The organism is Vibrio sp. 1402 (assembly GCF_033340275.1).
Map to the genome: position 1 here is coordinate 1 of NZ_JAWOWE010000008.1, position 57,671 is coordinate 57,671.

The 57,671-nt window shown below is 44.4% G+C and carries 51 protein-coding genes, 1 tRNA gene and 1 riboswitch (1 of these 53 running past the window's edge); of the genes, 23 read left to right on the top strand and 29 right to left on the bottom strand.

What is annotated here, in order from left to right:
- Positions 1-92: 92 nt before the first annotated feature.
- Positions 93-542, bottom strand: a complete 450-nt coding sequence (locus R7044_RS15620; protein ID WP_033905751.1) for a low molecular weight protein-tyrosine-phosphatase — start codon at positions 540-542, stop codon at positions 93-95.
- 117 nt (positions 543-659) lie between these two features.
- Here R7044_RS15620 and cobO point away from each other — a divergent pair, with 117 nt between their 5' ends.
- Positions 660-1,265 carry a cob(I)yrinic acid a,c-diamide adenosyltransferase gene (gene cobO, locus R7044_RS15625; RefSeq protein ID WP_005380837.1) on the top strand — a complete coding sequence of 202 codons (606 nt, stop codon included), beginning with the start codon at positions 660-662 and terminating at the stop codon, positions 1,263-1,265.
- Between the two features lie 62 nt (positions 1,266-1,327).
- On the opposite strand, the gene R7044_RS15630 is transcribed toward cobO, so the two are convergent.
- From R7044_RS15630 to apbC, 3 genes are all read right to left on the bottom strand, one after another.
- Positions 1,328-3,415, bottom strand: a complete 2,088-nt coding sequence (locus R7044_RS15630) for an AsmA family protein (RefSeq protein ID WP_033905752.1) — start codon at positions 3,413-3,415, stop codon at positions 1,328-1,330.
- Between the two features lie 188 nt (positions 3,416-3,603).
- Complete coding sequence (gene udk, locus R7044_RS15635; protein ID WP_005380833.1) at positions 3,604-4,245, bottom strand: uridine kinase; 642 nt, start codon at positions 4,243-4,245, stop codon at positions 3,604-3,606.
- Between the two features lie 180 nt (positions 4,246-4,425).
- Positions 4,426-5,502 (bottom strand): iron-sulfur cluster carrier protein ApbC, encoded by a 1,077-nt coding sequence (gene apbC, locus R7044_RS15640; protein ID WP_033905753.1) that lies wholly within the window; start codon positions 5,500-5,502, stop codon positions 4,426-4,428.
- Positions 5,503-5,664: 162 nt separating this feature from the next.
- On the opposite strand from apbC, the gene metG reads away from it, so the two are divergent.
- Positions 5,665-7,740, top strand: a complete 2,076-nt coding sequence (metG, locus tag R7044_RS15645; RefSeq protein ID WP_033905755.1) for a methionine--tRNA ligase — start codon at positions 5,665-5,667, stop codon at positions 7,738-7,740.
- 78 nt (positions 7,741-7,818) lie between these two features.
- Here the strand turns inward: metG and R7044_RS15650 are convergent, their stop codons facing one another.
- Both R7044_RS15650 and R7044_RS15655 read right to left on the bottom strand, forming a co-directional pair.
- On the bottom strand, positions 7,819-8,163 hold the full coding sequence (locus tag R7044_RS15650) for a hypothetical protein (protein ID WP_033905756.1): 345 nt from the start codon (positions 8,161-8,163) through the stop codon (positions 7,819-7,821).
- A gap of 10 nt (positions 8,164-8,173) precedes the next feature.
- Positions 8,174-8,818, bottom strand: a complete 645-nt coding sequence (locus tag R7044_RS15655; RefSeq protein ID WP_225452447.1) for a hypothetical protein — start codon at positions 8,816-8,818, stop codon at positions 8,174-8,176.
- Between the two features lie 742 nt (positions 8,819-9,560).
- Here R7044_RS15655 and R7044_RS15660 point away from each other — a divergent pair.
- Positions 9,561-10,370, top strand: a complete 810-nt coding sequence (locus R7044_RS15660; protein WP_017821380.1) for a hypothetical protein — start codon at positions 9,561-9,563, stop codon at positions 10,368-10,370.
- Positions 10,371-10,480: 110 nt separating this feature from the next.
- Here the strand turns inward: R7044_RS15660 and fadR are convergent, their stop codons facing one another.
- Positions 10,481-11,320 (bottom strand): fatty acid metabolism transcriptional regulator FadR, encoded by an 840-nt coding sequence (gene fadR, locus R7044_RS15665; protein ID WP_205390959.1) that lies wholly within the window; start codon positions 11,318-11,320, stop codon positions 10,481-10,483.
- Positions 11,321-11,959: 639 nt separating this feature from the next.
- Between fadR and nhaB the strand changes: the two genes are divergently transcribed.
- Both nhaB and dsbB read left to right on the top strand, forming a co-directional pair.
- Positions 11,960-13,546: a Na(+)/H(+) antiporter NhaB gene (nhaB, locus tag R7044_RS15670; protein ID WP_005380822.1), complete on the top strand. Its 1,587-nt coding sequence runs from the start codon at positions 11,960-11,962 to the stop codon at positions 13,544-13,546.
- A gap of 83 nt (positions 13,547-13,629) precedes the next feature.
- Positions 13,630-14,166 (top strand): disulfide bond formation protein DsbB, encoded by a 537-nt coding sequence (gene dsbB, locus R7044_RS15675; RefSeq protein WP_031779052.1) that lies wholly within the window; start codon positions 13,630-13,632, stop codon positions 14,164-14,166.
- A gap of 80 nt (positions 14,167-14,246) precedes the next feature.
- Here dsbB and R7044_RS15680 read toward each other — a convergent pair whose 3' ends face one another.
- Positions 14,247-14,864: a YecA family protein gene (locus tag R7044_RS15680; RefSeq protein ID WP_054577641.1), complete on the bottom strand. Its 618-nt coding sequence runs from the start codon at positions 14,862-14,864 to the stop codon at positions 14,247-14,249.
- 170 nt (positions 14,865-15,034) lie between these two features.
- On the opposite strand from R7044_RS15680, the gene dusC reads away from it, so the two are divergent.
- Positions 15,035-15,994, top strand: coding sequence for a tRNA dihydrouridine(16) synthase DusC (gene dusC, locus R7044_RS15685; protein ID WP_017633856.1), 960 nt, complete (start codon positions 15,035-15,037; stop codon positions 15,992-15,994).
- 49 nt (positions 15,995-16,043) lie between these two features.
- On the opposite strand, the gene R7044_RS15690 is transcribed toward dusC, so the two are convergent.
- The 6 genes from R7044_RS15690 to yfbV all read right to left on the bottom strand — a co-directional run bounded on the left by R7044_RS15690 (position 16,044) and on the right by yfbV (position 23,296).
- Positions 16,044-17,504 carry a sensor domain-containing diguanylate cyclase gene (locus R7044_RS15690; protein WP_206946735.1) on the bottom strand — a complete coding sequence of 487 codons (1,461 nt, stop codon included), beginning with the start codon at positions 17,502-17,504 and terminating at the stop codon, positions 16,044-16,046.
- Positions 17,505-17,678: 174 nt separating this feature from the next.
- On the bottom strand, positions 17,679-19,505 hold the full coding sequence (gene malZ / locus R7044_RS15695; protein WP_225455672.1) for a maltodextrin glucosidase: 1,827 nt from the start codon (positions 19,503-19,505) through the stop codon (positions 17,679-17,681).
- 141 nt (positions 19,506-19,646) lie between these two features.
- Positions 19,647-20,441 (bottom strand): ABC transporter ATP-binding protein, encoded by a 795-nt coding sequence (locus R7044_RS15700; RefSeq protein WP_005387275.1) that lies wholly within the window; start codon positions 20,439-20,441, stop codon positions 19,647-19,649.
- Positions 20,438-21,373: an ABC transporter permease gene (locus R7044_RS15705; RefSeq protein ID WP_012841584.1), complete on the bottom strand. Its 936-nt coding sequence runs from the start codon at positions 21,371-21,373 to the stop codon at positions 20,438-20,440. The genes R7044_RS15700 and R7044_RS15705 overlap by 4 nt, the downstream gene beginning before the upstream one ends.
- A 174-nt stretch (positions 21,374-21,547) precedes the next feature.
- Positions 21,548-22,513 carry an ABC transporter substrate-binding protein gene (locus R7044_RS15710; protein WP_005380811.1) on the bottom strand — a complete coding sequence of 322 codons (966 nt, stop codon included), beginning with the start codon at positions 22,511-22,513 and terminating at the stop codon, positions 21,548-21,550.
- 330 nt (positions 22,514-22,843) lie between these two features.
- Entirely contained in the window at positions 22,844-23,296 is a 453-nt protein-coding gene (gene yfbV, locus R7044_RS15715; protein WP_005380809.1) for a terminus macrodomain insulation protein YfbV, read from the bottom strand.
- Between the two features lie 346 nt (positions 23,297-23,642).
- Here yfbV and R7044_RS15720 point away from each other — a divergent pair, with 346 nt between their 5' ends.
- The 3 genes from R7044_RS15720 to R7044_RS15730 all read left to right on the top strand — a co-directional run bounded on the left by R7044_RS15720 (position 23,643) and on the right by R7044_RS15730 (position 27,886).
- Positions 23,643-24,839, top strand: a complete 1,197-nt coding sequence (locus R7044_RS15720; protein ID WP_005380807.1) for an acetate kinase — start codon at positions 23,643-23,645, stop codon at positions 24,837-24,839.
- 136 nt (positions 24,840-24,975) lie between these two features.
- Positions 24,976-27,120 (top strand): phosphate acetyltransferase, encoded by a 2,145-nt coding sequence (gene pta / locus R7044_RS15725; RefSeq protein WP_005380805.1) that lies wholly within the window; start codon positions 24,976-24,978, stop codon positions 27,118-27,120.
- Between the two features lie 343 nt (positions 27,121-27,463).
- Complete coding sequence (locus tag R7044_RS15730; RefSeq protein WP_005380804.1) at positions 27,464-27,886, top strand: hypothetical protein; 423 nt, start codon at positions 27,464-27,466, stop codon at positions 27,884-27,886.
- A 114-nt stretch (positions 27,887-28,000) separates the two neighbouring features.
- On the opposite strand, the gene R7044_RS15735 is transcribed toward R7044_RS15730, so the two are convergent.
- The 11 genes from R7044_RS15735 to moaA all read right to left on the bottom strand — a co-directional run bounded on the left by R7044_RS15735 (position 28,001) and on the right by moaA (position 38,102).
- The gene (locus R7044_RS15735) at positions 28,001-28,948 is read right to left on the bottom strand and encodes a glutathione S-transferase family protein (protein ID WP_206958076.1); all 948 of its coding nucleotides are present in this window, start codon (positions 28,946-28,948) and stop codon (positions 28,001-28,003) included.
- A 167-nt stretch (positions 28,949-29,115) separates the two neighbouring features.
- Entirely contained in the window at positions 29,116-30,129 is a 1,014-nt protein-coding gene (gene oppF, locus R7044_RS15740; protein ID WP_318141728.1) for a murein tripeptide/oligopeptide ABC transporter ATP binding protein OppF, read from the bottom strand.
- Complete coding sequence (locus R7044_RS15745) at positions 30,108-31,079, bottom strand: ABC transporter ATP-binding protein (protein WP_005380792.1); 972 nt, start codon at positions 31,077-31,079, stop codon at positions 30,108-30,110. The genes oppF and R7044_RS15745 overlap by 22 nt, the downstream gene beginning before the upstream one ends.
- Positions 31,080-31,106: 27 nt before the next feature.
- Entirely contained in the window at positions 31,107-32,009 is a 903-nt protein-coding gene (gene oppC / locus R7044_RS15750) for an oligopeptide ABC transporter permease OppC (protein WP_005380790.1), read from the bottom strand.
- A gap of 15 nt (positions 32,010-32,024) precedes the next feature.
- The gene (gene oppB, locus R7044_RS15755) at positions 32,025-32,945 is read right to left on the bottom strand and encodes an oligopeptide ABC transporter permease OppB (protein ID WP_005380786.1); all 921 of its coding nucleotides are present in this window, start codon (positions 32,943-32,945) and stop codon (positions 32,025-32,027) included.
- Positions 32,946-33,073: 128 nt separating this feature from the next.
- A complete protein-coding gene (locus R7044_RS15760; RefSeq protein WP_017633862.1) occupies positions 33,074-34,750 on the bottom strand; it encodes an ABC transporter substrate-binding protein in 1,677 nt (558 codons plus the stop codon).
- Between the two features lie 531 nt (positions 34,751-35,281).
- On the bottom strand, positions 35,282-35,737 hold the full coding sequence (gene moaE / locus R7044_RS15765; RefSeq protein ID WP_017821374.1) for a molybdopterin synthase catalytic subunit MoaE: 456 nt from the start codon (positions 35,735-35,737) through the stop codon (positions 35,282-35,284).
- 1 nt (position 35,738) lies between these two features.
- Complete coding sequence (gene moaD, locus R7044_RS15770) at positions 35,739-35,996, bottom strand: molybdopterin synthase sulfur carrier subunit (RefSeq protein WP_017636051.1); 258 nt, start codon at positions 35,994-35,996, stop codon at positions 35,739-35,741.
- On the bottom strand, positions 35,993-36,472 hold the full coding sequence (gene moaC, locus R7044_RS15775) for a cyclic pyranopterin monophosphate synthase MoaC (protein ID WP_005380779.1): 480 nt from the start codon (positions 36,470-36,472) through the stop codon (positions 35,993-35,995). The genes moaD and moaC overlap by 4 nt, the downstream gene beginning before the upstream one ends.
- 26 nt (positions 36,473-36,498) lie before the next feature.
- On the bottom strand, positions 36,499-37,011 hold the full coding sequence (moaB, locus tag R7044_RS15780) for a molybdenum cofactor biosynthesis protein B (RefSeq protein WP_005388935.1): 513 nt from the start codon (positions 37,009-37,011) through the stop codon (positions 36,499-36,501).
- Positions 37,012-37,112: 101 nt separating this feature from the next.
- Positions 37,113-38,102, bottom strand: coding sequence for a GTP 3',8-cyclase MoaA (moaA, locus tag R7044_RS15785; protein ID WP_005380776.1), 990 nt, complete (start codon positions 38,100-38,102; stop codon positions 37,113-37,115).
- A riboswitch (molybdenum cofactor riboswitch) is annotated at positions 38,091-38,225 on the bottom strand. (Overlaps the previous gene by 12 nt.)
- Before the next feature lie 175 nt (positions 38,226-38,400).
- On the opposite strand from moaA, the gene R7044_RS15790 reads away from it, so the two are divergent.
- The gene (locus R7044_RS15790) at positions 38,401-39,297 is read left to right on the top strand and encodes a YvcK family protein (protein ID WP_025767209.1); all 897 of its coding nucleotides are present in this window, start codon (positions 38,401-38,403) and stop codon (positions 39,295-39,297) included.
- Positions 39,298-39,435: 138 nt separating this feature from the next.
- Here the strand turns inward: R7044_RS15790 and luxU are convergent, their stop codons facing one another.
- The 3 genes from luxU to uvrB form a co-directional block, all read right to left on the bottom strand.
- Positions 39,436-39,780, bottom strand: coding sequence for a quorum-sensing phosphorelay protein LuxU (gene luxU, locus R7044_RS15795; RefSeq protein ID WP_225455674.1), 345 nt, complete (start codon positions 39,778-39,780; stop codon positions 39,436-39,438).
- Positions 39,777-41,183 carry a quorum-sensing sigma-54 dependent transcriptional regulator LuxO gene (gene luxO, locus R7044_RS15800; protein ID WP_005380768.1) on the bottom strand — a complete coding sequence of 469 codons (1,407 nt, stop codon included), beginning with the start codon at positions 41,181-41,183 and terminating at the stop codon, positions 39,777-39,779. Before luxO ends, luxU begins: the two co-directional genes overlap by 4 nt.
- Before the next feature lie 291 nt (positions 41,184-41,474).
- A complete protein-coding gene (gene uvrB / locus R7044_RS15805) occupies positions 41,475-43,505 on the bottom strand; it encodes an excinuclease ABC subunit UvrB (RefSeq protein WP_017636056.1) in 2,031 nt (676 codons plus the stop codon).
- Between the two features lie 559 nt (positions 43,506-44,064).
- Here uvrB and R7044_RS15810 point away from each other — a divergent pair.
- From R7044_RS15810 to R7044_RS15860, 11 genes are all read left to right on the top strand, one after another.
- Positions 44,065-44,140: transfer RNA gene (locus R7044_RS15810), tRNA-Asn, on the top strand.
- A 352-nt stretch (positions 44,141-44,492) separates the two neighbouring features.
- Complete coding sequence (pflB, locus tag R7044_RS15815) at positions 44,493-46,790, top strand: formate C-acetyltransferase (RefSeq protein WP_225455675.1); 2,298 nt, start codon at positions 44,493-44,495, stop codon at positions 46,788-46,790.
- A gap of 305 nt (positions 46,791-47,095) precedes the next feature.
- Positions 47,096-47,674: an electron transport complex subunit RsxA gene (rsxA, locus tag R7044_RS15820; RefSeq protein WP_005380762.1), complete on the top strand. Its 579-nt coding sequence runs from the start codon at positions 47,096-47,098 to the stop codon at positions 47,672-47,674.
- Positions 47,675-47,677: 3 nt separating this feature from the next.
- Positions 47,678-48,274, top strand: coding sequence for an electron transport complex subunit RsxB (gene rsxB / locus R7044_RS15825; protein WP_005380760.1), 597 nt, complete (start codon positions 47,678-47,680; stop codon positions 48,272-48,274).
- A gap of 8 nt (positions 48,275-48,282) precedes the next feature.
- Positions 48,283-51,033, top strand: a complete 2,751-nt coding sequence (rsxC, locus tag R7044_RS15830; protein ID WP_225455676.1) for an electron transport complex subunit RsxC — start codon at positions 48,283-48,285, stop codon at positions 51,031-51,033.
- Positions 51,033-52,079 (top strand): electron transport complex subunit RsxD, encoded by a 1,047-nt coding sequence (rsxD, locus tag R7044_RS15835; RefSeq protein WP_005390256.1) that lies wholly within the window; start codon positions 51,033-51,035, stop codon positions 52,077-52,079. The genes rsxC and rsxD overlap by 1 nt, the downstream gene beginning before the upstream one ends.
- A 7-nt stretch (positions 52,080-52,086) precedes the next feature.
- A complete protein-coding gene (gene rsxG, locus R7044_RS15840; protein WP_005380747.1) occupies positions 52,087-52,719 on the top strand; it encodes an electron transport complex subunit RsxG in 633 nt (210 codons plus the stop codon).
- Entirely contained in the window at positions 52,719-53,411 is a 693-nt protein-coding gene (locus tag R7044_RS15845) for an electron transport complex subunit E (protein ID WP_054867993.1), read from the top strand. Before rsxG ends, R7044_RS15845 begins: the two co-directional genes overlap by 1 nt.
- Positions 53,412-53,475: 64 nt before the next feature.
- Positions 53,476-54,117 carry an endonuclease III gene (nth, locus tag R7044_RS15850; protein WP_005380743.1) on the top strand — a complete coding sequence of 214 codons (642 nt, stop codon included), beginning with the start codon at positions 53,476-53,478 and terminating at the stop codon, positions 54,115-54,117.
- A 32-nt stretch (positions 54,118-54,149) separates the two neighbouring features.
- The gene (gene gloA, locus R7044_RS15855) at positions 54,150-54,566 is read left to right on the top strand and encodes a lactoylglutathione lyase (RefSeq protein ID WP_005380739.1); all 417 of its coding nucleotides are present in this window, start codon (positions 54,150-54,152) and stop codon (positions 54,564-54,566) included.
- Positions 54,567-54,716: 150 nt separating this feature from the next.
- Positions 54,717-55,151: a DUF2753 domain-containing protein gene (locus tag R7044_RS15860; RefSeq protein ID WP_005384886.1), complete on the top strand. Its 435-nt coding sequence runs from the start codon at positions 54,717-54,719 to the stop codon at positions 55,149-55,151.
- A 120-nt stretch (positions 55,152-55,271) separates the two neighbouring features.
- On the opposite strand, the gene motY is transcribed toward R7044_RS15860, so the two are convergent.
- Complete coding sequence (motY, locus tag R7044_RS15865; protein ID WP_005384887.1) at positions 55,272-56,153, bottom strand: flagellar protein MotY; 882 nt, start codon at positions 56,151-56,153, stop codon at positions 55,272-55,274.
- Between the two features lie 341 nt (positions 56,154-56,494).
- Between motY and rnt the strand changes: the two genes are divergently transcribed.
- Both rnt and R7044_RS15875 read left to right on the top strand, forming a co-directional pair.
- Complete coding sequence (gene rnt / locus R7044_RS15870; RefSeq protein ID WP_005439693.1) at positions 56,495-57,139, top strand: ribonuclease T; 645 nt, start codon at positions 56,495-56,497, stop codon at positions 57,137-57,139.
- Between the two features lie 28 nt (positions 57,140-57,167).
- Positions 57,168-57,671, top strand: the beginning of a protein-coding gene (locus tag R7044_RS15875) for a Na+/H+ antiporter family protein (RefSeq protein WP_005444668.1). The gene runs 822 nt beyond the window's last position; only the first 504 of its 1,326 coding nucleotides appear in the window; the start codon lies at positions 57,168-57,170; its stop codon lies beyond the right edge, outside the window.

Below are 57,671 nucleotides of genomic sequence, written 5' to 3' on the forward strand. Positions count from 1 at the left end.
CTTTAAAATACAAAACGCCCGATGAAGTACATCGAGCGTTTTAGTTAAAAAGTGTCAACCCATATCAGGACGGGTCACTTCAAGCACGGCGATTATAGCTTCTTCAAAATTGCGTCTGATGCCTCTTCGATTAAATCAAGCACCAGTTCAAAGCCATCTTCCCCACCATAATATGGGTCCGGGACTTCGTCGTAAACTGACTCAGAATGACTTAAAAATAACGATACTTTGTGTCGATACTTCAACGGACAAATATCCAATAAATCGGCCAAATTTGCTTTATCTGCGGCTAATATAAGGTCAAACTTTTCAAAGTCATCAATGGTGACTTGGCGCGCTTGCATCCCTTTAAAAGAATAGCCTCGCTGCTTTCCTGCTGCCATCGCTCTTGAATCCGGTCGGTTTCCTGCGTGGTAGCCAATTGTACCTGCCGACTCAACCTCTACTTCAACGCCTAGCTTTTGAGCTTTCACTCTTAACACTGCCTCTCCAGTTGGTGACCGACAAATGTTTCCCATACAAACAACAAGTATTTTCTTCATTTTATTCCCTGAATTATCGGTGGTTTTTCTTCACGATATGTTGGTCTATCATAGCGAGATAAATCAATGAACCCAAATTAGCTTGGGCACAGCACGAAAAGGAATTGAGGAAGTATTATGTCTATCGAAGAAAATAAAGAAGCACGCCATAAAGCTCGCCAACAAAAAGTCAAAGAACAGGTAGACGCAAAAATCGCTGCTGCTCAAGAGGAAAAAGGTCTGCTACTGATCATTACCGGAAATGGTAAAGGTAAATCGACATCAGGATTCGGTACGATCGCACGCGCAGTGGGTCATGGTTTGAATTGTGCTGTCGCGCAGTTTATTAAAGGTACTTGGGACAACGGTGAGCGCAACCTACTTGAGAAACTCGGCGTTGAATTCCAAGTAATGGCGACCGGCTTTACATGGGAAACTCAAAACAAAGCCGCTGATACCGAAGCAGCGCAAGGCGTATGGCAAGAATGTAAACGCATGCTGCAAGACGACTCTATCGATGTCATCTTGTTTGACGAGCTAACTTATATGGTGAGCTACGGCTACATCGACTTAGACGAAGTGGTCGAAGCGCTGAGCAACCGACCTAAAATGCAGTCGGTTATTATTACTGGGCGTGGCGCACATCGAACCCTGATTGAAATGGCCGATACCGTTTCTGAAGTGAAAAATGTAAAGCACGCATTTGAATCTGGCGTAAAAGCCCTCAAAGGCGTCGATTGGTAACACTCGCAGAGTAATTTAAAAAGGGTTGGCAAAATGCCAACCCTTTTGGTTTTCACGCACGGTTAGTTGAAAAGATTCTTCAATAAACCATCGACCGCATCTTTGGTTTTCTCGTCTTTGATTTTGTCCGTTAGCTTCTCTACGCCACGATCGATTTCTTTTTGAGCTTTCTGCTTCAGAACATCATCGAATACGAGCTTGAATTTAGGTTCTGCCCACTTACCAGACACATTGATTGGAATCGTGATGTCTTTCAGCTCATCTATATCTTTACCGCCCTGGCCTTCTAGGCTGCCTACAACTGACGTGCTGATAGTAAAGTCGACTGTTTCATTGATGTAGTTTGCGGTACCTTTACCACGAACACGTAACAATGGAGACTGAGCTTGCATATTATCCGTTGATACTACACCTTTGTTGAGTTTCAATGTCGCCGTCATCGCACTGAAGTCTGTTTTCTTAGCTTCATTGGTGCCTTCAACTTTTTGCCCTTTAAATTTCGCATAGTTTTCACGAATCAACTGAGCAACGTTGATGCCATTCACCGCACCGTCAGCAAAATTGATAACAACCGTACCAGATAGATTCTTCTTGATACCGGTAGGCGTTAGACTCTTACCTGTAACATTCACATCAATGTTACCTGTCCCTTCAAGTTTGTCGTTTTCAGCAACGTCTATAAGTAGCGGTTGAACTTTCACGCCTTTGATTGACTTTTTAACACTGTAAGTCGCTGGTGATTGGCGTGCATCTAACTTCGCTGTCGCTGAGATTGAGCCTTGGTACAACTTCGAACTAAAAGATGTAAGCTCAAACACGCCACGATTTACAGTGAAGCTCGTTTTTACCGCTTCCATCTTCGCATTTGCCGCTTTGAATTTGTCGATGGTAATGTCACCCTTTACATCTAACGTTTTCAACGCAGACAAATCAGGCTCAACCTCAGGTCCGGCAGGAGCACTCTCGCCACCAGAAGCAGGCTTATTACCTTCGGCAGCTTGCTTATCTAACCCTAAAAACTCATCAAGATCGATATTGGGGCTATGGAGAGCAAAGCGTACTTTAGGAACATCACCGAGTGTCACATCTGCCTTACCATCTAGGGCGATAGCATTCGCTGTTAACTTCTCTAGAACAAAACTCAGATGGTTTTTCGTTAGGTCGAAAGACAGATCAGACACCATGTCGACTTTCATCGGGGACTGAGGTAAAGCATCACCCTCAAAAGTCGATTTAAGAGTTAACTTATCCAACTGTACTTTGCTGATAGCCTTGTCCACGCTAAGTTGACCAGCACCCTGCATATCTAACTTCATACCACCAGCGACACCCTTAATGGCATAAGTCAGGTTATTTACTTTATCGAATTCAAACGTGTCTAAACCGATCGTTGCCGATTCAATTTTATTGGCAGGGTCAGAGTATGTCGCATCAAAGTTGATGTTCTTTAGCGCGTAGTTTGCCAAACCTTTTTCTAGCTTAAAGTCTGCCTGACCTTTCGCGGTGAACTTTTGGTCGTTCATTTCGCCCTTCACGCCAAAATCAGCCGTTGTCCAGTTGTCAAAAGCGAATTCGGAAAGGTTTAATGAAATATCATAAAGTTTGGTGTAACTACCGGCTTGCTTATCCTGCATTCCTAATGAACCGTTAGAAACCGTAACGCCAGCAAGATTAATACTCCAATCAGAACCAGAAGTTTGCGTTTCACCATTTTGCGTAGGCGCAGCATTGCTCTCTTGTTCTGCTTGTTGTGTTTGGGCTTTCGTCAATGCATCAATATTCTTGCTGCCATCTTTCTTGGTTTCAATGTAGAACTCAGCACCATCAAGCGTGACGTTTCCAATTTCAAGCTGTTGACTAAAAAGTGGCATAACAGAGATGTCTACACCAACGGTATCAACTTTGAATAAATTGGGTTTACTAAAGCCTTGTGGGTTTCGCAATTCTGTATGTCCCAACTCAAAGCCAATCGATGGGAAAAATTGCCAACTGATATCCCCTTCAATCACCAACTCTAATCCCGTTTGCTTTTGCGCTTGCTCAACAATAAGGGGTTTAAACTGATTCGGATTGACGAAGATGGTTAACGCTAAAATTGCGACCAAAATGACCACAATCGGTATTGCTAGAATTAAGAGCAGTTTCTTCATTTGTTTTTCCTTGCTCGAGTGTTTTTACAATTATAAGCGCAGACTCCATTTACCGCTGACAGTTCCACAAAAGCGTGAAAAGTGTCTGGTTTTAACCTGCAACTGACTAATTTAAAAACAAAAAAAGAAGTGGCACTTAAGGTGCCACTTCTTCTCTTAAAAATAAAGCGATATAGCCGTCTATAGGCTTAAGCTTTCAAAAGTCTTGCAATGTGAGCTTTTAATACATCAATTGCGATACGGTTTTTACCACCGCGAGGAACAATAATGTCCGCATATTGCTTAGAAGGTTCGATAAACTGCATGAACATCGGACGTACTGTTTGTTGGTATTGCTTAAGAACAGACTCCATAGTTCGGCCTCGTTCTTCCACATCACGCTTAACACGGCGAAGCAAGCAAATATCTAACGGTGTGTCCATAAATACTGTCGCATGCATCAAATCACGAAGACGAGGGTCTGTAAGAAGAAGGATACCTTCTAGAATGATCACCTTTTTAGGTGTCATTGTGGTGGTGTTAATTGTTCTTGTGTGCTCAGTGTAGCTGTACTCAGGCACTTCTACTGCTTCACCACGTACCAATTTTTCTAGGTGCTCACACAGTAGGTCGTGGTCCAACGCACTCGGGTGATCGTAGTTCGTCTTTACTCGCTCTTCCATGCTTAAGTGGCTTTGGTCGTTGTAGTAGCAATCTTCCGTGATGACACCGATTTGATGATCGCCTACTTTCGCGCGAAGCTCATTATAAATAGTGCTCGCGATCAGACTTTTTCCAGAAGCAGAAGCGCCAGCAATACCTACGATGACGCATTGATTATTATCAGACATTAGTTTGCACCCGATGATGATTTCTAGTCACATAAAAAGATAAACTGCCTGATTATAGGGAGTTCACCCCATAGTTACTAGTTGGAATTAGGGTTTAGTCATAAGTTTCTGCCTGCTCAGAGGATTAACCTCCGAGCAAACGTTAAAATGTGCAATTATCAACCAACAGGCATAGTAAACTTAGTTCACCATTGTAAAGCTAATCGCATCTGGTTTTGCTTTGCCTTGCCAAAACATCGTGCTACATACGCGATCGGCAAGTTGCGTATAATACCCTGCATGCTCACTTTCTGGGCGTCTTGCTACCGTTGGCACGCCAGCGTCAATATCTTCTCGCATAGAGATATGAAGCGGAATTTGTCCTAACAATGCTAAGCCAAATTCTTGCGACATTTTTTCAGCTCCGCCCATACCAAAAATATGCTCTTTCGCGCCACATTGACTACAAATGTGATAACTCATGTTTTCCACAACACCAATAACCGGGACATGGACTTTGTTAAACATTGCCGCTCCCTTCCTTGCATCGGCAAGGGCTAAATCTTGCGGTGTTGTGACTAGCACGCTACCTGTTACCGGAATTTGTTGTGACAGAGTCAATTGAATATCCCCCGTACCTGGCGGCATATCAATCACCAAATAATCCAAATCTGGCCAATCTGTTTCAGTTAATAACTGCGACAACGCTTTTGAAGCCATTGGACCGCGCCATATCGCCGCTTCTGATTTATCCACCAAATAACCGATAGAATGAGTATAGATGCCGTGAGCAAAAATGGGTTCCATCCACTTGCCATCACGAACTTCTGGTTTAGCATCTTCTTGCCCCAACATCATAGGTACAGACGGACCATAGATATCTGCATCCAACAATCCCACTTTCGCCCCAGATTGAGCAATCGCCAACGCTAAGTTAACTGCGGTAGTAGATTTACCAACGCCACCTTTCGCAGAACTGACGGCAACGATGTTCTTAACACCCTTAACCGAGTTAGCCACTTGAGTTTCTAAAGCTTTAACTCCAAGGCGAATATTAAATGGGAATTCAGCCACTTTACCCGAGGCTTGCTGCTGTTTAATCCAGTCATGCAGTACGGTTTGAAGCTCATTACTTGCGAATGGCAACGTTATATCAATAGAACCCTGTGTCGTAATCGAAATTGCGCCATGAATATCTGCCCAGTTTTCCACCAACTGTGGATGTTGGAATTGGTTAAACCAGTGACAAAAATCTTGTTTTGAAGTGAACTGATGCATAAGCCCTCCTTTTAGATGTCATGCTACCACCGTCCAGGCTCAACCAGAACCCCAAAAAAACTAAGGCATTCCGCAGTTTGACACCTTGGAGTTAGTCAGTTCATGGGGTAGTATTATCCATCAAAATTTATTTATACCTATCAAGAAAAGCGAATATTAAGTATGGCAAACGATCCAAAAAACTTTCCGTCAAGGAAAATGCTGGTAACTTGTGCCCTTCCGTACGCTAACGGTTCGATCCACCTTGGTCATATGCTTGAGCATATCCAAGCGGACATTTGGGTTCGTTACCAACGCCTACGCGGCAACACTGTAAACTTCATCTGTGCTGACGATGCTCACGGCACGCCAATCATGCTTAAAGCGCAACAGATGGGTATTACTCCTGAAGAAATGATTGCCGCAGTTAGCGAAGAGCACCAAAAAGACTTCGCTGGATTTGATATCAGCTTTGATAACTACCACAGCACACACTCAGATGAGAACCGTGAGCTAGCGTCACACATTTATCTTGAGTTGAAGAAAAATGGCTTTATCTCTAGCCGCACTATCTCTCAGCTGTTCGATCCAGAAAAAGAGATGTTCTTACCGGACCGTTTCGTAAAAGGTACCTGTCCAAAATGTAAGTCTGAAGACCAGTACGGTGACAACTGTGACAACTGTGGTGAGACTTACAGCCCAACAGAACTGATCAATCCTAAATCTGCGGTTTCTGGTGCGACGCCAGTAATGAAAGATTCAGAGCACTTCTTCTTCGACCTGCCTCAGTTTGAAAGCATGCTAAAAGAGTGGACTCGCTCTGGCTCGCTACAAGCTGAAACAGCGAACAAAATGCAAGAATGGTTCGAATCTGGTTTGCAGCAATGGGATATCTCACGTGACGCACCATACTTTGGCTTCGAGATCCCTGGTGAGAAAAACAAATTCTTCTACGTGTGGCTAGACGCGCCTATCGGCTACATGGGCTCTTTCAAAAATCTATGTGACAAGCGCGACGATCTAGATTTCGACGAGTATTGGAAAAAAGACAGCTCAGCAGAGCTGTACCACTTCATCGGTAAAGACATCGTTTACTTCCACAGCCTATTTTGGCCAGCAATGCTAGAAGGTTCTGGCTTCCGCAAGCCTAACAACGTATTCGTACACGGTTACGTAACCGTAAACGGCGCGAAAATGTCGAAGTCTAAAGGTACGTTCGTAAAAGCAAGCACTTACCTAGAGCACCTAGACCCTGAGTGTCTACGTTACTACTACGCTGCGAAGCTAAACAGCCGTATCGATGATCTAGATCTTAACCTTGAAGACTTCACTCAGCGCGTAAACGCTGACGTTGTTAACAAGATCGTTAACCTGGCATCTCGTAACGCAGGTTTCATCGCGAAACGTTTTGAAGGCAAACTGTCTGACAACTTTGCAGAGCCTGAACTTTACAACGAATTTGTTGCTGCTGCTGACCGTATCGCTGAGCTTTACGAAACGCGTGAGTTTGGTCGTGCAATCCGTGAAATCACGGCATTGGCAGACAAAGCTAACCAATACGTTGATGAAAAAGCACCGTGGGTTGTAGCAAAAGAAGAAGGCAAAGATCAGGAACTACAAGACATCTGTTCTGTCGGTATCAACCTGTTCCGCGTACTGATGACTTACCTGAAACCAGTAATGCCATCGCTAGCTGCGCGTACTGAAGCGTTTCTAAACCAAGAGCTAACTTGGGAAAACATCGCTGCTCCACTAACAGGCCACGAGATCACTAAGTTCAAAGCACTGTTCAACCGTATCGATCCGAAGAATGTTGAAGCGATGATCGAAGCATCTAAAGAAGATGCGGCGGCAGAAATGGCGGCGAAAGAGAAAGCAGAAGCGGAAAAGAACAAGGCTAGCGAAACTGAGCTAGACAAAGAGCCAATCGCTGAAGAGATTGAGTTCGATGCTTTTGCTGCAGTAGATATGCGTATCGCTCGTATCATCTCTTGTGAAGAAGTACCAAAAGCCAACAAACTGCTTAAGTTCCAATTGGACATCGGTGGTGAAACTCGTCAGGTATTCTCTGGCATCAAGTCAGCTTACAAACCTGAAGAGCTAGAAGGCAAACTAACGGTAATGGTTGCAAACCTAAAACCTCGTAAGATGAAGTTTGGTATGTCTGAAGGTATGATCCTAGCGGCAGGCCCTGGTGGTAGTGACCTGTGGATCCTTGAGCCACACGAAGGCGCTCAACCTGGTATGCGCGTAATGTAAGTATCTTTATTGAAAAGGCTTAACTAAATCAGTTAAGCCTTTTCTCGCAGTTAAGCTTATCGATTAAGCTTGATTGTACTACAAAGAGAATTCTTCTGGACCCCAAGTAATAATCGCGCCACATGCAAGGAAAAGTACAAAGCTGATCGTAACTACAAAAGCGAGAACTCGATCAAATGTCGTTGCGTATTTTAGTATTAACTGATCATCTACAAGTGATACTTTCGCAGGTTTACCTCGCATCAACACTGAGGCGTACATGGGAAATCTAAAACCCCACCCATTTCTGTCCCAGCCAATTGGATCATGACCATCCTGCAATATTTTTGTCTCAATCCGCTTTGCTGATACACGAATAAAAACCAATGTGCTCAGTAACCATGTCCAACCAACAATCATCAGTATAAGATCGAAACAAAACACAACTACTCCTTTAAAACCAATTTACTTTAGAGCTAGTTTCATAGGTTTTTTCTGCTAAACCTTGCCCAAACCAATCACCCATTTTTGCAGCCGCATAACCAGCCCCTAAACCAACACCTATTAATACTACTACTCCAAATGGGCCAGCAGCCAAAGCGACTCCCATTCCAGATACAATCACTTTGGATGTAGTCCAAACGCCAGCAGCGTTGCTCGCACCAAACCCTGCAACTTCCATTGCTGCTCTTTTTTGCCAATTTTCTCCGTTATTCTTGGCATTTCGAACATTGTTAAAGCGAACACCAGCATCAATCATGATGATCTTTTTACCCACAATACTAGAGCTTTGTTCAAGAAATCGAATTGAGCGGATGTTAGCTATAGATGTTAAATGTAACTTAGTTATATCCCTGCCACTTCGCGCGATATTGACAGCCCTATTCGGGTTGCTCCAAATGTTTCCACGGCTACTTTTAACTCGTCCTGCATAATGGGCAAGCTCTTTTGTAAATTTGGCATTCAAAGAACTGTGAGCTTCTTTAACTCTATATCCAAGCTTCACAAGCTCCTTTTTCTGCGCACCACTTCGTGAGGCTGTACGTACATCTAGTAAGGCGTTTTGATATTTGAGCGAAGCTTTCCCGAAATTACTCAATCTGACTTGCTTTTCATTAACAGCAGTAGCGGCAGCACCTACTGCAGTATACTCATCGATTCCCCCCTCCCCATAGTATGATTAGTAGCATCTAAAAAGGCTTAATCTCTTTTTCATAGAGGAGGGCTACCGCTTGTTAGTTTTCATCGCCAAACTCACGTGTTAGATTGGCTACATTTCTTTTGGTTTCTTGTGACCAACTTTTTACAGTATCAAGAGCACAAGCTATATCAGGTCTCTCGCTACGCAACTTAGCTATGTTGTTCACAGAGCCTTCGTTCAGTATGAAAGGAGTACCTGCGGGAATAAAACTACCAAATATATGTGGGTTGTCCTTACGAAACTGAAGGTACCTATCCTCATCATTTGTATCGATAGGGAGCGTTATCTTTGAGTGAGTACTGAAGCATAGGTCGAATTTATTAGACAAATTAATTACCTCGAACAATCAACAAAATAGACAACTTATATCATATGAAGTGTTCGAGTATTTTAATTTCTAAACATTGTGACTTGAATCAGACTACAAAAAGTAATCAATATGTAACTCACAAAGAATAACGCGTACACCAAGCATCGACACCGAATAATCAACCATATTCACAAATTTGGTGAATCCATGCACCAACAACGACCATTCAAAAAGAACATTCAATATAACCAATTGTTTAAATTGAGTTTTTGTTTGGCATCAAAACTGCAATCTTCCTTGTTAGGTCCAAACACTAACAAGGAGTTGGTTATGTTTGTTTTGATTTCCACACTATTGTCCATCGCTATTTTAGCCGGAATATATCACTTATCTTCTAAACGAGAGCAGCAACATGCGCGCAAATATCAGCTGTTAACATTGTTGCGAGATGTTGTTCACCTTCTGAGACACCACCGAGCTGCTACTCACTACTCGCTTCAATTCCAACAAAACGATCAACAAAAATTGGACGCTCTTCATGATGCTCTGACTAACAAGCTGCATCTTTTAGTCGAAACATCACGGTTTGAAAACAAACCCATGTATCGCGTATTACAGATTAAAGTAGGGAAACTACTTGAACAATGGAATGACCATAGTGTTGCAAGAAACCAGATGGAGCATGGTAAGTTAATTCGTCATTGCTTGTTTTTGATGGATGAAGTAACCATCGCATGGCTAGCGGTTGAGCAAAGAGATGACTTGCATAATGAGTATCACATGAACTGGCAAAACATTATGGATAGCTTGGAGACCCTGACTCAGTTACGAATCAGCATTCAAGATTTAGGAGAACAAGGCGGAAATGAGCGTTTCAAAAACTATGCATCGGTCATGATGCGTAAGCTAAACCAACTAGCGGTTATCGCTCCACTTAGCATTACCTCTCCTGCTTCCACGCGCTCAATACAGACGCTAAATGAATACGTGACAGGGAGTCATGTCGACTTAACAGAAGCAGAGCTTTATGGCGTCACATCGGACTTGTCATTGACCATCTTCAATACTTACGACCATGTCCTTTCAGATGTCGTAGAGTCATTATATCTACCGTTACCCAGACTCTCGCTAGCAGGATAAACGTTCCATGCCTTATTATTGGTGCTAGGTCCGTCGCCGACTTATAAATAAAAACAAAAAAACCGCAGGCCTAAGGCACTGCGGTTTTCGTTTATCCAACTTGTCAGCGCTTAGCTGTCGTCTTCCGTGAAGTTCGTTGGTAATTGCTTTTTCATTTCGTTCCAGATCAACGCACTTTCCATACCATAATGACGAATCACTACTGGTAGTTGCTCACGCTGGCCACTTTCACAAGTTTCGAGCAATTGATAGTAAAACTTCAGAGCTAGCTCACGAGAAGCTGGATTTGAGAAGTAGTAGCTACCGACACGATCGTAAAGCTTCTTCAAACCATTAAAGATCAAACCGTAAATTTGATTTCCTGAATGGAATGCTAGGCGCTGGAAAAGCATATAATCGTAAAAGTTGAACGTTTTAGCAATCAAGATTTCTTGACGCTTCGCTTCATCTTTCTCGTTATCTTCTTTCACATTCTGCAGAACTTTTTCAGCATACGGCGAAGAAGCGATGAATTCGTCCCAGGAAGCCGCATTCATTAAAGCTTCACAAGATTCGATTACGTTCTTAATTGTACGCTCAGAGCTCTCTTTGTTCGCTTTAAATGCATAGCGCATAAAGATAGGACTGATGTTGGTACGTGCCGCAAGCAGATCTTCTACAATGTTTGTCGCATTATCAACGTCTAGCGTCATTAAAGTATCCAAAATATGCAGACCAGAGGTCTCCATAAATTGGTTAACTTTCGTAGGTTTGCCGTGCTGGATAGTCAGCCATCCATCACGGGCTAGTCGTTGAAGAACCTCTCTTAAAGTCGTTCGAGTAACACCAATCAGTTCGGACAGCTCGCGCTCAGCAGGTAAAATTGAGCCTGGAGGAAAACGGCCGTTCCAAATGCTCTCGATAATATATTTTTCTGCGAATCCCGCAGGGCTTTTCGCCTTTATGACCATTCTACTTTTTATCCAATATTGATTTCTGAGGGTCGATACTACTCATCATACCACTACTTAGCGGTTTGAGAAAATTTACGATCAATAGTGGAAACGACTACATAACATAGAGTTAATACTCTATATGTTGTGTCAATTTAAGAGGCTCTAACATGCGAGCGAAAGCAGTAAAATATGAATTTTCATTTAATTAAACAGCTCACAAATCTCGGAGAAATAAAGACAACCGTGTCACATTTTTATATTCAAAATATGAAAAATTACTTTGTATATCACAGTTAATATTCTTTCTTAATTTGCCTTTTCTCGTCACTGACCGTCATTTAAAATCCAAGAGGATTTTTTTAAGACTTTCATGGTATAGTAACGCTGTTTTGATCGCGTTATTACATTTAAAAAGTCATTTTAGTCGGTAGCATCACGTTTTGTTATTGACTAATAAATGCCTGAGTGTAGAGTTTGCGGTCGAAAGTGAGCGGTGCTTGAGTTCAGGGGAAGTAACTTGGCAAGACTACAATAAACAAAGGATTGTTGTTTTACTAAGTTATTGTTTTTAAAGACTAGTTAATAAGTCTAACAAACAGATACTTAAGCACTATTGTAGTGTCTATTCATAATTTTGTTATAAAGAGAATTATCATGCCGATATCGCTCGGAAACGCTTTTATCAAGAACTTCCTTGGTAAAGCGCCTGATTGGTACAAAGTTGCCATTATAGCCTTCTTAATAATTAACCCGATTGTATTCTTCCTAATAAACCCATTTGTAGCTGGATGGTTGTTGGTCGCTGAATTTATTTTCACGCTAGCAATGGCATTAAAATGCTACCCATTACAACCTGGCGGTTTACTTGCTATTGAAGCCATTGCTATCGGCATGACTAGCCCTGCGCAAGTTAAGCACGAATTAGTAGCAAATATCGAAGTACTGCTACTTCTGGTATTTATGGTTGCGGGCATCTACTTCATGAAGCAGCTATTGCTGTTCATTTTTACCAAAATTTTACTTGGCATTCGCTCTAAAACCCTACTATCACTCGCGTTCTGCTTTGCTGCGGCATTTTTGTCTGCATTTTTGGATGCCTTGACGGTTATCGCCGTTGTTATCAGCGTGGCGATCGGCTTTTACTCTATCTATCACAAAGTAGCGTCTGGTAACCCTATCGGTGACCATGACCATACACAAGATGACACGATCACTGAACTAACGCGTGATGACTTAGAAAACTATCGTGCCTTTTTGCGCTCTTTGTTGATGCATGCTGGTGTAGGTACTGCCTTAGGTGGCGTAACCACGATGGTTGGTGAACCTCAAAACTTAATTATTGCAGACCAAGCGGGTTGGTTATTTGGTGAATTCCTAATCCGTATGTCTCCAGTGACACTACCTGTATTTTTCTGTGGTCTCATCACTTGTGCTTTAGTTGAAAAGCTTAAAGTGTTTGGCTACGGCGCGAAGCTTCCTAATAACGTTCGTCAGATCCTCGTCGATTTTGACCGTGAAGAGCGTAAAACGCGAACAAATCAAGATGTCGCAAAACTCTGGGTTCAAGGTCTTATTGCGGTTTGGTTGATCGTTGCACTCGCTTTGCACTTAGCTGCTGTCGGCTTAATTGGCCTTTCTGTGATCATTTTAGCGACCGCATTTACTGGTGTCATTGAAGAGCACTCCATGGGGAAAGCGTTTGAAGAGGCCCTGCCCTTCACTGCACTGCTTGCAGTATTTTTCTCGATCGTTGCTGTAATCATTGACCAAGAGCTGTTTAAACCAGTCATCGATGCGGTGCTTGCCGTTGAAGATAAAGGTACTCAGCTAGCTCTGTTCTATGTGGCGAATGGCTTATTATCTATGGTGTCGGATAACGTGTTCGTTGGTACGGTTTACATCAATGAAGTAAAAACTGCACTCATTGAGGGCCTCATTACTCGTGATCAGTTCGACTTACTGGCGGTGGCAATCAATACTGGTACTAACCTGCCTTCTGTTGCAACGCCAAACGGTCAAGCGGCATTCCTATTCTTACTCACATCGGCTCTCGCTCCATTAATTCGTCTGTCTTACGGTCGAATGGTTATCATGGCGCTGCCTTACACCGTCGTTCTTGCGATTGTCGGTCTGATGGGAATCATGTTCTTCCTAGAGCCTGCAACCGCTTCTTTCTACGAAGCTGGTTGGATTTTACCTCATAGTGGTGATCTGACTCCCGTAGTATCCGGTGGTCACTAAAATTTGAGTTGATTAGGAAACTTATCCACGATAAAAAGCTCTGAGTATTCAGAGCTTTTTCTATTTCAGACAGGAACAAAAACGTGACTATTTTAAATTCACTTAACCAGTTTTCAAAGGGACGTTTATCGTGGCTACTGCTTCTGCTATTCGTCGTTTTCTTTGAAGCATGTGCCCTCTATTTTCAGCACGTCATGATGCTTGCACCATGTGTCATGTGTATTTATGAAAGAGTCGCGATGATGGGAGTGGGCGTCGCTGCAATGGTTGGTATATTGGCACCCAAGAACCCAATTTTCCGCTGGCTAGGTTTGATAGGCTGGGGATTAAGTGCTTACAAGGGTTTGTTACTTGCGATGCAGCACGTGGACTACCAGTTTAATCCATCACCATTCGCGACTTGCGATTTATTCGTCACATTCCCTAGCTGGGCTCCGCTCAATCAGTGGGTTCCTTGGATGTTTGAAGCATATGGTGATTGCTCTAAGGTTGTGTGGCAGCTCCTTGATTTATCAATGCCACAATGGTTAGTCGTAATTTTTGCAGGCAATTTAATCGCTTTGGCATTAATTGTAATTGCACAATTCTTCCCTGCAAAACGCGTTAATCCAATTCGTTAATCCTACTGACGCGTAAAAATTAACAAAAAGCCGACCATCTGGTCGGCTTTTTTGTTAAGTGGATAGCGCGGCGATTCGCTTTAGCCGCGTGATTGACCACAGCACTGCTTGAATTTTTTTCCGCTCTCACAAGGACAGGGATCATTGCGCCCGATACCTTTGAATGGGTTTAGGCTTTGAGCTTTATTGCCTACCATCAACTCATCCGCGCCCAGCGCGACTTCACCGACCATTAAATCAAGCTGGTCGACTAAATCTGTCAGGGCCGGTGGCGTTTCAATACCTGCGTCACGCATCTGTTGCTGCGTTGCTGGCTCATCGATCGCCAGCATCAAAGTGGTCAGTAATGCTTGCAGCATACGCTGTAATCCATCATTGAGCTCAACGTCTTGCCACTGTTCTTCAATCATTGGCCAAACAGACATAAAGCCTTCGGCAAAATCAGCAAGTTGTTCAGGTTCTTTGCCTGTTAGCTCTAGCACGGAATATTCGTTTCGTTGAATTCGGTTATGCTGCTTGTGAATTTGCTCTTCCACAGCTGGTTGAATCGCTTTGAATCCCTCACCTAATAGCGGCTCTAACCACTTTTCAGGAGCGAGTGGTTTTGTCGTCAGATTCGCAGCTAACACTGCGCCTTCGATAAATAGGCAAGATTCATCGACGTGAACTTCACCTTTTTCAATCAATATGTATTGCATGACATCTGGTTTCCCATAAATTTGGCGGCATTATACCTCAGAGCTCAAAAGCACGTAACCTAACGTTGTGTGTTTGACTGCATTGGGCGCTTCGACTCTTTTAATGACAAACTTAACTTACATCGCTACAATCGCCCTCCTTTTTACCACCAAACTGTATTAGGCAAGCTATGCGAGTTGTACTAGGCCCAATGGAAGGCGTTTTAGATCATTTGATGCGCCAAATCCTGACCGAGATAAACGACTATGACCTGTGTGTTACGGAGTTTGTTCGCGTAATCGACCAGCTATTACCCGATCATGTGTTTCACCGTTTATGCCCAGAGCTGTTGCAAGGTTCTCAGACTGCATCTGGTGTGCCAGTACATGTGCAATTGTTGGGACAAGAACCAAACTGGATGGCTGAGAACGCAATTAAAGCGGCAAATCTTGGCGCCAGAGGTATTGATATAAACTTTGGTTGCCCAGCCAAAATGGTCAACAAAAGTAAGGGTGGTGCTGCTCTACTTCAGCATCCTGAGCTCATTCACCGTGTGGTTAAAGCTTGTCGAGAAGCCGTTCCAGAAGCCATTCCCGTAACTGCAAAAATTCGTCTTGGCTGGGAGAACCCTGAAGATTGCTTTGAAATTGTCGATGCCATTCAGTCTGCTGGCGCAAATGAATTGACCGTACACGCACGTACTAAACAAGGTGGTTATAAAGCTTCTGAGATAAAATGGGATTACATCAACCAAATTCGCGAACGTTTTGATATCCCACTGATTGCGAATGGCGAAATTTGGAATTATGAAGACGGTCAACGTTGCATTGAAACGACTGGCGTTAACTCTTTGATGGTGTGCCGAGGCGCTTTCAATATCCCTAACTTAGGCAATATGGTAAAACATAACCACCAGCCAATGTCATGGCCCGAGGTGGTTGAGTTGCTCATCTATTACTCCAAGTTTGAGATGAAAGGCGATAAAGGCTTGTATTACCCAAACCGCGTAAAACAATGGTTCTCTTATTTGCGTCAGGCTTATCCTGAAGCAAAAGACCTATTTAGAGAAATCAGAACGTTCAATAAAGCCGCACCAATTGTTGAGCATATTCAACGCTACCGCGATGACTTAAACTCTCAGGTTGCATAATTCCCGAACACAAAAAGGACGAATATCTCGTCCTTTTTGTACCTAAATCCTAGTAACAGATCTTATTTTTGCCGGTACTTTTGGCTTGATATAACTTTTCATCCGCCGCTTTAAACAATTCATCAAAGTTTTCTACTCGGCTCTCTTTACTAAACACCACACCGCCAGAGATCGTAAAGCCTTCTTTCGTTACGCGTATCGAGCGCTCATCTATGGCTTTTTTTACTCTGTCTAAAATGAGTTTAATGCCTTCTGAATCTTCGTCATAAATAGCTAAAACGAACTCTTCGCCACCAAACCTTGAGGCAACATCGGTATGGCGAATATTTTCACGTATACATTTTGCAACAAGCTGAATTGCAGAATCACCGACATCATGACCATAGGTGTCGTTGATCTTCTTGAAGTTATCAATATCGAACACTGCCAAAGCAACCTGTTTTTTTGTCATCTTATTACGCCACACGGTTTGCATACCTCGACGATTCAATAAACTGGTCATTGGGTCTCTTGCTGCCAGTTCTTTAAAGTAACGTCGCTCGCTATGCATATTCACATAGAACAAGACGACGGTACTCAGCACGTAAATAAATAGTGCGACAATAAGGCTGTATTTTTCAAAAACCGCTAGGTTCTTAGCTTCATCCCAAAGGTTGTACTCGTAGTACATGCTGTGACTCGCACTCAATCGCTCTAATTCGACTGGTTTGATTCGTGTACTGTTTGAAGGAATGGATTGTAAATTGGAAACCAAATGAAACTGACCAACAAGACTTAGCGACGAAGCCATGAGCGTATTGATGTCGAAATCAATAGACAAAACACCTTGATGTTCTCCTTTCTCATAGACGGGTACCGTCATACTAATGACTTGACCTTCCATCGAGTCCAACACAGGCCCTGGTCCAGCCAAGGTAATGTTCACTTTATCTTGCGCGGTTTTTTGCCAAAAAGGTCGGGCTTTTAGCGTTGACAAAAGCTCTCTTGTGAAATTTTTTGCGTAGGTATCGGGTGAGGAGATAACGTAACCGCGCTTGTCAATGTAATGGATTCCAACAATGTGCGATTCAATATCGTGCAGAAATGACAATGACGGCGCAAAACCCGCCTTTTGTTCAGCTAACTGGTTAATCGTTGAACCTTGCTGACATAAGCTTTCGTCCCCTACGATCATATAATCAAGGTCAACCGCAGGTAACCCTTCACTATAGACACTTTCGAGTAATAACACATCTATAGGCCAAAGATAACAAAGCCCTTCTTTGACTAAAGAATTATGTTCTTCAAACAGTGGGTTAGCGTAATTGGTATAGTTGGTGAAGCTGTAATCTAAAGCCGTGAGTACTTTAATACCGCGAGACATTGCACGCTCGATACGCGAATACTCAGAATCGATATAGCGGTTAACCGCATCATAGTAATTTTTCGTTGTCACGAGTAAAACCACTACAAATAACGCCAGAGGAAAAAAGATGACAAATGAGAGGCTAAATCGCCTTTGGTTTACCATTGAGTACCATGCATATGAAAGGTCAATAGTCTCTTATGACTGCTATTAAATTGATACTCGTTATCTGGTGACGCATGCAATGCAGCACCAGATAACAAGAGACCAAACAAATGTGTGCGCGCTGTTTGAGACCGTTTATATATTAAAGGAGTTTAATCAATATAGAGTGTGGTGTCACTTTAGTCGCCATAATTTGCAGCTCTGTGCCGACATATTAACAGAGATATGACCTTTATAATCAACCTGTTCTGTGTCATCTAACAACGATATAACTTGGCTAACCTCCAAGCCCAGTTGCCACATAGGTAAATCGATTGAACATTCATTACCACTGAGATTAACCATTACAACGACTGCTTCACGACCCAGTACACGTGCGTACGCCAACTGGTTGTTAGTACAATGAAGCCATTGAATACAGCCCGACTCTAAAGGCTTACATTGTTTACGGATCTTGATCCATTGTTGGTAAAGCGATAGCCATTGTGAACTTTCAATTTCATTCCAAGGAAAACAACGACGATTATCCGGGTCTAGCCCTCCTTCTAGACCGACTTCACTCCCATAGTAAATACAAGGCGTGCCAACGTAAGTCATAAGCATTGCTAGCGCGATGTTCATTTTACGCTTATCACCATCAACCAATGTGATAAACCGAGCAGTATCGTGACTATCGAGTTGATTTAGCTGCGATAGCTGATTAGAAAATGGGATTTTTGCTCTGGCTTCGTCCAACCATGCTTTAAACTCCAAACCATCAATGTTGATTGGATCGTACATAATATCTTGTCGTGCGATAAAAGCTCGGACTGGATGAGCAAAACCGTAGTAGTTCATCGCCCCATCCTCTTGATCACCTTGCAACCACTGCGTTGCTTCAAAAAAGTGCTCACCTAACACAGAAGCATTCGGGTTTACTGACTTAGTTGCATGACGAAACGCTGCCACATAATGAGCATTGTTTTTCGCGCCGTCTCCTTCGCCAAGCATATGGATTACATCAAACCGCCAGCCATCAACCAAGTACGGTGGCTTCAGCCAATACTTGATGACAGAATCTTCACTTTGGTAGATGTAGTCGCGCACCTGTTCATTTTCAAAGTTCAGAACCGGTAAGTTACCAATGCCTTTCCAACCAATGTAGTGATTGGTTTCACCTTCGAAAAAGTAGTAATCACGGAACTTTGACTGCGGATTGCCATACGCTCCTTCTCCTTTTTGTTGGATATCAAACCAAGGATGATGCACTGACGTGTGGTTAAACACCGCGTCTAAGACAATCTTCATATTCTTACCACGGATTTTCTCACACAGTTCAGCAAACTGATCATTAGTGCCGAACATAGGGTCAACAGTGAAGTAATCGGTGGTGTCGTATTTATGATTACTTGGTGAAGAAAAGATCGGATTAAAATAAAGCGCAGTAACGCCGAGCTGTTCAAGATAGTCCAACTTTTGCTCCACACCTTTGAGGTCGCCGCCAAAGAATTCACGCGCCCCGGTATTTTGGTGAGAGCCTACCGCGTCTCCCCACGCCTTAACGATCGATGCAGAATCATACTGAGCATAAGCGTGGCGAATATCAGACTCACTTTTACTAGCAGAAAAACGGTCAGGAAAGATTTGATAGAAAACTTGCTGTTGGACCCAGCTTGGTGGTTGATGCTCTACATTCAACTTAAAGTGGAACTCTTTGGGTGGAATACGCTTTTGTACGCCTCGTGCATCGAGCCAGTATTGCTGTCCGTCTTTGAGGATCTTAAACACATAATGTGTGACATCTCGATCTCGATTTGGTCGAAACGATGCCTCCCATAGTAACAATTCCCCAGCTGTTCCAATTTGAGCCATGTCGACCAGATATTCTTCATTGTCCGGCTCAATACGCACATAGACGGAATCAAAATCCAATGTCTCGGTTTTCAGTCTGACTGTAATTTGCTCGTCATTAAAAGCTAAACCATCAATAGTTTGACTATGAAAAATAAATGGCAGGTTCATTATGGGCACTCCTCGTCATCGGATATGCCACTATGTTATTGAAGAATTAGAGACAAGAAATCCTCCTTGCGAGTTGACATATCAGCCAATTTTCTCAAGGAGGATCACACTTAGTAGGCGTAGTGACTTGTCGGATACCGCTTAGTTCAACAAGAGACTGTCATCTGCCAGCTCTTCACCACGCACTTTGGAGAACATATCCAACAAGTCTGGTACTTGCATGTTAGCGCGCTGCTCTCCAGCCACATCAAGCACAATTTCACCTTGGTGAAGCATTACGGTCCTATCGCCACATGCTAATGCGTCTTTCATCGAATGCGTCACCATCATCACGGTTAAATCGAACTCATCGACAATACGTTTAGTTAAGTCGATAACAAACGCCGCCATACGAGGATCAAGCGCAGCCGTGTGTTCATCAAGCAACAACAACTTACTCTCCGATAACGTCGCCATCACAAGGCTAACGGCTTGTCGTTGTCCACCAGACAGCAACCCAATGCTATCGCCCAAGCGGTCTTCTAAACCAAGACCGAGGATGCTAATTCGCTCTTGGAACAGCTTGCGACGTTTGGTAGAGAGCGCCAACCCCCAGCTGCGTTTTTTACCACGCATGTGCGCTAGAGCCATGTTCTCTTCTATCGTCAGTTCACCACAAGTCCCGGCCAATGGATCTTGAAACACTCGGGCGCATTGCGTTGCACGTTGGGCAACCGTCTGCTTGGTGACGTCTTTGCCATCAATGATCACCTGACCACCTATCATCGGCGTCTCACCTGTCACCGCACCAAGCAACGTCGATTTTCCTGCGCCATTAGAACCAATCACGGTAAGAAATTGATGCTCTGGAACCTCTAAAGAGACGCCTTTCAATGCACGATTTTCCAAAATCGTCCCTGGGTTGAACGTGACCTGAATGTTATTTAGTTCGATCATAATGCCTCCCCAGAACCATTTTTTGATGCCGCTTGTTTAGCATCAGTAACGCGTTGTTTCGCTCTCATGCTCTGTTTTAGCTTTGGAGCAATAAGCGCCACAGCCACCAATACTGCGGTAACCAGGTTGAGGTCTGAAGCTTGTAAACCAAACATGCCAGAGCTCAAAGCGAAAGCCACTGCAAGGCGATAAAGTACCGAACCGATGATGACCGCAAATACCGCAACCCAAATCTTGCGCCCGGGAATAAGGGTCTGCCCCAAAATCACAGCTGCCAAACCAACGACAATGGTGCCCACGCCAGAGGTCACATCCGCAAAGCTGTTCGTTTGTGCAAACAACGCGCCTGCGAATCCCACAAACCCGTTGGATAAAGCCAAGCCAAAGTAGGTATAAAAGCCAGTGCTCGCCCCTTGCGCAGAAACCATACGCGCATTCACACCCGTGGCTCGTAAACCAAGACCAAAGTCGCTGTTCAGCAGGCGAATGACAAAGAAAGCGGACAGAAGAACTAAGACCCCAACAACCAGAGGGCGAATAAACATCGCATCGCCCAATGCTTCAAACGGAGTGAGAATAGTATCCTCTCCAAGCAACGCCATATTAGGTTTGCCCATAATACGAATATTAATTGAAAATGCAGCGATCATGGTAAGAATGGAAGCTAACAGGTGTAAAATACCACACCGAACAGCCAGAAAAGCGGTTACCCACCCCGTCATACTACCAGCTATCATCGCCATTATTGTCGCAAGCCAAGGATTAATACCTGCGACAATCGCCGTTGCAGCTACCGCAGCTCCCATTGGAAAGCTGCCATCCACACTCAAATCGGGGAAATCGAGAACACGGAACGTAAGATACACACCCAGAGCGACTAGGCCATAAATCAAGCCAATTTCGAGTGCACCAAAAAAAGCAAATGCAGACATAACTGCTCCTTTCTGCATGCTCAGGCTGGCTAATACCAACCTGAACTTAAGACTTCTAACGTATACTCCCCTTCTTCTCTAGCAGAATGCTTTACACGAGAAATCTGGCGAGTATCAATTTTGGGGCAAGCCTCTATCAACCAACGTGACAGGCTTAACCCCAAAAAGCGTTACTTATTGCATGCTTGTCGCACGTTCAATCACAGAACTTGGCAGCTTGATACCGAGCTTAGATGCTGCGCTTTCATTAATTACAAGGTCAGAGCCCGTCGCGACTTTTACATCCAGCTTGCCTGGTTCTTGACCATCAAGAATCGCCGCCACGTAATCCGCGGTTTGTACACCAACCTGGTAGTAGTCAAAACCTAAGCCTGCAATTGCACCCTTTTCGACATACGACGTCGCGCCACCAAATACAGGTTTCTTCGCTTGATTCGCTGCCACAATCATCCCTTCAATCGCACTTGCAACTGTATTGTCTGTTGGGGCGTAAAGAATGTCTGATTTCGCTGCAATCGCTTGAGTCGCAGACTGAACATCAGCACTTTTTAGTGCGGTCGCTTCAACCACTTGTATGCCTTTTGCTTTTGCGCTTTCTTTTAGTAATTCAACTAAAGTCACGGCATTAGCTTCACCGGGATTAAATACAACCCCGATGCTTTTCACCTGAGGAAGAATTTCTTGGATGAGATCGACATGCTGAGCAACGGGTGAAAGATCAGACAGGCCAGTTACGTTTTTGCCTGGTTGTTCCATCGACTTAACCAATTTCGCACCAACCGGATCTGTTACCGCAGTAAAGACAACAGGAATAGAGCGAGTAGCCGACACCAAAGCTTGTGCCGAAGGTGTCGCGATGCCAACTAACACATCAGGATTTTCACCGACGTACTGACGGGCAATTTGCACCGCAATCGCTGGATTACCCTGTGCGGTCTTATAATCAAATTCTAGATTTTTGCCTTCTTCGTAGCCTTTCGCTTTCAAACCATCAAGTAACCCTTGGCGCGTCGCGTCTAACGCCGGGTGTTCGACAATCTGTGAAACTGCGACAGTTGCAGTGGCGGCCAGTACATTGGTAGAAGAGAAAATAGCAGTAGCTGATAGAACGGCGGTGGCTAATAAACGTTTCGTTTTCATCATAACTCCTTGATGTGACTTCGTCCTTGTTTCACGAGCTTTCAATATGTGTATCGACTCGTGAATTCAAATGTTTGAAGGCGGTATTGTTGTGTTCGTATAACTGTGCACTTCTTGCGCATCTTGTTTTTATTATTACTACTAAGTCTTAGTAAAGAAAAGAAAGATTTAACACTAAAGCAACATTTGTGATCGGGGGGACTTCTTCATCCGGAAAGAATCTTTGGCAAACAAAGCTTCGCTCGCTTCATCAACGACCGTCAAAGTAGGTAATAGAGGCAGGATCAAAAATGGAGCGGCCAGTGCACACTCCATTTCAAACAATTTAAATTAGAACCAACGCTCTAATGACGATTTATCGAGCTGGCGAAACGCTCGGTTCAATATTATCGCAAGCTCTTTGTAACGAGGGCGAGCTTTGACAGGCTCTAATGCAAAACCTGTTTCCACAATTTTTTGATGCAACTCCCGATACCAAGAGGCCAAAGAAGGCGGCAATTTCGTGTTGGACCGAGCACCAAGCCACCAAATGCCTTGAAGTGGCAAGCTAATCGCAAACAAGGCGACAACAATGGATTGAGGTAAAGCGTGGTAATTGTTGAATGCCATTTGAGTGAGTACGCTGATCGCAGCAACAGCTGGCATGACTTTAATGCCAAAGCGAGTCGCCTTAATGATACGCTGTTCCGGAAATATGGCGCTTAGCTCTTTACGAACCGGCCAGATCTCCATGTAATTCTGGCCATCTTTCAGGCTATGGATCAATCCGACTTTATTACTCATACCGCTCTCTCACTAAAAAATAGTTGAACATTTCAACTGAAGGTACAAAAAATTGATGAAAGTTAATATTCTTTCAAATTTTTTTTGTTATCATTGCTTATTATCGCTATCCTTTGCAGACCCTCAATCTCATTGTTGCTGTTATTTACAATTTAAGCAACTCCGAGATATCTATCTGCACGGATCGCATCATAGTGATGGAAGGGTTCATCACTATTTCTTTATATGGAATTAGAACAATTTTTGACCAGGATTAGTACGCAGCCTTCTGGGTATCGGCTATTCTTGTGATTAATTTTTCATTCTTTAACTGATTTTTTATCAGACGAATAACAGGTAGTCATACATGTCTAAGCTAGTTTTAGTTTTAAACTGCGGTAGTTCTTCTCTTAAATTTGCCGTTGTTGATGCCGAGAACGGCGACGAGCACTTGTCAGGTCTTGCTGAGTGTCTTCACCTTCCTGAAGCTCGCATCAAGTGGAAACTTGATGGCAAGCACGAAGCTCAACTAGGCAATGGTGCAGCTCACGAAGAAGCACTAGCGTTTATGGTAGAAACTATTCTTGCTTCTAAGCCAGAGCTTAAAGCTAACCTAGGCGCAATCGGTCACCGTATCGTTCACGGCGGCGAGCAGTTCACTCAATCTGCACTAATTACTGATGAAGTTCTAAAAGGTATTCAAGACGCTGCAACATTTGCACCTCTTCATAACCCTGCTCACATCATCGGTATCGAAGCGGCTAAGAAAAACTTCCCAGAGCTGAAAAACGTTGCTGTATTTGACACTGCGTTCCACCAAACTATGCCTGAAGAGTCTTACCTATACGCTCTTCCATACAACCTATACAAAGAACACGGTATCCGTCGTTACGGCATGCACGGTACTTCTCACTTGTTCATCACTCGTGAAGTTGCAGGCCTACTAAACAAACCAGTTGAAGAAGTAAACATCATCAACTGTCACCTAGGTAACGGCGCATCTGTATGTGCGATCAAGAACGGTCAATCTGTAGACACTTCTATGGGTCTTACTCCACTTGAAGGTCTGGTAATGGGTACTCGCTGTGGCGACATCGACCCTGCTATCGTCTTCCACCTACACGACGCTCTAGGTTACTCTGTTGATCAAATCAACACGATGCTAACTAAAGAGTCTGGTCTTCAAGGTCTAACTGAAGTGACTTCTGACTGTCGTTTCGTTGAAGACAACTACGGTCAAAAAGAAGAAGCAACACGCGCAATGGACGTGTTCTGTCACCGTCTAGCTAAATACGTTGCTGGCTACACTGCTTCAATGGAAGGCCGTCTAGACGCAATCACTTTCACTGGCGGTATCGGCGAGAACTCTGGCCCTATCCGTGAAATGGTTCTAAACCGTCTTGGCATCTTCGGTATCGAAGTAGATAGCGAAGCTAACCTTAAAGCTCGCTTCGGCGGCGAAGGCGTTATCACGACTGAAAACAGCCGTATCCCTGCAATGGTTATCTCTACTAACGAAGAGCTAGTCATCGCTGAAGACACTGCTCGCCTGACAGGTCTTTAATTGAATTCCTGGCTAGCCACTCGGCTAGCCAGATTTTCATTCAAACGAATTTCTTAGGGGCTCAACTCCTATTCTTCGAGCTTCATGGAATAAGAGTTGAGCTTTTATCCCCCAAATAGCTAAAGGTACTCTACGAATGTCTCGTACTATTATGCTTATCCCTACTAGCGCAGGCGTTGGCCTAACAAGCGTTAGCATGGGTGTTCTTCGCGCTATGGAGCGTAAAGGCGTTAAAGTTTCTTTCTACAAGCCAATCTGTCAGCCACGTTCAGGTGGTGATCAGCCAGATCTGACTTCAACTATCGTTGGTCGTAACAGCGATATGAAGATCGGTGAACCAATGGCGATGTCTGTTGCTGAAAGCCTAATCGGTAACGACAACATGGACGAGCTGCTAGAAACCGTTGTTGAACGTTACAACCAAATCAACAAAGACGCAGACGTTACGCTAATCGAAGGTCTTGTACCTACTCGTAAGCACCCATTTGCAAACCAAGTAAACGCGGAAATCGCGGCAACACTTGGTGCAGAAATCGTGCTAGTTGCGACTCCAGGTACTGATAACCCTGCGCAACTGAAAGAGCGTATCGAAGTAGCATGTTCTAACTTCGGCGGCACTAAAAACAAAAACATCTCAGGTGTTATCATCAACAAGCTAAACGCTCCTGTTGACGAAGCTGGCCGTACTCGCCCTGACCTATCTGAAATCTTTGACGATGCAGACAGCGCGAAACAAAACGAATTGAAAGTGATGGAAATTTTTAACACTTCTCCAATTCGTGTACTAGGTTGTGTGCCATGGAGCATTGATCTGATTGCGACTCGCGCAATCGACATGGCTAAGCACCTGAAAGCAGATATCATCAACGAAGGTGACATCAACACTCGTCGCATCAAGAGCATCACTTTCTGTGCACGTTCTCTGCCAAACATGATTGAGCACTTCAAACCGGGTTCTCTACTTGTTACTTCTGCAGACCGTCCTGATGTTATCGTTGCTGCTTCTCTTGCTGCAATGAACGGTGTGGATATTGGTGCTGTACTGCTAACTGGCGGTTACGATATCCCTAGCGAAATCGAAGGCCTATGTAAACCAGCATTCGACACTGGTCTACCTATATTCAAAGCACAAGGTAACACTTGGCAAACGTCTCTAAACCTACAGAGCTTCAGCATCGAAGTACCTGCAGACGATAAAGAGCGTATCGAGTTCATCAACGAACACGTTGCTGGCCACATCGACGGTAACTGGATCGAGTCTATGACTGAAGGCACTCAGAAGTCTCGTCGTCTAAGCCCACCAGCGTTCCGTTACCAGCTAACTGAACTTGCTCGTAAAGCAGGTAAGCGTATCGTTCTTCCAGAAGGTGACGAACCACGCACAGTTAAAGCAGCAGCGATCTGTGCTGAACGCGGCATTGCAGACTGTGTACTTCTAGGTAACCCAGATGAAATCCGTCGCGTAGCGGCTCAACAAGGCGTTGAGCTAGGTACTGGTGTAACCATCATTGATGCAGATGCTGTTCGTGAAAACTACGTTGCTCGCCTAGTTGAGTTGCGCGGTGCGAAAGGCATGACTGAAGTTGTGGCTCGTGAGAAGCTACAAGATTCAGTATTCCTAGGCACAATGATGCTTGAGAACGACGAAGTTGACGGCCTAGTTTCTGGTGCTGTTCACACTACGGCGAACACTATCGTTCCTCCGTTCCAAATCATCAAGACGGCACCAAATGCGTCTATCGTATCTTCAGTATTCTTCATGCTTCTGCCTGATCAAGTACTGGTTTACGGTGACTGTGCAATCAACCCAGATCCAACTGCTGAACAGCTTGCTGAAATCGCTATCCAATCTGCTGACTCTGCAGCAGCATTCGGTATCGAACCACGCGTTGCAATGATCTCTTACTCTACAGGTGAATCTGGTAAGGGTGCAGACGTTGATAAAGTACGTGAAGCAACAAAACTGGCTCAAGAGAAACGTCCTGATCTTATCATTGACGGTCCTCTACAGTACGACGCTGCTATTATGGAAAACGTTGCTGCTTCTAAAGCACCAAACTCTCCAGTTGCAGGTAAAGCGACAGTATTTGTATTCCCAGACCTAAACACGGGTAACACAACTTACAAAGCGGTACAACGTTCAGCTGACCTAGTATCTATCGGTCCAATGCTGCAAGGTATGCGTAAGCCTGTAAACGACTTGTCTCGTGGCGCGCTAGTAGACGACATCGTGTACACCATCGCTCTAACAGCTATCCAAGCAGACCAAGAAGCTAAATAATCGCTTCTGACATCTAGTTGGATATAGATACAAAGCCCTCGATTCGTCGAGGGCTTTTTCTATTGCTGGCCAGAACACTTATTTGTTTTTTATACCAATTACTGCACAACCTATAATTACTGGTGCACAAAGCTTTTCTCCCTATCGCCCCCCCATACCTAACCGACATTGCTCGTGCTTGTTATTACACCGATTGACCCACTCCCAAAAATGCATTGGCTCCAAAGCAGCACGGTCCCTGTTCAATTTATCGGCATTATTTACGTTTTAGCTAAACTTTTTTGCTAGGAAATACGTAAAAGCTACTGCAATACACAAACTCATTGACTGCTAAGGAATACATATGAAGGATTTCATCAATACATCACTGATAAAGTTTGGTTTAGCTGCGTTTCTGATTAGTTTTTCTTCATTCAGCTTTTCCGCCCCGAGTATTAAAGGCGTCGATCAAGATATGTCCGGAGGAACGGTGACCGCTGAAATGGCTCATGCTGATGACAATGGGTGGATGGTTGTCCACCGAACAGACGAATCAATGAAGCCTGGTCCTGTTATCGGCTACGCTCCGTTAAAAATGGGAAAGAATGAAAACGTAAATGCAATTTTGATGGAACCAGTAGAATCAGGCGATATGCTGATGTTAATGGTCCACGGAGAGAAAGGTGGCATGAAGACTGGTGTGTTTGAGTATACGCTCGGCGCTAAAGAGGACGGTCCTGTAAAAGTGGACGGAAAGCTAGTGATGGACATCGTACGCGCTAAGTAAGGTGGCGATGAATGAAAAAGTAAACTTCCTACTCCCGGTATTTAGATGACACAAAAGTACTTAACGTCATTGCTAACCGTTAAGTACTTTTTCATTTGCGATGGAAGCAGCAAACTAGCCAATCCTTTCTCTTCCATGAGGAGTATTTAGGTCTAAATCAGGCCCTTTTGGTACAACTTGCGTCGGATTAATCCCAGTGTGGCTGAAGTAGTAGTGGCGTTTAATGTGATAGAAATCCGTCGTTTCTTCGACGCCTTCGACTTGATATAACTCTTTTAAGTAGCCTTGTATATTTTCGTAGTCTGCGATGCGCTGCTTGTTACACTTGAAATGCCCAACATACACCGCATCAAAACGAATAAGAGTCGTAAACAAACGCCAATCAGCCTCAGTAATTGTGTTCCCTGCTAAGTAACGATGCGTCGCTAAGTGAGCATCGATTTTATCTAACGCATTAAACAAAGAATCAAACGCTTCTTCATACGCCTCTTGTGTAGTCGCGAAGCCACAACGATACACTCCGTTGTTGACATTCGGATAAACAAAATCGTTCCACTCATCAATAACGTGTTTTAGATGTTCTGGATAGTAGTCGTCGTGATTCCCTGTTAACGCATTGAACTCCGAGTTAAACATGCGAATGATCTCTGACGACTCGTTTGACACAATAGTATTGGTCTTTTTATCCCAAAGTACAGGCACGGTTACGCGGCCCGTGTAATCGGGTTTGGCCTGCGTGTAAATTTGATACATGCGCGTGTGACCAAACAATGGCTCAGGAAGCCCCATTTGCCAACCTTGGCTGAGCATATCAGGGCAAACGACCGTGACATCAATATGTGGTTCTAAACCTTTCAGCTTGCGGAAAATGAGGGTTCGATGTGCCCAAGGACAAGCAAGAGAGACATACAAATGGTATCGACCGGACTCTGGTGTAAACTCCGCATCAGGGTCGTTTTTAACCCAGTTACGGAATCCGGCATCTTCGCGCACAAATTTGCCACCATTTGATTTTGTGTCATACCAGACATCTTGCCAAACACCTTCAACCAACTTACCCATGATTGCTCTCCTCTCGTTCTGTTTGTGTCTATATTAGCGTTTCCTATCAAACAGAGAATCATCGAACTTAGGACATCATGTTCAAGAAATTCGAATGTATAAATCAGACACATAAAAAAAGCGCGACCCGATGAAGGTGTCGCGCTTAAGCCCGTCACAGGCTGAATTTATACACTAACGTGTAAACAAGATACAGCGTGAACGTCATTACCTAAAATACTTGGCTTCGTCTTCGCACACTCTTCGGTTGCTTGTGGGCAACGAGTGCGGAATACACAACCCGACGGTGGGTTGATAGGTGAAGGAAGATCACCCTCTAACATTTGGATTTTCTTATTGCGCTCAATATCCGGGTCCGGGATCGGAACCGCAGACATCAGCGCACGCGTATATGGGTGCTTAGGATCAGCAAACAGAGCCTCGGCCTCGCCAAGTTCCACGGCATTACCTAAATACATAACTAAAACGCGATCTGAAATGTGTTTAACGACAGACAAGTCATGCGCAATGAATACCAGAGAAAGCCCTAACTCTTTTTGAATCTCTTTAAGTAGGTTAACCACCTGAGCTTGAATAGATACATCAAGCGCCGATACTGGCTCGTCACAAATGAGCATCTTAGGCTTAAGGATAAGCGCACGCGCTATCCCGATACGCTGACACTGACCACCCGAGAACTCGTGTGGGTAACGGTTAATCACGTTAGGTAATAGGCCAACTTTCGCCATCATCTCTTTAACGCGATCTTTCACTTCCTGCTTAGACAGTTCTGGATAGAATGTCTCAAGAGGTTCAGCAATGATATCACCAACAGTCATACGCGGATTCAGCGATGCCAATGGGTCTTGGAAAATCATCTGAATTTCTTTACGCGTCTCACGGCGCTGAACGCTTTTCATTTTAGTAAGGTCTTGACCCAACCAAACTACTTGGCCGTCAGTAGCTTCAACCAGACCAATGATGGCACGAGCAAACGTCGATTTACCACAACCTGATTCACCTACTACACCAAGCGTTTCCCCTTCGTATAGTCGAACGTTCACGCCATCTACCGCTTTCAGGCTCGAAGGCTTTGACCACGGCCATGCCGACTTTGAGGCAATGCTGAAGTGAACTTTCAGCTCAGAAATGTCCAGAATTAGTTTTTTGTCTACTGCGTTCATTTGTTCCAAGCCTCCCATTCAGAAAAACATGCACGCTGACGACCATCACCAAATGGTGTCAGAATTGGCGCCTCGCGCTTACAACGATCCATCACACGGTGACAGCGCTCTTGATAAGGGCAGCCCGGCGGTAGACGAAGCAAGTTTGGTGGATTACCAGGAATGGTCGGCAGAATTTCACCCTCAGTATCGAGGCGAGGAATCGCCTTCAGCAGCCCCTCCGCATAAGGATGGCTTGGATTGTAGAAAATTTCGTTTACGTTACCGTACTCCATAGTACGGCCTGCATACATCACCAGCACCTTGTCACACGAACCTGCAACCACACCAAGGTCGTGCGTGATCATGATGATCGCTGTGTTGAACTCAGATTTCAGCTCATTCAACAAGTCCATGATCTGTGCTTGTACCGTCACATCAAGTGCTGTTGTTGGCTCATCGGCAATAAGCAGTTTAGGACGACATAACAACGCCATCGCGATCATTACACGCTGACGCATACCGCCTGAAAACTCATGCGGGTACATCGTGATACGCTTACGCGCTTCAGGGATTTTTACCGCTTCCAGCATGCGTACTGATTCTTCAAATGCTTCCGCTTTGCCCATGCCTTTGTGCAGCATAAGCACTTCCATCAACTGATCACTCACTTTCATGTAAGGGTTCAGTGATGTCATTGGATCTTGGAAGATCATTGCGATCTGTTCCGCACGCACTTTGTTCAGTTCTTTTTCTGGTAAGTTTAGGATTTCTTTGCCTTCAAACTTTGCGCTACCAGAAATAATACCGTTCTTAGCCAAAAGGCCCATGATTGCGAATACGGTTTGAGATTTACCTGATCCCGACTCTCCAACGATACCTAAGGTTTCGCCTTGGTTGAGAGAGAAGTTCAAATCGTTTACTGCGGTTACGATACCATCTTGCGTGGTGAATTCGACGCGCAGATCTTTGACATCTAATAAGCTCATCATTGCTTCCTTAATCTTATCTTTTAATTATCTGTCTTTTGGATCCAGCGCATCGCGCAGGCCGTCACCAACGTAGTTGAAGCAGAATAGCGTCACAACCATGAACACTGCTGGGAATGCCAGCTGCCAGATTGCTACTTCCATTGTCTGTGCACCTTCTTGTAGAAGAGCGCCCCAACTTGTCATTGGTTCCTGAACACCAAGACCAAGGAATGATAGGAATGATTCCGTTAGAATCATACTTGGGATAAGCAGCGTAGAGTATACCGCTACAATACCCAGTACGTTCGGTACGATATGACGAGTAATGATTTTCCAGTTGCTTACACCACACACATGTGCCGCTTCGATAAACTCCTTGCTACGTAGACTAAGAGTCTGACCACGTACGATACGCGCCATATCTAGCCATGCGATAGCACCAATCGCAACGAAGATCAGCATGATGTTACGACCGAAGAATGTTACCAGTACAATCACCAGGAACATAAACGGTACCGCGTATAAAATTTCTAGAATACGCATCATTACGCGGTCAACTTTACCGCCGATGAAACCAGATGCTGCGCCGTAGAGCGTACCAATCAGTACCGCTACAAATGCACCCATAACACCTACCATCAACGAAATACGACCTCCAATTAGCGTACGCACGTATAAATCACGGCCTAAGCTGTCAGTACCAAACCAATGGTCAGCATTCGGTGCAACGTGCATCGCGTACCAGTCAGTATCATCAAATGTGTACGGTGCGATCATTGGCAGGATAATAACCGCCAACGTCATTAGAATAAGAAGGAATAAGCTCACCATCGCCGCTTTGTTGCGCATGAAACGGATACGAGCATCTTGCCAAAGACTGCGACCTTCAATCTCCAAGTTTTCGGAGAATTTCTCAATCGCTTCTAGGTTTTCTTTTTTCGTTAACATAACCAAACGTCCCTGTTAGTAGCGAATTTTCGGGTCAATCATTGCAAGTAAAATATCTACAATCGCGTTGAATAGAATAAATAGGAAACCAATCAGAATGGTTACCCCCATTACTAGCGAGTAGTCACGGTTAAATGCAGCGTTAACGAATAGTTTACCAATACCAGGCAGACCAAAAATGGTTTCGATAACAACGGAACCGGTGATGATACCTACGAAAGCTGGGCCCATGTAAGAAACAACAGGGAGAAGTGCCGGCTTAAGAGCGTGTTTGATAATGATGTAACGATAACTTAAACCTTTAGCACGTGCCGTACGAATAAAGTTACTGTTTAGGGTTTCGATCATCGAACCACGCGTGATACGAGCAAAGGTAGCAACATACAGTAGCGACATACCAATAACAGGAAGCACTAAATACTGCCAGCTACCATCTTGCCAACCGCCCGCAGGGAAGATATTCCAATGAAGCGAGAATATGTAGATAAGCGCAGGCGCTAATACAAAGGATGGCATAACGACACCAAGCATCGCAGTCGACATAATGGTGTAATCAATCCAAGTATTTTGCTTGAGCGCAGCAATGGTACCGACGGTAACCCCCATTATCAAAGTAAAGATAAAGGCGATGAAGCCCACTTTAGCCGAAACAGGTAAGGCAACCGCGATCAGCTCGTTTACTGAGTAATCAAGGTATTTAAATGACGGTCCGAAATCACCTTGGATAACATTGGTCAAATACGTGGTGTATTGTTCAAATACAGGTTTATCCAAGCCATATTTAGCTTCGATATTTGCCATTACTTCGGGTGGCAATGGACGCTCTGTAGAGAAAGGGTTTCCCGGTGCAAAGCGCATAAGAAAGAAAGATACGGTGATCAAAACCAACATTGTTGGGATCGCCTCAAATATCCTTTTTGCGATGAATTTAAGCATAAACTCACTCTTTCAGTCTGTGACAGTTAAATTAAAGAAGTCGTCCAATTCTTTTGGACTAAAGATAGGCGCTACATGCAATTTCTCACATGTAGGGCCTCATTTTTATAGTTCTATCGAGTTACGAATTACTCTGTGATGTAGAGATCTTTAGAGTAAATCTTGTCTTCCGCGTTATTTACTGGGAAGCCACCAACTTTCGGTGATAGTAGACGTGATTTCACGTACTGGTAGATAGGTGCGATTGGCATATCTTTTGCCATCAACTTCTCTGCTTCTAGGTAAAGTGCTTGGCGCTCTTCGTCAGAAGTTGAAGCAAATGCTTTGTTCATGATCGCATCGTACTCTTTGCTGTCGTAGTGAATACCACCAGTAGTGTTATTACTCATCATCAGCGTTAGGAAAGATGAAGCTTCGTTGTAGTCGCCACACCAACCTGCACGAGCAACCTCAAAGTTGCCAGAATCTTTGGTAGATAGGTAAGTTTTCCACTCTTGGTTTTCTAGCGTAACATCTAGACCAAGTGTCTTCTTCCACATTGAACCCAGTGCAACCGCAAGTTTCTTGTGGTTCTCTGATGTATTGTATAGAAGGTTAAATTCAAGAGGGTTGTCTGCGCCGTAACCCGCTTCTTCCAATAGACGCGCAGCTTCTGCGTTACGCTCTTCTTGCGTCATTTTGCCGTATGCAGGAATTTCTGGGTTGAAACCTGCCGTAATTTCAGGTGTTAGGAAGTAAGCTGGCTTTTGACCTTGACCTAAAATCGCATCGGTCACAATGTTACGGTCAATCGCATAAGAAATCGCTTTACGCACACGAACATCATCAAACGGCTTTTTCTTCGTATTGAAGATGTAGTAGTAAGTACATAAGTTACCGGTTACAGACACTTCTTGTGGGTGCTCTTTCTTCAGACGCTTGAAGTGCTCTGTAGGCAGCTCATTCGTGAAGTCGATTTCACCCGCTAGGAAGCGGTTCATTTCCGCTACTTGGTTCTCGATTGGTAGGAAAGTAACTTGGTCAAGCGTCGTGTTTTCGTTGTCCCAGTACTGTTCGTTACGTTTTAGAACCAAACGCTCGTTTACAACCCAGTTGTCAACAACATAAGCACCGTTACCTACAAAGTTCTCTGGCTTCGTCCATTGATCGCCGAACTTTTCAACAGTTGCTTGATGAACAGGTTTCACTGTCGTGTGGCCCATCATCATTACAAAATATGGTACTGCAGTATCTAACTCAACCACTAACGTGTGGTCGTCAACCGCTTTAACACCTAACTCGCTCTTATCTTTTTTACCTGCAACAATGTCTTTTGCGTTCTTCATCTTGGTGTATTCCATGTACCAAGCATATGGAGAGGCGGTTGCTGGATCGACTGCACGTTGGAAGCTGTAAACGAAATCACCTGCAGTGACAGGATCACCGTTTGACCATTTTGCGTCTTCACGTAAGTGGAAAGTGTATGTTTTGTTGTCTTCAGTTTCCCAAGATTCTGCAACACCAGGGATAGTGTTACCGTCCGCATCTTGGTTTACAAGGCCTTCAAGAAGATCGCGAATCACGTGGGATTCTGGAACACCTTGAGATTTATGAGGGTCTATTGTCGCAACTTCTGTACCGTTACCACGCACCAATTCTTGAACAGCAGCAAGTTTTGGCTCTTTAGAATCAGATTTAGCTTCAGGGGCTGGAGCCGGAGCAGGCTCAGCAGCTTGTTTCTCCGCAGGCTTTTCACCACAACCAGCTAGAGCGAGAGAAAGACCAGCACCAATAAATAAAGCGCGCGTGATTTTATTCTTATACATGCGTAAAACTCCAAATTTTTTCGTTAGCATCCATGACTTCTTTGTAAGGGCCTGGAACGGTCAGAGTTTTAGATTTTTTTAGTGCACTTTCTGAGCACAAAAGTCTAAAACCTTACAAAGACTGCGGCACACATTAGCAATCATTGAAGTAATTTGCCATAAAAATGTAGCAAAAAAACCAATAATGCTGACTAAACCACACATATCTAGCAGTAAACTCTAACCCCAAAGCATTCACCAGCCAAATAAAGACCAGAAGCGACATTTAACAGGCGAAACTTTCGATTAATCTGAGTTTAAACCATTTACTAGCATCTTATGCTAGATATTTACACATCATTTAACATTTATGACAAATCAAGTCTAACAAATAATTGTTTATATATTGGGCAAAAAACTTTTATTGTGAAGAATATCACCAGACAAAAGATAGGAAATATTGAAACAAAGTGAGCAATACAATGAAGATAAATACAAAAAAAGCTAAGTACCATTAGCACTTAGCTTTTTTCACTAGAATGCGGGTTAGTTCTATTTTTCCCAACGCTGTGCAGCTTGATGATCGGTGTCGCGCGACTCAACCCAACGATCTTCATTCGTCGTACGCTCTTTTTTCCAAAATGGTGCTTGGGTTTTCAGATAATCCATGATGAACTCGCACGCATCAAATGCCGCGCCGCGGTGCGCACTGGAAACGCCCACAAATACAATTTGATCACCGCTATCCATGTCTCCGACGCGATGAATCACGCGTACACCTAATAGTGGCCAGCGAGACTCAGCTTGATCACAAATGTCGCTCAAGCTCTTCTCTGTCATCCCCGGATAGTGCTCTAGATGTAAACCAATCACATTATCCCCAAGGTTCATATCTCGAACTTTACCAACGAATGTAACGACAGCGCCGGCAGCCGTCCCTTCAGATAGACGTTGATATTCTTGCTCAACCGAAAAGTCTTCAATTTGTACAGAAACACGAGAATCCATCTTAACCCCCAGTTACCGGCGGGAAAAACGCAACTTCATCACCTGCTTTTACTTGTGTATCCAGAGGGACGATAGATTGGTTCACTGCAGCAAGTAGCTTTCCTGGCTCGAGCGCTAAATCCCACTTGCCATCTTTCTCAGTGCCTTCTTCCACTAGATGTGCACGAATTGATTCAACCGTTTCAAACGGCCCGTCTAACTCAACACTGTCGATGCCAATCAGCTCGCGAGTTTGAGCAAAGAAAAGTACTTTAATCATGATTCCACCTTAAAGTGACCAGATTTACCACCCGTTTTCTCTAATAGACGAACTTGACCAATGACCATGTCTTTTTGTACTGCTTTACACATATCGTAAATCGTTAGAGCAGCAACGGAAGCTGCCGTGAGCGCTTCCATTTCCACACCAGTTTTACCCGCAAGTTTACATACTGATTCGATGCGAACTTTGTTCTCTGCTTCGATAGCTTCCAGTTGAACTTCAACTTTAGAGAGTAGTAGCGGATGACAAAGTGGAATCAAATCCCAGGTTTTCTTCGCAGCTTGAATACCAGCAATACGAGCCGTCGCAAATACATCACCTTTATGGTGCTGGCCAGAGACAATCAGTTGAAGTGTTTCTGGGGCCATGTGAACAAATGCTTCAGCACGAGCTTCACGAACCGTTTCCGTTTTTGCTGACACGTCAACCATGTTTGCTTCGCCAGAAGCATTGATATGTGTAAATTGGGTCATTGTTTTTCCTTCGCTTTTAGGAAAGGTTATACAGATAGGTGTGGCATGAAGTTACAAGGGCGATGACTTGCATCCAACTGCTGTTTAATAATTTTTGTCCAGCCTGTGCGGCACGCACCAGTTGAACCTGGCATTGCGAAGATCACGGTGTGGTTAGCAAAACCAGCAATCGCACGAGACTGAATCGTAGACGTACCGATCTCTTCGTACGACACCATACGGAACAACTCACCAAAACCTTCAACTTCTTTATCAAATAGAGGCTTAAGTGCTTCTGGCGTGCTATCACGTGAGGTGAAACCTGTACCGCCAGTAATCATGATCGCTTGTACGCTTTCATCAGCAATCCATTGAGAAACAATCGCGCGGATCTTGTACATGTCATCAATAACAATTTGCTTGTCTACTACGTTGTGACCCGCTTCTTGAGCATGCTCAGCTAGGTAACGACCAGAGGTATCGTTTTCTTCAGTACGAGTGTCAGATACCGTTAGAACGGCAATATTTGCAGGTTGGAATTTGCTTTCAGCGTGACCCATTTGTTCACCTATTCTCTTAATTAGCTTTGATACGCTTGGTATCGATTCGGAAAAAGTTAGAGCCAGCTTATCACTAAGCTCGCTCTAAAAGTTGAATGAAGTTAGCCGCCGATAGACGCGAGGTGTGGCGTCATACCAGTATTGCCATCATGCAAGAAATGGCTTACCGACTTGGTTTGTAACTGCGCCTGGATACGTTCAATAAGCTCACTCTCTTGCTCATCACGTTCCAAAAGATCACGCAATTCTACACCGTAGTCTCCAAACAGACATAGGTGCAGCTTACCCATCGCAGAAACGCGCAGTCGGTTGCAGCTTTCACAAAAGTCTTTTTCATAAGGCATGATAAGACCTATTTCACCCTTGTAATCAGGATGAACAAATACTTGCGCAGGACCATCATTATGCGAGCGTACTTTCAGCAACCAACCATTTGCAATTAGCTGGTTACGAATTGCCACTCCGGATACATGGTGCTTATTAAATAGCTCATCCATCTCACCCGTTTGCATCAACTCAATGAAACGCAGTTGGATTGGACGATCTTTTATCCAGTTAAGAAACGCTGGCAGCTCGTGATGGTTCAGATCTTTCATCAACACCACATTAACTTTTACTTGCTCATAACCGACCTCGAACGCACGTTCGATACCATTCATGACTTCAGTAAACTTATTTTCACCTGTGATTTGATGAAACATACGCGGGTCAAGGCTATCCACACTGACATTAATGTGGGTTAAACCCGCTTCACGCCAATCTGCGACTTGTTTTGCCATGCGATAGCCATTGGTTGTCGTTGCAACTTTTTGAATGCCAGGCGTCGCCGCTACTGAATGGATAATGTCGGTAAAATCTTTGCGTAAGCTAGGCTCACCACCAGTGATGCGCACTTTTGACGTGCCACAATCAGCGAATGCTTTTACGACCCGTTTGATTTCAGGGAGAGATAAAAAAGACGAGTTTTTATTGCCCGAAGGCTTATAGCCATCAGGAAGGCAATAGGTACATTTGAAATTACATACGTCGGTCACAGACAGACGCAAGTAATAAAACTTACGATGAAATTTGTCTTCGAATTGTTGCGCCACGGAACACCTTTCCAAACACGGGAGGCATGGCCATTTCCAATCATGCCCTTGTGACAGTACGCCACTGGCTCAAAACGCTTATCCAAGGACTTAGCAATAGTGAGCTCGGAGTTATGGCAACCAGAGATATGAAATCTCTGATAGCTTTGCGGTGTAAAATACTTAATATTTGTAATGGAATCCAGACTTGAGTGATAAAAAACTCTCTAGAGACACAATTTACCGCTAAGTGAGTACCTTTAAGACACTCCTTAAGATAAATTGTAGCCGTTTTTTATTAGATTATTAGAAGAACATAATGAATATCTACACAGATAAAAAAGTGGTCGCTGTTGGCGGTGGTCATGGCTTAGGTCGAATGCTGGCCGCATTACGAGATTTTGGCAGCAATGCAACTGGGATTGTTGCCACGACTGACAATGGTGGTTCAACAGGAAGAATTCGTCACTGCCAAGGAGGAATCGCTTGGGGAGACACACGTAACTGTATTAATCAGCTCATTACAGAGCCTTCGATCAGTTCTATGATGTTTGAATATCGCTTCAAAGGCACTGGCGAACTTGATGGTCATAATCTTGGTAATTTGATGCTTACTGCACTCGATAACTTATCGGTCAGACCTTTAGATGCCATTAATCTGATTCGCAATATGTTAAAAGTCGACGTTAACATCCTTCCTATGTCCGAACACCCTTCGGATCTTTCCGCGTTATCCGTAGATGGGAAGTGGGTTACGGGAGAAACAAATGTCGACGAAATGAAAGCAGACTTGCGACGTTTGGATCTTTCACCAGAAGTGCCTGCTACCAAAGAAGCCATCACAGCTTTGGCGGAAGCGGACGCGATTATTCTTGGCCCTGGCAGTTTTTTAACTAGTATCATGCCTCCTTTATTGCTGCCTGAACTCGGCAAAGCGATTGCAGCAAACACAAAAGCAAAAGTCATTTTTGTTGCTAACCTGAGTCCAGAATACGGCCCAGCGGGACGAATGACGATGGCTCAAAAATTAGAATGGTGTGAACGTGCCTGTCAAGGAAGAAAAATAGACGTGGTTCTAGCAGAGAAAACCGAGCAAGACGTCTTAAGTCAATGGAATGTAGTGACGGAGTCACTCGCCTCCTCTAACCGAGACTGGCGTCACGATAGAAACAAGCTCAAGCTAGCGATTGAAAGTCAGCTACAACTTTCTATTTAAGAGCGCGTTACCTGGCTAGCGCCCTCTTTCAAGGTGTTTATTGATAATGAAAACCCTTCTGTCATCGAAGGGTTTTAGTTCAGGCATCCAGTAAGAACAGATGTTTACTAAGAAAAAATGGTTAATAGGAATAAATAGTTACTGTCGCCAAGAGCGATAAGCATCTCGAGTTTCGTGCAAAAGATCGAACATAGCCTCTAACTCCTCAGACTCCACAGTCAACTCACCGGCTTTCGCTTTTTTGTCTATGGACATCGCCAGTTCACAAAGGCGATCTGCCCCAAAGCTCGCAGCACTACTTTTCAACGCGTGGCTGATTTCTTTTGAGTAAGCTAATCGCTCTGCCCCCTGTAGTTGGGATAAGTTCTCGATATAGGTATCCATTTCTCCTAGGAAGATATCGAACAGTACAGGTACGTTGTCACTGCCAATTTCCATCGACAGTTCATCTATTTTTTGCTGATTTAATACATTTACACTCATACTTTTTGCCGCTCTTCCTTGCCGTTCCATGCCTGTAACTTGCGGTAAATCGTCGACGGACTGACATCAAGGTATCCCGCCGCTCGAGGAATATTGCCATCACATGCTTCAATCGCTTGCTCGATTGCCATTTTTTCCGTCATCCATAATGGCATAATCTCAGATGCGGTCATCGCTTTCGGCTCAATTAATTTAGCCACAGACGACGGACGGTCAAGCGGTTGATTCAACGGTGGCGGTAACATGTCCAACGTAATCTCTTTACCGTTGTTTAGAACAACGATATTGCGTAGCACGTTTTGTAACTGACGAACGTTACCCGGCCACTCATAGCTGTTGAATCGCTCGATGACATCAGGCGCAAAACGTATGAAGCTTTTTCCTTCTTCGTGTGACATGTAACCTAACAGTGAGTATGCAATTTCAATAACATCTTCGCCTCGTTCGCGTAAAGGCGGTAAATGCAAAGGAATGACATACAAACGATAGTACAAATCTTCACGGAATCGACCTTCTTGTACCTCTTTCCAAGGATCACGGTTAGTGGCACAAACAAAGCGCACATCCACGCTCTTCATTTTTGAGGAACCCACTTTTTGGAATGTGCCCGTTTGAATAAATCGTAGCAACTTGGTTTGTAAATCCAAGTCCATCTCACAAAGCTCATCTAGAAAAAGTGTGCCGCCATCCGCTAACTCAGCAGCACCTTGACGATCATTCGCAGCACCAGTAAAGGCCCCTTTTACGTGACCAAACAGTTCACTCTCAATCAAATCTTTTGGAATTGCAGCACAGTTAATTGCAATAAAAGGTTTGTCACCACGTTTACTTGCTGCGTGGATTGCCTCGGCACATACCTCTTTACCAGTACCACTTTCACCAGTGATAAAAATACTCGCTTTACTGCTCGCCGCGGAATCTATCGTACGGTAAACCTGCTGCATGGTTTGGCTACTGCCGATAAACCCCTGATAGCTCTGATTGCCTGGATTATCGGCTTCATTTTTTAGCTTGGTCGCTTTACGAATTGCATTGTTAACCGTGACACGTAAACGGTCTGCTTCACACGGTTTAATTAGAAAGTCTTGTGAGCCATGACGCATGGCCTCGACAGCGGTATCGATAGAACCGTGAGCGGTCATAAAGATTATAGGTACGTCGGGATGACTCTTTTTAACGGCATGTAAAACGTCCATCCCCGTCATATCTGGCAGACGGAGATCGAGTAAAATAAGATCTGGAATTCGATGATTTAGGCTCTCAATGGCATCCCTACCTGTGCCGACAATATTGATATCTATGCCAAGCGGTGTCAGGTATGAGCGGTACAGAGCCGCAACAGATGCGGTGTCCTCGACCATTAAAAGGTAACGAGACTTTGGGCCTTCGGGTTTTTGTTGCATAACCTAGCTATTATTTTGTTGTGTTTTAAACAATAATCGCATTACGCTTTGCATTTTGCAAATAACATTAGCTAAATTATGGGCAAAGGAAAAAATTCAAAAATAATATCAATTATTTAAAAAGTGGCACAAACCATGCTGTAACGATAGTGACCCCTCGGGTCACCTAGCCAACTGACGTTGTTAGTGAACGATATGTTCACAAAACAAGCCAATAGACCCGACTGCCTATTGGCTTCTTTTTTTTACAAGCGACCTAAAATGCTTGGATAGCTAAATCGGTAAGTTTGTTCAACTATTTGCGATGAACTGCGCTCGTAGTTTTTCAATCTCGTCACGCTTTTGTGCCGCTAACTCAAATTCTAAATCTTGCGCATGCTGATACATCGCCGCCTCCAGTCGACTGATTTCTTTTTCTAGCTGCTGAGGGGACAGTGCCTCGTAAGTTTGCGAAGGCTCCGCCACTTTCGATAATGGTACCTGTTTAGTGTTACGCTGGCGTTTAGACTTAGTGATATCGCCAAGTTCCATGATGTCTTTGATATTTCGTTTGAGCGCTTGTGGCGAAATACCCATTTCTTCGTTGTACGCTTCCTGCTTCTCGCGACGACGGTTAGTTTCATCCATCGCCTTTTTCATTGAGTTGGTGATTCGGTCAGCGTATAAAATCGCCTTACCTTCGATGTTTCGTGCAGCACGACCAATGGTCTGAATGAGTGAGCGTTCAGACCGCAAGAAGCCCTCTTTATCCGCATCCAAAATTGCAACTAACGAGACCTCTGGCATATCCAGGCCCTCTCTCAATAAGTTGATTCCCACCAGCACGTCAAATTCTCCAAGGCGAAGGTCACGGATAATTTCCACACGCTCAACAGTATCAATGTCTGAGTGTAAATAACGTACCTTAACATCATGTTCGTGAAGGTATTCGGTGAGATCTTCAGCCATTCGTTTGGTCAGTGTTGTAACCAGAACTCGCTCATCTTTAGCAGCGCGAATACGAATCTCAGACAATAGGTCGTCGACTTGGGTCGCTACTGGGCGAACCTCCAACTCAGGGTCAAGCAAGCCTGTTGGACGAACGACTTGATCCGCCACATCACCCGCCGATTTTTCTAGTTCGTAATTTCCGGGCGTAGCAGAGACGAAAATCGTTTGTGGTGCTAGTGCTTCAAACTCCTCAAACTTCAGTGGACGATTATCCAAAGCTGAAGGTAACCGGAAACCAAACTCCACTAGCGTTTCTTTACGCGAACGGTCACCTTTATACATGGCACCTATCTGCGGTACTGTCACGTGAGATTCATCGATGATCAACAAGCCATCATGAGGTAAGTAGTCAAACAGGGTTGGTGGCGGCTCACCTTCCGAGCGTCCACTGAGATAACGAGAATAGTTTTCGATACCGGAGCAAAAGCCCAACTCATTCATCATTTCGATATCGAATTGAGTGCGCTGGCTAATTCGCTGCTCTTCCAGTAGCTTGTTGTTATCTAGAAGCTGCTTTTTGCGCACTTCTAGTTCGACTTTAATATTTTCAATCGCTTCAAGAATGCGATCTCTTGGCGTCACATAGTGCGTCTTGGGATAGATGGTATAGCGCGGCAAGTCTCGTTGTTTCACCACGCCTGTCAATGGGTCGAACACACTGATGCAATCCACCTCATCGTCAAACATCTCAACGCGCACAGCGTCTTGGTCTGATTCAGCAGGGAATATATCAATCACCTCGCCACGGACACGGAACTGCCCTCGCTCAAAAGCAACATCATTGCGTGAGTATTGGAGCTCCGCTAGGCGACGAAGCATATCACGCTGATCAATCACATCTCCACGTCGCAAATGAAGCATCATTTGTAAGTAGGATTCCGGATCACCCAAACCATAGATAGCTGAAACCGAAGCAACGATAATAGCGTCTTTCCGTTCCAATAAAGCTTTAGTGGCAGACAGTCTCATTTGCTCAATGTGGGCGTTAACCGAAGCGTCCTTTTCAATGAAAGTATCTGTTGTGGGAACATATGCTTCAGGTTGGTAGTAATCATAGTAAGAAACAAAATACTCAACCGCATTATTAGGAAAGAATGACTTCATCTCACCATATAACTGAGCAGCAAGCGTTTTGTTTGGCGCAAGTAATATTGCAGGTCGTTGGGCTTGAGCAATCACATTCGCTAGTGTGAAGGTTTTACCTGAGCCTGTGACCCCCAACAATGTTTGATGTGCTAGCCCAGCATCGAGCCCCTCAAGCAACTGATTGATCGCTCCTGGTTGATCGCCCGACGGCTGATAATCGGAGACCAATTCATAGACTTTACTCATACCCTTCCTCAATTTTACTGCGCTTTGGCTGTATATATATACACCTTAGCTAATGAAATCTACGTCTATCGAGAATTTAACCATCATTGTTAATAAATTTTCTTGTTTGTCTAGAATGCTATAGCCATACAAAAGTGACTCTGATATAGTACTTCGCCCTAGTTGAAGAGCTACACACATTCTTCACATTATAGTTTCCACAACTTTTCCCCAAAAATTAGCTTAAAACTTTCTTATCCCCAAAAGATTGATTTTTATCCACTTTGAATACCTTTTGATTAACATCGATAAATCTTTGTTTTATTTGCTTATTTTACGCATAACTCCGACTAAAAATTCATTAAATAAAAACTTAGTTGCATATCAACTTTCTTTACCCAGATCTCATCAACATACTTATCCACAAATTTAGTGGATAACTAACCTCGAGCCTTTACTGGCAAGCCATACAGAAAAGTAAAGCCCTTAACTCAATATTTTTTGCTAAAAATGTATTTTTTTACTGTTGACAGTAGTTTGAGTGCTCGGTAAGATTCGTCCCGCTTTCAAGCAAAGCAATTCCTCCTTAGCTCAGTTGGTAGAGCGACGGACTGTTAATCCGCAGGTCGCTGGTTCGAGCCCAGCAGGAGGAGCCAGATTATAGAAAAGCCGTGTCGCAAGACACGGCTTTTTTTGTATCTTAATCGCCAGGAAATCTAAGCCAATCTAGGCGCCATAAAATCACACCGAAATAAGTTCAAATTACAGAACTCATAACATTGTCATAGATAGTGTTCTCACAGTACCACACATTTAATTCTGTCTCTTTCCTAGCAAAAAAACAATCATAACTAATTGAATCTATTATTAATGCAATTTAATCATTGAAAAAATGAAAAGCATTCATTTTACTCATAATAAATAAATCCATACGATTAAAAGGGTTAAGAATGGTTCCGTCCTACTCGTCGCCTCCATTCTAATTATCAATAACTTAGGGATTTACTTATGACTATTCCGACAACTGACATGCTAGATGCATGGGCTGGATTTACTGCTGGTGAATGGCAAAACTCTGTCAACACTCGTGACTTCATCCAAAAAAACTATACACCCTATGAGGGAGACGAGTCTTTCTTAGCCGAGGTTAGCAAATCCACTTCAGCATTATGGAACCAAGTGCTTGAAGGCATAAAACAAGAAAGCCGCACACACGCCCCTATTGATTTTGACACAGACTTGCCCTCAACAATCACTTCCCACGATGCAGGCTACATCAACAAAGATCTGGAAAAGATCGTTGGCTTACAAACTGATCAACCGCTAAAACGTGCAATCATCGCCAATGGCGGGATTCGCATGGTAAAAAACTCGTGCGAAGTTTATGGCCGCGAACTGGATCCAACGGTTGAAAAGATCTTCACTGAATACCGTAAAACTCACAACAAATCGTGTTTCGACCTTTACACCAAAGAAATTCTAGCCTGTCGTAAATCCGGCATCATCACGGGCCTTCCTGATGCTTATGGCCGTGGTCGTATCATTGGTGACTATCGCCGTCTCGCCCTATACGGTATCGACTTCTTAAAAGCAGACAAAAAAGAACAATACAACTCAACACAAACGTTCTTAGAACAAGGCAACGATCTTGAGAAAACACTTCGTCTGCGCGAAGAAATAGCCGATCAAGTTCAAGCGCTTGAAGACATTCGTCAAATGGGTCTGAAATACGGCATTGATATGTCGCTACCTGCAAAAACTGCACAAGAAGCGATCCAATTTACCTACTTTGGCTACCTAGCGGCGGTTAAATCGCAAAACGGCGCAGCAATGTCACTGGGCCGTACTTCGACTTTCCTAGACGTCTATCTAGAACGCGATATAGCAAACGGTTTGATTGATGAATCACAAGCGCAAGAAATGATTGACCACTTCATCATGAAGCTACGCATGGTTCGCTTCCTACGCACACCAGAATACGATTCATTGTTCTCTGGCGACCCAATCTGGGCAACCGAAGCCATGGCTGGTATGGGCGTTGATGGCCGTACGCTAGTATCTAAAACGACATTCCGGTACTTACATACTCTACATACTATGGGCCCTGCTCCTGAGCCAAACATGACGATTCTTTGGTCAGAGCAATTACCTGAAGCGTTCAAACAATATGCTGCAAAAGTGTCGATTGATACCTCTTCGGTTCAATACGAAAACGACGATCTAATGCGTCCTGATTTCGACAATGACGACTACGCGATTGCCTGTTGTGTGAGCCCGCAGGTTGTTGGTCAGCACATGCAATTCTTTGGTGCACGTGCCAACCTTGCAAAAGCACTGCTTTACACCATCAATGGTGGTATCGATGAAAAATCGAAAGCGCAAGTGGGTCCGGTAGTGGACAAAGTTCAAGATGAAATTCTCGACTTTGACGCTTTGATGCCTCGTTTCGACAATATGTTGGAGTGGCTAGCAACGCAATACGTCACAGCGTTGAACATCATCCATTACTCACATGACCGTTACAGCTACGAAGCATCACTGATGGCACTGATGGATCGCGACGTGCACCGCACGATGGCGTGTGGTATTGCAGGTCTGTCTGTTGTCGCTGACTCTTTGGCGGCAATTAAATACGCGACCGTGAAACCTGTTCGTGATGAAGATGGCATCGCCGTTGATTTTGAAATCGAAGGTGATTATCCAAAATTTGGTAACAACGATGCCCGTGTTGATGACATCGCTTGTGATCTAGTTGAGCGCTTCATGAAGAAAATTCAGAAGATGCACACCTACCGCGAAGCAGTGCCAACTCAATCGATTTTAACAATCACATCTAACGTGGTTTACGGTAAAAAAACGGGTAATACACCTGATGGCCGTCTCGCAGGTATGCCTTTTGGACCGGGTGCAAACCCAATGCACGGTCGTGATGAAAAAGGGGCGGTTGCGTCTCTGGCATCGGTTTCTAAATTACCGTTTGCTTACGCTAAAGATGGTATTTCTTACACTTTCTCAATTGTGCCGAGCGCATTGGGTAAAGATGACTTGAGTCAGAAGAAGAACCTAGCTGCGCTAATGGATGGTTACTTCCATCACGAAGCAAGCAACGAGGGCATTGCGATTGAAGGTGGTCAACACCTTAACGTCAACGTTCTAGACCGAGAGATGTTATTGGATGCGGTTGAACATCCAGAGAAATACCCTCAGTTGACGATTCGAGTGTCTGGTTATGCGGTACGTTTTAACTCTCTAACGACAGAGCAACAGCAAGACGTCATCACTCGTACCTTCACGAATAAGATATAAACACAGTCCATCAAGCACTCAGAAAGTTTAAATAATTAGCTTGTAAATATGCATTGCCCGCCTCTCTTTTCTACCTGGGAGAGGCGGGCTTTTTTTAAAATCACACATTAGATGAAAATTAATAGGTAGTATCCTCTCGCTAACAATACATTCAGCAAACGATTCAATTTCTTATTGATTCATCAAAATAGATCAAATAGACGACTATTTTTCCATCGTGTATGTAAAACCACATCGTTCACTGGTTGTTATTGGTGTCACAAAACACGATAATATCAAGATCGGATTTTAAGAACGTAATAACTATGACCGAATATGTTTTGTTGTTGGTCGGCACTGTGCTGGTGAACAACTTTGTACTGGTGAAGTTTTTGGGCCTATGTCCTTTCATGGGCGTGTCCAAAAAACTGGAAACAGCAATAGGTATGGGCTTAGCGACAACTTTTGTGCTAACGCTCGCGTCAGTGTGTGCGTATTTAGTGGAAAGCTACATCCTTCGTCCACTAGGTATTGAGTACCTTCGAACCATGAGTTTTATTTTGGTGATAGCCGTTGTGGTGCAGTTCACCGAAATGGTTGTGCACAAAACCAGCCCGACGCTTTATCGCTTGCTTGGCATTTTCTTACCGCTGATCACAACAAACTGCGCAGTATTGGGCGTGGCACTTCTTAACATTAATGAAAACCATAACTTTATTGAATCGATCATCTACGGCTTCGGCGCCGCTGTTGGTTTCTCATTGGTGTTGATACTTTTTGCATCCATGCGAGAGCGCATAGCCGCCGCCGACGTTCCTGTACCTTTTAAAGGTGCATCAATAGCAATGATTACAGCAGGTTTAATGTCACTCGCCTTTATGGGCTTTACAGGTTTGGTGAAGTAAGCGATGAGTACGATTTTAATTGCGATTATCGCGTTAGCGGTTCTGGCTGCGATTTTCGGCGCGATACTTGGTTTTGCTTCTATTCGCTTTAAAGTTGAAGCGGACCCTATTGTGGATCAAATCGACGCCATTTTACCGCAAACTCAATGCGGTCAATGTGGCTACCCTGGTTGCCGCCCTTATGCTGAAGCAATTGCAAATGGCGACCACATAAACAAATGTCCACCTGGTGGTCAGGCAACAATCGAAAAGCTCGCCGACTTAATGGGTGTTGAGCCAGAAGAATCTGCGCACGATCTCGACAGCAAAATTCCAACCGTTGCGTTTATTCATGAAGACATGTGTATTGGCTGCACTAAGTGTATTCAGGCGTGTCCGGTGGATGCAATTGTAGGCGGAACAAAGGCGGTCCATACCGTAATCAAAGACGAATGTACGGGCTGTGACTTGTGTGTTGCCCCATGTCCGACTGATTGTATTGAAATGATTCCTGTGGCAACGACCACAGAAAGCTGGAAGTGGCAACTTCACTCCATTCCGGTACTTAACATTACGGATGCTGCCGACAATGCAGCGAACGTGAAAGATTCAATTAAGTAAGGTTTCACATGTTGTCTTTGATTGAACAAATTCGTACAGGCGCGCTTTGGGATTTCCCAGGTGGTGTGCATCCGGCAGAAAATAAAAAGCAGTCCAACAAAACTGAACTCGCTCATGCGGCTATCCCGTCAGAAATTGTATTGCCGCTAAAACAGCACATTGGTAAAGCGGGTAACCTACTGGTTGCCGAAGGTGACTACGTATTAAAAGGTCAGCCATTAACGCAATCGGAGACCGGCTTTACGGTTCCAGTGCATGCTCCAACATCAGGTACGCTCACCGCGATTGAGCCACGAACTGTCGCGCACCCTTCTGGGTTAAGTGAATTGTGCGCTGTCATCACGCCTGATGGTAACGATGCATGGTGTGAAAGAAACCCCGTCGCAGATTACCAACAAGAAACCCCTGACGCACTGATTGATGTTATTCGTCTCGCTGGTATTTCTGGTATGGGTGGCGCAGGCTTCCCTACTGCAAAAAAAATCCAATCAGGTTTTGCTCGTACCGAGATTCTTATCGTTAATGCAGCAGAGTGCGAGCCATACATCACGTCTGATGACAAGCTCATGCAAGAACATGCCGAAGAGCTTATTCAAGGTATCGAAATTGTCGAACATATCCTGACACCAAAGCTCACGATTATTGGCATTGAAGACAACAAACCAGAAGCAATCAAAGCGCTAGAAGCTGCGGCTATAAACAAAGATATCGTTATTCGCGTTATCCCAACTAAATACCCTTCTGGCGGTGAAAAACAGCTGATCAAAATTTTAACCAATAAAGAAGTGCCAAGTGGCGCGATTCCAGCCGATATTGGTATTTTGGTTCAGAATGTTGGTTCTCTTTACGCTATAAAACGCGCAGTCATCGACGGTGAGCCGATGATAAAACGCATCGTGACTCTCACTGGTAAAACCTTCAAACAACCACGCAACGTTTGGGCATTATTAGGGACACCAGTACAAGCACTGTTGGATGAGTTTGGCTATAAAGCAGATAAGAAGTTACAGCGTTTAATTATGGGTGGGCCAATGATGGGCTTTACCCTTCCTCACTCCCAAGTGCCGATTACCAAGACAGCAAACTGTATCCTTGCTCCGACTCGTCGTGAGATCTCTCCGCACCAGTATGAGATGGAATGTATTCGCTGTAGCCAATGTGCCGAAGCATGCCCTGCTTCGCTGCTGCCTCAACAACTGCAATGGCATGCGAAAGCTGAAGAGTATGACAAACTCGAAGAATTAAACTTAAAGGATTGTATCGAGTGCGGCGCTTGTGCGTTTGTATGTCCAAGTGAAATTCCGCTCGTACAGTACTACCGCCAAGCGAAAGCAGAAATTAGAACTAGAACACAAGAAGCGGAAGCTGCAGAGCGAGCAAAACTGCGTTTTGAAGAGAAAAAAGCGCGTATGGAACGCGAAAAAGCAGAACGTGAAAATCGCTTCAAGAAAGCTGCCGATCAACGCCGAAAAGAGATGAAGTCTTCTGGTAGCGATGATGCGATAGCAGCAGCGATCGCACGAGTGAAAGCTCAAAAGACAGAAACCACTGAAAAAGCAGAGCCAGCAGTAAAACCAGCCGTAGCGGCAGCCATTGCCAAAGCGAAGGCTAAACAAGCGGCAGCAGCTAAAGCAGGCTCTAGTGAACCTGATAACTCAGAAATGGCAAAACTGCGCGAAGAACGCAAACGTCTTGCTCGCGAACGTAAAGCGCAAAAAGAACAAGGCGAAACGCCAGACAATAACGCTGATGATAAAAAATCGGCAGTTGCGGCCGCCATCGCCCGAGCTAAAGCGAAAAAAGCACAACAAGAAGATTCAACTGAATCTGTAGAATCGGAAACGTCTGCGCAGCAAGACGGCGATCCGAAAAAAGCCGCGGTTGCTGCTGCCATTGCACGTGCCAAAGCACGTAAAGCGAAGCAAGCAGACTCAACTGAAGCGGAAGAAGCTGACGCACCTGCTGAGCAAACCGACGATCCGAAAAAAGCCGCAGTTGCCGCTGCAATTGCTCGAGCCAAAGCGCGCAAAGCTAAGCAAGCAGACTCAACCGAAGCGGAAGAAGCTGACGCACCGGCCGAGCAAACCGAAGATCCGAAAAAAGCCGCCGTGGCTGCTGCGATTGCACGTGCCAAAGCACGAAAAGCGAAGCAAGCAGACTCAATTGAAGCGGAAGAAGCCGAAGCACCTGCCGAGCAAACCAAAGATCCGAAAAAAGCCGCCGTGGCTGCCGCGATTGCACGTGCCAAAGCACGTAAAGCGAAACAAGCAGACTCAACTGAAGCGGAAGAAGCTAAAGCACCTGCTGAGCAAACCGACGATCCGAAGAAAGCCGCAGTGGCTGCTGCCATTGCACGTGCCAAAGCGCGTAAAGCGAAACAAGCAGACTCAACTGAAGCGGAAGAAGCTGACGCACCTGCCGAGCAAACCGACGATCCGAAGAAAGCCGCGGTTGCCGCAGCAATTGCACGCGCGAAGGCTCGTAAAGCGAAACAAGCAGACTCAACTGAAGCGGAAGAAGCTGAAGCACCTGCCGAGCAAACCGACGATCCGAAAAAAGCCGCCGTGGCTGCTGCCATCGCTCGAGCCAAAGCGCGCAAAGCGAAGCAAGAAACGCAAACAGAGCCTGTTGAAGAAGCAACCTCCGAAGAACCAGAAGTGGATCCGAAGAAAGCCGCGGTTGCCGCAGCAATTGCGCGCGCGAAGGCACGCAAAGCGCAACAAGAAGCTAATAAAAATAATACTGAGGAGAACGAGTAGTGTCGTTTTTTATTGCCAGTTCACCGCATACCCACAGTCGTCGTAGTACGCCAGACTTAATGAAATGGGTGGCACTTTGCGCACTTCCAGGTTTAGTAGCTCAAACCTACTTCTTTGGCTGGGGTACGCTTATTCAGCTGATTTTTGCCATTGCAGTCGCTGTATCCCTTGAAGCCTTAGTCATGATCTGTCGTAAACGCTCACCAATGAGAGCGCTACGTGATAACAGTGCAATAGTTACCGCTTGGTTGTTAGCCGTTGCTATACCACCATGGTCTCCGTGGTGGATTATGGTGATCGGGCTTATTTTTGCGATAGTAATCGCTAAACACCTCTATGGTGGCCTTGGACAAAACTTATTCAACCCTGCAATGGTCGCTTATGTGGTCTTGTTGATCTCTTTCCCAGTACAAATGACGAGTTGGAGTGCACCGACATCACTCATACCTGATCATGTAAATTTTGCAGATACACTCTCTTTAATTTTTACGGGCTATGATTACGACGGCTTATCACTTCAGCAAGTTCGCTCAGGTGTTGACGGCGTGACAATGGCGACACCACTTGATGCATTTAAGACTGGCATTCTTACAGGTGCCACTCCAAGCGAAGTAATGTCGCAGCCAATATTTGATGGCTTAGGTGGTATTGGTTGGCAATGGGTAAACCTTGCTTACCTTCTTGGCGGCATAGTCATGATCAAAAAGCGTATCATCCAATGGTATATTCCAGCAGGTTTCCTTGCGAGTCTGACTCTGTTTAGCCTAGTGTTCACGTTGCTGACGCCAGGGGAAACTGCGTCGCCAGTTTTACACTTGTTATCTGGTGCAACCATGCTTGGCGCATTCTTTATTGCAACCGATCCCGTTTCGGCGTCTACCACCGTCAAAGGACGTTTAATCTTCGGTGCGCTTATTGGTGCTTTGGTCTTTATCATTCGCAGTTGGGGCGGTTTCCCAGATGGTGTTGCATTTGCAGTGTTGCTTGCAAATATGTGTGTGCCACTGATCGATTACTACACCAAACCTAGAACTTACGGTCACTGAGGTAAACATGTTAACCGCTATTAGAAAAAATGGTCTGACACTCGCGATATTTGCATGTGCAACAACCGGATTAGTCGCCCTTACTCAGTACCTAACAAAAGACCAAATCAAGGTACAAGAGCAAAAACAATTACTTTCTGTTTTGAATCAAGTCATTCCAGAAAACATGCATGACAACGCACTCACGCAAGCTTGTACAATGGTCACGTCTCCAGATCTGGGGACATTACGTGCGATGCCAGCCTACCTCGCCACGAAGAATGGTGAACCAACAGCAATCGCAATAGAATCTATCGCGCCAGATGGCTACAATGGTGAGATAAAAGTGATTACTGGGATTGATAATCAGGGCAATATTTTGGGGACACGCGTCCTAAACCACCAAGAAACCCCTGGTCTGGGCGATAAAATCGATCTTCGTGTCACCGACTGGATCCTGAGCTTTACAGGAAAACAAGTCACGGAAAACAATTGGAATTCGTGGAAAGTTCGTAAAGATGGCGGCGATTTCGATCAATTTACTGGTGCAACGATCACGCCAAGAGCCGTCGTAAAAGTGGTGCGAAATACCGTTAACTACGTAAACCAATCTCGTGAAGACATTCTTAGCCAGCCGTTAGGCTGTGAAGGAGAGCAGTAATGAATGAGAATAAATTACTGATGAAAAACGGTATGTGGAGTAATAACCCCGCTCTCGTACAACTGCTGGGCTTATGTCCACTGCTAGCGGTTTCTTCCACGATAACCAATGCATTAGGTCTTGGTATTGCAACCTTACTCGTGCTAGTTGGATCCAACGTAACAGTTTCTCTTATCCGTAACTATGTGCCAAAAGAGATCCGTATACCTGTATTCGTTATGATCATTGCCTCACTCGTTACCTGCGTTCAGTTGTTAATGAATGCCTATGCGTACGGTTTGTACCTGTCTCTAGGTATCTTTATTCCTCTGATTGTAACGAACTGCATTATTATTGGCCGAGCAGAAGCTTACGCGTCAAAAAATGATGTTGCACCCGCTGCGCTAGATGGTTTGTGGATGGGCCTTGGTATGACGAGCGTCTTGGTTGTTTTAGGTGCCATGCGCGAATTAATTGGTAATGGCACACTATTCGACGGAGCAGACCTTCTCCTAGGAGACTGGGCTTCAGCTCTACGGATTCAAGTTTTCCAATTTGACAACAGCTTTCTGCTAGCGCTTCTTCCACCCGGTGCATTTATCGGTGTTGGTCTGTTGATAGCGCTTAAAAATGTCATCGATAATTCAGTCCAGGCACGTCAACCTAAAGAAGAAAAACCAACCATAGAACGTGCTCGCGTCACCAACGCATAACAAGATAAGGCTCTGTCATAGGAGCCTTTTTCATAAACCGCAGAGACGGTATTGGAAGTCAGCAATGAACAAAATAAAAAGAATCGAAATTCTTGAGCGATTACGAGAAAACAATCCGAATCCTCAAACTGAGCTTAACTGGAGCTCCCCTTTTGAACTGCTAATCGCGGTATTACTATCAGCGCAAGCAACCGATGTAAGTGTCAATAAAGCCACCGACAAGCTTTTCCCTGTCGCTAATACACCACAAAGTATTCTCGATTTGGGAGTCGATGGCTTAAAAGAATACATAAAGACCATCGGTTTGTTTAACTCAAAGGCAGAAAACACAATCAAGACTTGTAAGATCTTGTTGGAAAAACACAATGGTGAAGTTCCTGAAGATCGTGCCGCGTTAGAAGCGCTACCAGGCGTAGGTCGCAAGACCGCAAACGTCGTGCTCAACACCGCTTTTGGTTGGCCAACTATTGCCGTCGATACGCACATTTATCGCGTGTCGAATCGCACTAAATTTGCGATGGGAAAAACGGTTGATGATGTCGAGCAGAAGCTATTAAAAGTTGTGCCAAAAGAGTTCAAACTCGATGTGCACCACTGGCTCATTCTTCATGGTCGTTATACGTGCGTAGCAAGAAAGCCTCGCTGCGGTAGCTGTATTATCGAAGATTTGTGCGAATATAAAGAGAAAGTATACCCAGATAGCTAATGCTATTTGTAAATCAAAGCTAGGAGCAAAAAATGTCAAACGGTCGAATTCTCCACACTATGCTTCGCGTAGGTGATCTAGACAAATCCATCAAGTTTTACACTGAAGTTATGGGCATGCAGCTGCTTCGTACTAACGAAAATAAAGAGTACGAATACACGCTAGCGTTTCTTGGTTATGGTGACGAATCCCAAGGTGCAGTGATCGAACTGACTTACAACTGGGGTAAAACTGAGTATGACTTAGGTACCGCTTTTGGTCATATCGCCATTGGTGTTGACGATATCTACACAACTTGCGACGCTATCAAAGCGGCGGGCGGTAATGTGACGCGTGAGCCAGGTCCAGTAAAAGGCGGAAGCACGCACATTGCATTCGTAAAAGACCCAGATGGTTATATGATTGAGCTTATTCAAAACAAGCAAGCTTCAGCAGGTCTTGAAGGCTAAGCGGCACTTCTAATAATCACTTGTACTGCAAGTTGAACTCCGATTACAGGCAGGTCTGCGATCTGCCTGTCCTTTTATAAACAAAACTCTTTACTTGATAATAGTTATCGTTTAGATTTATCCGCAACTTCGATATGCGGGATTACGATAATGATCAGTGAATGGGAAAAACACACACTTCTAGCCGATACGGCACTTCAACTAGATGACCCTGTTCGCAGCATTCTTCATTACCAGCAAGCCCTAAGCCTGAGTGAAGATATCAGCGAATGTGTGGAAATTGAGGCGGACGAGCGATTATTAATTTCTGTGATTTCTTGTCATAACTTAGCTCAGTTCTGGCGTTGGGCTGGAGATACTGACTATGAACTCAAATACCTTCAACTGGCCTCTGAAAAGGTCTTAACACTTATCCCACAATGCCCAAATAAAGAGTGTGCAAGCTTTATCGACTCGATAGGATGCTGTACTAAGGCGTTGATAGACTTTATGAAGCGTCACCCTAATCCGGCTATTGCCAAACAGGTTGAAAAAATCGATACCGCCACCAATTGCGAAGTCATTGCCAAATTCCGCTTAAACTAACATTCAAATTATACAGCAGGAATCACCGAAACGTGCTTGGCAAAATACCACTAAAATATTATTAACAACGTCAGTAAATCAAAAACGCCGAAGCTTTCAGCTTCGGCGTTTTTATAAGCATCACACTTGGGTTCGCCCTAGAGATATCACGACTCGGCGGTTTTTGTCTTTTCCTATTGGCGAACCGTTATCTGCAATAGGACGACGCTTGCCGTACCCTTGCACTTGAATTCGATCTTCCGGTAGCCCTAGAGACTGAAAGTAATCACGAAGTGACTCTGCACGTCGCTCTGATAAACTTTGACTCGCACTTTTACCATCGGTTGAATCTGTGTACGTCGCCACCAGCACGAGATCGATATCTTGATTATGTCGGATATAATCTGCAATTTGTGATAAACGCTTTTTAGAAGCCTTGGTTAACTGATCACCTTGTCTTTCGTAGTGCAAAATCGTAAAAGCAATGTCCTCGAAACTGTATTTCAATAAGTTGGAAATACAATCGCTAAACGCGTTGTACTTGTTTTGAAATAGTACTGATGACAATGCGACTTCAATTCTCTGATCTCGGCTCTGCCAATCTTGGTAACTAAAAGTCGGATAACGGCCTTTTTCCAGCTCAGACAAAATGCCCCATGCTGTTTGCCCTCCGACATAACCATCAAACTGTTTAAAAAACTTTAGGTTTGTAATTCGATCGGCGTGTTCACCTGGTCGCCAAGGTGGCGGCATAGAAATGAGACTGACGTTACGTGTTTCTCCCATCGGACGACGCATTTTTAACTCAAAGTCTAAATTAATTTTTTTATTCGCACGAGATGAAAACACCGCATCTCCAAAGCTTGGAATGGGGTGTACAAGCTGACATTCTAATGGTGTATTGACCACCATTTCCCATTGAGATTGCTGTGGAGTTGCAGCATAACGTTTGCCCATCAAAGCGAAGCTGCTTGTGCTAAACAACGAAAATACAACACCACTGGTAATCAGCCATTTCTTCATCTAATACTGTCTCTTAAACGGCAGTCTGTTGCCGTCAATTTGCATCAATAAAACCACCTCAACCGGCATGCAAAAATCTCGCCAATATAGGGCTATCTGTCACACTGACATTAATGTGAGCCACCGTGTTCCAATCACCTTAACCGCCACTTAGCGTTTTACTTCCTCATGTTTTATCGGTTTACACGATGCAAAGTATGGCGAATGAACGTCTACATAATATGCAATACAAACTTATTGATTGGATGCAAAATAGAATTCCGGTTTTCTCTTAAATTGCGGTTTTTCTCATCGGTAGAATCTGCAATAATGCAGCCTTCGTCACACAAATATAAGCCAACATGACAATAGAAAATGAAGCTCTGACCCTGAAAAAACGTTTTCGTGGTTATTTTCCAGTGGTAGTTGATGTTGAGACCGCAGGTTTCAATGCTCAAACTGATGCACTTTTAGAAATCTGCGCCGTTACCCTTAGCATGGATGAAAATGGCGATTTGCATCCTGCCTCGACCATTCATTTTCATATCGAACCTTTCGAAGGCGCGAACTTAGAAAAAGAAGCCCTTGAATTCAATGGTATTCGTGACCCATTCAGCCCTTTACGTGGAGCAGTTTCAGAACAAGAAGCACTCAAAGAAATCTACAAGCTGATCCGTAAAGAGCAAAAAGCGGCCGATTGTTCACGCGCCATCATGGTGGCACACAACGCTGCTTTCGACTTAAGTTTTGTTAATGCAGCTAACGAGCGCTGCAAACTAAAAAGAGTCCCTTTCCATCCATTTGCCACTTTTGATACCGCAACATTAAGTGGGCTTGCTTATGGTCAAACTGTTCTCGCTAAAGCATGTAAAGCTGCAGGGATGGAATTCGACAATCGTGAGGCACATTCTGCCCTTTACGATACACAACAAACTGCAGAGTTATTCTGTGGCATCGTCAACAAATGGAAGGCCCTAGGCGGTTGGCCTCTTGTCGACGAAGAATAATAAATAAACACAACATATTAGGAAAAGTATGAATCCTGTCGTTATATCTGTGTGCGTCATGCTCGTGTTAGCATTGATGCGCGTAAACGTGGTGGTTGCCCTCACGTTTAGTGCCATCGTTGGTGGCCTTGTTGCAGGCATGAGCCTTGGGGATACGGTTGCTGCATTCGAAAGTGGTCTGGGTGGCGGTGCGACTATCGCGCTGAGCTACGCAATGCTAGGTACTTTCGCTGTTGCGATTTCTCGTTCTGGCATCACTGACCTTCTGGCAAAAAGCGTTATCAAACGCCTAAATGGTAAAGAGAGCTCTGCGTCGACTACAGGTCTAAAATACGCAGTATTGGTTGCTCTTGTACTTGTTACCATGTCATCTCAAAACGTGATTCCGGTACATATCGCCTTCATTCCAATTTTGATTCCACCTCTTTTGGGCGTATTCGCTAAGCTGAAGCTGGACCGTCGTTTGGTTGCTTGTGTGCTTACCTTTGGTTTGATCACGCCATACATGGTTCTACCAATCGGTTTTGGTGGC

What these genes read in the sequence shown, in the direction of transcription:
- R7044_RS15660 (WP_017821380.1), top strand. Translation starts at nt 9,561, where the DNA reads ATGTTTGTTTTGATTTCCACACTATTGTCCATCGCTATTTTAGCCGGA.
- R7044_RS15620 (WP_033905751.1), bottom strand. Translation starts at nt 542, where the DNA reads ATGAAGAAAATACTTGTTGTTTGTATGGGAAACATTTGTCGGTCACCA.
- R7044_RS15710 (WP_005380811.1), bottom strand. Translation starts at nt 22,513, where the DNA reads ATGAAAACGAAACGTTTATTAGCCACCGCCGTTCTATCAGCTACTGCT.
- rsxC (WP_225455676.1), top strand. Translation starts at nt 48,283, where the DNA reads ATGTTGTCTTTGATTGAACAAATTCGTACAGGCGCGCTTTGGGATTTC.
- R7044_RS15730 (WP_005380804.1), top strand. Translation starts at nt 27,464, where the DNA reads ATGAAGGATTTCATCAATACATCACTGATAAAGTTTGGTTTAGCTGCG.
- gloA (WP_005380739.1), top strand. Translation starts at nt 54,150, where the DNA reads ATGTCAAACGGTCGAATTCTCCACACTATGCTTCGCGTAGGTGATCTA.
- R7044_RS15630 (WP_033905752.1), bottom strand. Translation starts at nt 3,415, where the DNA reads ATGAAGAAACTGCTCTTAATTCTAGCAATACCGATTGTGGTCATTTTG.
- nhaB (WP_005380822.1), top strand. Translation starts at nt 11,960, where the DNA reads ATGCCGATATCGCTCGGAAACGCTTTTATCAAGAACTTCCTTGGTAAA.
- R7044_RS15720 (WP_005380807.1), top strand. Translation starts at nt 23,643, where the DNA reads ATGTCTAAGCTAGTTTTAGTTTTAAACTGCGGTAGTTCTTCTCTTAAA.
- dusC (WP_017633856.1), top strand. Translation starts at nt 15,035, where the DNA reads ATGCGAGTTGTACTAGGCCCAATGGAAGGCGTTTTAGATCATTTGATG.
- fadR (WP_205390959.1), bottom strand. Translation starts at nt 11,320, where the DNA reads ATGGTCATAAAGGCGAAAAGCCCTGCGGGATTCGCAGAAAAATATATT.
- uvrB (WP_017636056.1), bottom strand. Translation starts at nt 43,505, where the DNA reads ATGAGTAAAGTCTATGAATTGGTCTCCGATTATCAGCCGTCGGGCGAT.
- R7044_RS15845 (WP_054867993.1), top strand. Translation starts at nt 52,719, where the DNA reads ATGAATGAGAATAAATTACTGATGAAAAACGGTATGTGGAGTAATAAC.
- R7044_RS15705 (WP_012841584.1), bottom strand. Translation starts at nt 21,373, where the DNA reads ATGTCTGCATTTGCTTTTTTTGGTGCACTCGAAATTGGCTTGATTTAT.
- R7044_RS15700 (WP_005387275.1), bottom strand. Translation starts at nt 20,441, where the DNA reads ATGATCGAACTAAATAACATTCAGGTCACGTTCAACCCAGGGACGATT.
- moaE (WP_017821374.1), bottom strand. Translation starts at nt 35,737, where the DNA reads ATGGATTCTCGTGTTTCTGTACAAATTGAAGACTTTTCGGTTGAGCAA.
- R7044_RS15860 (WP_005384886.1), top strand. Translation starts at nt 54,717, where the DNA reads ATGATCAGTGAATGGGAAAAACACACACTTCTAGCCGATACGGCACTT.
- udk (WP_005380833.1), bottom strand. Translation starts at nt 4,245, where the DNA reads ATGTCTGATAATAATCAATGCGTCATCGTAGGTATTGCTGGCGCTTCT.
- R7044_RS15680 (WP_054577641.1), bottom strand. Translation starts at nt 14,864, where the DNA reads ATGCAATACATATTGATTGAAAAAGGTGAAGTTCACGTCGATGAATCT.
- rsxA (WP_005380762.1), top strand. Translation starts at nt 47,096, where the DNA reads ATGACCGAATATGTTTTGTTGTTGGTCGGCACTGTGCTGGTGAACAAC.
- yfbV (WP_005380809.1), bottom strand. Translation starts at nt 23,296, where the DNA reads ATGAGTAATAAAGTCGGATTGATCCATAGCCTGAAAGATGGCCAGAAT.
- moaC (WP_005380779.1), bottom strand. Translation starts at nt 36,472, where the DNA reads ATGACCCAATTTACACATATCAATGCTTCTGGCGAAGCAAACATGGTT.
- R7044_RS15760 (WP_017633862.1), bottom strand. Translation starts at nt 34,750, where the DNA reads ATGTATAAGAATAAAATCACGCGCGCTTTATTTATTGGTGCTGGTCTT.
- rnt (WP_005439693.1), top strand. Translation starts at nt 56,495, where the DNA reads ATGACAATAGAAAATGAAGCTCTGACCCTGAAAAAACGTTTTCGTGGT.
- moaB (WP_005388935.1), bottom strand. Translation starts at nt 37,011, where the DNA reads ATGGGTCACGCTGAAAGCAAATTCCAACCTGCAAATATTGCCGTTCTA.
- R7044_RS15735 (WP_206958076.1), bottom strand. Translation starts at nt 28,948, where the DNA reads ATGGGTAAGTTGGTTGAAGGTGTTTGGCAAGATGTCTGGTATGACACA.
- luxO (WP_005380768.1), bottom strand. Translation starts at nt 41,183, where the DNA reads ATGCAACAAAAACCCGAAGGCCCAAAGTCTCGTTACCTTTTAATGGTC.
- luxU (WP_225455674.1), bottom strand. Translation starts at nt 39,780, where the DNA reads ATGAGTGTAAATGTATTAAATCAGCAAAAAATAGATGAACTGTCGATG.
- nth (WP_005380743.1), top strand. Translation starts at nt 53,476, where the DNA reads ATGAACAAAATAAAAAGAATCGAAATTCTTGAGCGATTACGAGAAAAC.
- rsxB (WP_005380760.1), top strand. Translation starts at nt 47,678, where the DNA reads ATGAGTACGATTTTAATTGCGATTATCGCGTTAGCGGTTCTGGCTGCG.
- R7044_RS15690 (WP_206946735.1), bottom strand. Translation starts at nt 17,504, where the DNA reads ATGGTAAACCAAAGGCGATTTAGCCTCTCATTTGTCATCTTTTTTCCT.
- R7044_RS15745 (WP_005380792.1), bottom strand. Translation starts at nt 31,079, where the DNA reads ATGAGCTTATTAGATGTCAAAGATCTGCGCGTCGAATTCACCACGCAA.
- pta (WP_005380805.1), top strand. Translation starts at nt 24,976, where the DNA reads ATGTCTCGTACTATTATGCTTATCCCTACTAGCGCAGGCGTTGGCCTA.
- oppC (WP_005380790.1), bottom strand. Translation starts at nt 32,009, where the DNA reads ATGTTAACGAAAAAAGAAAACCTAGAAGCGATTGAGAAATTCTCCGAA.
- cobO (WP_005380837.1), top strand. Translation starts at nt 660, where the DNA reads ATGTCTATCGAAGAAAATAAAGAAGCACGCCATAAAGCTCGCCAACAA.
- apbC (WP_033905753.1), bottom strand. Translation starts at nt 5,502, where the DNA reads ATGCATCAGTTCACTTCAAAACAAGATTTTTGTCACTGGTTTAACCAA.
- moaD (WP_017636051.1), bottom strand. Translation starts at nt 35,996, where the DNA reads ATGATTAAAGTACTTTTCTTTGCTCAAACTCGCGAGCTGATTGGCATC.
- rsxG (WP_005380747.1), top strand. Translation starts at nt 52,087, where the DNA reads ATGTTAACCGCTATTAGAAAAAATGGTCTGACACTCGCGATATTTGCA.
- pflB (WP_225455675.1), top strand. Translation starts at nt 44,493, where the DNA reads ATGACTATTCCGACAACTGACATGCTAGATGCATGGGCTGGATTTACT.
- malZ (WP_225455672.1), bottom strand. Translation starts at nt 19,505, where the DNA reads ATGAACCTGCCATTTATTTTTCATAGTCAAACTATTGATGGTTTAGCT.
- oppB (WP_005380786.1), bottom strand. Translation starts at nt 32,945, where the DNA reads ATGCTTAAATTCATCGCAAAAAGGATATTTGAGGCGATCCCAACAATG.
- oppF (WP_318141728.1), bottom strand. Translation starts at nt 30,129, where the DNA reads ATGGGAGGCTTGGAACAAATGAACGCAGTAGACAAAAAACTAATTCTG.
- metG (WP_033905755.1), top strand. Translation starts at nt 5,665, where the DNA reads ATGGCAAACGATCCAAAAAACTTTCCGTCAAGGAAAATGCTGGTAACT.
- motY (WP_005384887.1), bottom strand. Translation starts at nt 56,153, where the DNA reads ATGAAGAAATGGCTGATTACCAGTGGTGTTGTATTTTCGTTGTTTAGC.
- R7044_RS15790 (WP_025767209.1), top strand. Translation starts at nt 38,401, where the DNA reads ATGAATATCTACACAGATAAAAAAGTGGTCGCTGTTGGCGGTGGTCAT.